General features: G+C 63.7%; 50 protein-coding genes (1 of these 50 running past the window's edge). 36 read left to right on the forward strand and 14 right to left on the reverse strand.

The window, feature by feature from the left end; translation table 11 throughout:
- The first annotated feature begins 102 nt into the window (after positions 1–102).
- The 3 genes from BPHYT_RS09080 to BPHYT_RS09090 all read left to right on the forward strand — a co-directional run bounded on the left by BPHYT_RS09080 (position 103) and on the right by BPHYT_RS09090 (position 2,977).
- Positions 103–1,140 (forward strand): ABC transporter substrate-binding protein, encoded by a 1,038-nt coding sequence (locus tag BPHYT_RS09080; RefSeq protein WP_012432841.1) that lies wholly within the window; start codon positions 103–105, stop codon positions 1,138–1,140.
- A gap of 124 nt (positions 1,141–1,264) precedes the next feature.
- Complete coding sequence (locus BPHYT_RS09085; protein ID WP_012432842.1) at positions 1,265–2,077, forward strand: ABC transporter ATP-binding protein; 813 nt, start codon at positions 1,265–1,267, stop codon at positions 2,075–2,077.
- 75 nt (positions 2,078–2,152) lie between these two features.
- A complete protein-coding gene (locus BPHYT_RS09090; protein WP_012432843.1) occupies positions 2,153–2,977 on the forward strand; it encodes an ABC transporter permease in 825 nt (274 codons plus the stop codon).
- Positions 2,978–3,125: 148 nt separating this feature from the next.
- Here the strand turns inward: BPHYT_RS09090 and BPHYT_RS09095 are convergent, their stop codons facing one another.
- Entirely contained in the window at positions 3,126–4,100 is a 975-nt protein-coding gene (locus BPHYT_RS09095) for an NADPH:quinone oxidoreductase family protein (protein WP_012432844.1), read from the reverse strand.
- Positions 4,101–4,324: 224 nt separating this feature from the next.
- On the opposite strand from BPHYT_RS09095, the gene surE reads away from it, so the two are divergent.
- The 6 genes from surE (at position 4,325) to rlmD (ending at position 10,601) form a co-directional block, all read left to right on the forward strand.
- Positions 4,325–5,083: a 5'/3'-nucleotidase SurE gene (gene surE, locus BPHYT_RS09100; RefSeq protein WP_012432845.1), complete on the forward strand. Its 759-nt coding sequence runs from the start codon at positions 4,325–4,327 to the stop codon at positions 5,081–5,083.
- Complete coding sequence (locus BPHYT_RS09105; protein ID WP_012432846.1) at positions 5,080–6,132, forward strand: protein-L-isoaspartate(D-aspartate) O-methyltransferase; 1,053 nt, start codon at positions 5,080–5,082, stop codon at positions 6,130–6,132. Before surE ends, BPHYT_RS09105 begins: the two co-directional genes overlap by 4 nt.
- 5 nt (positions 6,133–6,137) lie before the next feature.
- Positions 6,138–7,085 carry a peptidoglycan DD-metalloendopeptidase family protein gene (locus tag BPHYT_RS09110; protein WP_012432847.1) on the forward strand — a complete coding sequence of 316 codons (948 nt, stop codon included), beginning with the start codon at positions 6,138–6,140 and terminating at the stop codon, positions 7,083–7,085.
- 11 nt (positions 7,086–7,096) lie between these two features.
- Positions 7,097–8,179, forward strand: a complete 1,083-nt coding sequence (rpoS, locus tag BPHYT_RS09115) for an RNA polymerase sigma factor RpoS (RefSeq protein ID WP_012432848.1) — start codon at positions 7,097–7,099, stop codon at positions 8,177–8,179.
- A gap of 4 nt (positions 8,180–8,183) precedes the next feature.
- Positions 8,184–8,960, forward strand: a complete 777-nt coding sequence (locus BPHYT_RS09120; protein WP_012432849.1) for a 3'-5' exonuclease — start codon at positions 8,184–8,186, stop codon at positions 8,958–8,960.
- Positions 8,961–9,182: 222 nt separating this feature from the next.
- Positions 9,183–10,601: a 23S rRNA (uracil(1939)-C(5))-methyltransferase RlmD gene (gene rlmD / locus BPHYT_RS09125; RefSeq protein WP_012432850.1), complete on the forward strand. Its 1,419-nt coding sequence runs from the start codon at positions 9,183–9,185 to the stop codon at positions 10,599–10,601.
- Between the two features lie 140 nt (positions 10,602–10,741).
- Here the strand turns inward: rlmD and BPHYT_RS09130 are convergent, their stop codons facing one another.
- Entirely contained in the window at positions 10,742–11,602 is an 861-nt protein-coding gene (locus BPHYT_RS09130) for an outer membrane protein assembly factor BamD (protein ID WP_012432851.1), read from the reverse strand.
- Positions 11,603–11,640: 38 nt separating this feature from the next.
- Here BPHYT_RS09130 and BPHYT_RS09135 point away from each other — a divergent pair, with 38 nt between their 5' ends.
- From BPHYT_RS09135 to BPHYT_RS39440, 14 genes are all read left to right on the forward strand, one after another.
- Positions 11,641–12,936, forward strand: a complete 1,296-nt coding sequence (locus BPHYT_RS09135; RefSeq protein ID WP_012432852.1) for an RluA family pseudouridine synthase — start codon at positions 11,641–11,643, stop codon at positions 12,934–12,936.
- The gene (pgeF, locus tag BPHYT_RS09140; RefSeq protein ID WP_012432853.1) at positions 12,933–13,790 is read left to right on the forward strand and encodes a peptidoglycan editing factor PgeF; all 858 of its coding nucleotides are present in this window, start codon (positions 12,933–12,935) and stop codon (positions 13,788–13,790) included. Before BPHYT_RS09135 ends, pgeF begins: the two co-directional genes overlap by 4 nt.
- Before the next feature lie 638 nt (positions 13,791–14,428).
- Positions 14,429–16,258 carry a class I poly(R)-hydroxyalkanoic acid synthase gene (phaC, locus tag BPHYT_RS09145; RefSeq protein ID WP_012432854.1) on the forward strand — a complete coding sequence of 610 codons (1,830 nt, stop codon included), beginning with the start codon at positions 14,429–14,431 and terminating at the stop codon, positions 16,256–16,258.
- Positions 16,259–16,404: 146 nt separating this feature from the next.
- Positions 16,405–17,586, forward strand: coding sequence for an acetyl-CoA C-acetyltransferase (locus BPHYT_RS09150; RefSeq protein ID WP_012432855.1), 1,182 nt, complete (start codon positions 16,405–16,407; stop codon positions 17,584–17,586).
- 182 nt (positions 17,587–17,768) lie between these two features.
- Entirely contained in the window at positions 17,769–18,509 is a 741-nt protein-coding gene (locus BPHYT_RS09155; RefSeq protein ID WP_012432856.1) for a 3-ketoacyl-ACP reductase, read from the forward strand.
- A gap of 131 nt (positions 18,510–18,640) precedes the next feature.
- Positions 18,641–19,270: a polyhydroxyalkanoate synthesis repressor PhaR gene (phaR, locus tag BPHYT_RS09160; RefSeq protein ID WP_012432857.1), complete on the forward strand. Its 630-nt coding sequence runs from the start codon at positions 18,641–18,643 to the stop codon at positions 19,268–19,270.
- A 278-nt stretch (positions 19,271–19,548) separates the two neighbouring features.
- Positions 19,549–20,571: a tRNA dihydrouridine synthase gene (locus BPHYT_RS09165; RefSeq protein WP_012432858.1), complete on the forward strand. Its 1,023-nt coding sequence runs from the start codon at positions 19,549–19,551 to the stop codon at positions 20,569–20,571.
- 80 nt (positions 20,572–20,651) lie between these two features.
- A complete protein-coding gene (rimO, locus tag BPHYT_RS09170) occupies positions 20,652–22,037 on the forward strand; it encodes a 30S ribosomal protein S12 methylthiotransferase RimO (protein WP_012432859.1) in 1,386 nt (461 codons plus the stop codon).
- 3 nt (positions 22,038–22,040) lie between these two features.
- Positions 22,041–22,991 carry a sugar kinase gene (locus BPHYT_RS09175; protein WP_012432860.1) on the forward strand — a complete coding sequence of 317 codons (951 nt, stop codon included), beginning with the start codon at positions 22,041–22,043 and terminating at the stop codon, positions 22,989–22,991.
- A gap of 68 nt (positions 22,992–23,059) precedes the next feature.
- Positions 23,060–24,244 carry a beta-ketothiolase BktB gene (gene bktB, locus BPHYT_RS09180; RefSeq protein ID WP_012432861.1) on the forward strand — a complete coding sequence of 395 codons (1,185 nt, stop codon included), beginning with the start codon at positions 23,060–23,062 and terminating at the stop codon, positions 24,242–24,244.
- 49 nt (positions 24,245–24,293) lie between these two features.
- The gene (locus BPHYT_RS09185) at positions 24,294–24,950 is read left to right on the forward strand and encodes a hypothetical protein (RefSeq protein WP_012432862.1); all 657 of its coding nucleotides are present in this window, start codon (positions 24,294–24,296) and stop codon (positions 24,948–24,950) included.
- Positions 24,951–25,090: 140 nt separating this feature from the next.
- A complete protein-coding gene (locus tag BPHYT_RS09190; protein ID WP_012432863.1) occupies positions 25,091–26,275 on the forward strand; it encodes a cystathionine beta-lyase in 1,185 nt (394 codons plus the stop codon).
- 178 nt (positions 26,276–26,453) lie between these two features.
- Positions 26,454–26,903 (forward strand): hypothetical protein, encoded by a 450-nt coding sequence (locus BPHYT_RS09195; RefSeq protein WP_012432864.1) that lies wholly within the window; start codon positions 26,454–26,456, stop codon positions 26,901–26,903.
- Positions 26,904–26,954: 51 nt separating this feature from the next.
- Positions 26,955–27,086, forward strand: coding sequence for a hypothetical protein (locus BPHYT_RS39440; protein ID WP_012432865.1), 132 nt, complete (start codon positions 26,955–26,957; stop codon positions 27,084–27,086).
- Between the two features lie 52 nt (positions 27,087–27,138).
- Here BPHYT_RS39440 and serB read toward each other — a convergent pair whose 3' ends face one another.
- Entirely contained in the window at positions 27,139–27,978 is an 840-nt protein-coding gene (gene serB, locus BPHYT_RS09200) for a phosphoserine phosphatase SerB (protein WP_012432866.1), read from the reverse strand.
- 525 nt (positions 27,979–28,503) lie between these two features.
- On the opposite strand from serB, the gene BPHYT_RS09205 reads away from it, so the two are divergent.
- From BPHYT_RS09205 to BPHYT_RS09220, 4 genes are all read left to right on the forward strand, one after another.
- Positions 28,504–29,757, forward strand: coding sequence for a cytochrome P450 (locus BPHYT_RS09205; RefSeq protein WP_012432867.1), 1,254 nt, complete (start codon positions 28,504–28,506; stop codon positions 29,755–29,757).
- A gap of 132 nt (positions 29,758–29,889) precedes the next feature.
- Complete coding sequence (gene ku, locus BPHYT_RS09210; RefSeq protein WP_012432868.1) at positions 29,890–30,891, forward strand: non-homologous end joining protein Ku; 1,002 nt, start codon at positions 29,890–29,892, stop codon at positions 30,889–30,891.
- A gap of 43 nt (positions 30,892–30,934) precedes the next feature.
- On the forward strand, positions 30,935–33,757 hold the full coding sequence (gene ligD / locus BPHYT_RS09215) for a DNA ligase D (RefSeq protein ID WP_012432869.1): 2,823 nt from the start codon (positions 30,935–30,937) through the stop codon (positions 33,755–33,757).
- A gap of 40 nt (positions 33,758–33,797) precedes the next feature.
- On the forward strand, positions 33,798–34,103 hold the full coding sequence (locus BPHYT_RS09220; RefSeq protein ID WP_012432870.1) for a hypothetical protein: 306 nt from the start codon (positions 33,798–33,800) through the stop codon (positions 34,101–34,103).
- A gap of 39 nt (positions 34,104–34,142) precedes the next feature.
- On the opposite strand, the gene BPHYT_RS09225 is transcribed toward BPHYT_RS09220, so the two are convergent.
- Entirely contained in the window at positions 34,143–35,099 is a 957-nt protein-coding gene (locus BPHYT_RS09225; RefSeq protein WP_012432871.1) for a LysR family transcriptional regulator, read from the reverse strand.
- A gap of 162 nt (positions 35,100–35,261) precedes the next feature.
- Between BPHYT_RS09225 and BPHYT_RS09230 the strand changes: the two genes are divergently transcribed.
- Together BPHYT_RS09230 and BPHYT_RS09235 are read left to right on the forward strand one after the other, a co-directional pair.
- A complete protein-coding gene (locus BPHYT_RS09230) occupies positions 35,262–36,284 on the forward strand; it encodes a zinc-binding alcohol dehydrogenase family protein (protein WP_012432872.1) in 1,023 nt (340 codons plus the stop codon).
- A gap of 353 nt (positions 36,285–36,637) precedes the next feature.
- Positions 36,638–37,195: a DUF6013 family protein gene (locus tag BPHYT_RS09235; protein WP_012432873.1), complete on the forward strand. Its 558-nt coding sequence runs from the start codon at positions 36,638–36,640 to the stop codon at positions 37,193–37,195.
- 38 nt (positions 37,196–37,233) lie between these two features.
- Here the strand turns inward: BPHYT_RS09235 and BPHYT_RS09240 are convergent, their stop codons facing one another.
- A complete protein-coding gene (locus tag BPHYT_RS09240; protein WP_012432874.1) occupies positions 37,234–38,040 on the reverse strand; it encodes an ABC transporter permease in 807 nt (268 codons plus the stop codon).
- Complete coding sequence (locus BPHYT_RS09245) at positions 38,037–38,765, reverse strand: ABC transporter ATP-binding protein (RefSeq protein WP_012432875.1); 729 nt, start codon at positions 38,763–38,765, stop codon at positions 38,037–38,039. The genes BPHYT_RS09240 and BPHYT_RS09245 overlap by 4 nt, the downstream gene beginning before the upstream one ends.
- A gap of 168 nt (positions 38,766–38,933) precedes the next feature.
- Here BPHYT_RS09245 and BPHYT_RS09250 point away from each other — a divergent pair, with 168 nt between their 5' ends.
- The gene (locus BPHYT_RS09250) at positions 38,934–41,432 is read left to right on the forward strand and encodes an AsmA family protein (RefSeq protein ID WP_012432876.1); all 2,499 of its coding nucleotides are present in this window, start codon (positions 38,934–38,936) and stop codon (positions 41,430–41,432) included.
- Positions 41,432–41,599 carry a hypothetical protein gene (locus tag BPHYT_RS38615; protein WP_012432877.1) on the forward strand — a complete coding sequence of 56 codons (168 nt, stop codon included), beginning with the start codon at positions 41,432–41,434 and terminating at the stop codon, positions 41,597–41,599. Before BPHYT_RS09250 ends, BPHYT_RS38615 begins: the two co-directional genes overlap by 1 nt.
- A 113-nt stretch (positions 41,600–41,712) precedes the next feature.
- Here the strand turns inward: BPHYT_RS38615 and BPHYT_RS09255 are convergent, their stop codons facing one another.
- Positions 41,713–42,207 (reverse strand): hypothetical protein, encoded by a 495-nt coding sequence (locus tag BPHYT_RS09255; RefSeq protein WP_012432878.1) that lies wholly within the window; start codon positions 42,205–42,207, stop codon positions 41,713–41,715.
- A 399-nt stretch (positions 42,208–42,606) separates the two neighbouring features.
- Between BPHYT_RS09255 and BPHYT_RS09260 the strand changes: the two genes are divergently transcribed.
- From BPHYT_RS09260 to BPHYT_RS09270, 3 genes are all read left to right on the forward strand, one after another.
- Positions 42,607–44,226, forward strand: coding sequence for a sensor histidine kinase (locus tag BPHYT_RS09260; RefSeq protein ID WP_012432879.1), 1,620 nt, complete (start codon positions 42,607–42,609; stop codon positions 44,224–44,226).
- 79 nt (positions 44,227–44,305) lie between these two features.
- Entirely contained in the window at positions 44,306–44,815 is a 510-nt protein-coding gene (locus tag BPHYT_RS09265) for a response regulator (RefSeq protein ID WP_012432880.1), read from the forward strand.
- 81 nt (positions 44,816–44,896) lie between these two features.
- Positions 44,897–46,870: a hybrid sensor histidine kinase/response regulator gene (locus BPHYT_RS09270; RefSeq protein ID WP_012432881.1), complete on the forward strand. Its 1,974-nt coding sequence runs from the start codon at positions 44,897–44,899 to the stop codon at positions 46,868–46,870.
- A 111-nt stretch (positions 46,871–46,981) separates the two neighbouring features.
- Here the strand turns inward: BPHYT_RS09270 and mscL are convergent, their stop codons facing one another.
- The 4 genes from mscL to mfd all read right to left on the reverse strand — a co-directional run bounded on the left by mscL (position 46,982) and on the right by mfd (position 53,458).
- On the reverse strand, positions 46,982–47,428 hold the full coding sequence (mscL, locus tag BPHYT_RS09275; protein WP_012432882.1) for a large conductance mechanosensitive channel protein MscL: 447 nt from the start codon (positions 47,426–47,428) through the stop codon (positions 46,982–46,984).
- Positions 47,429–47,517: 89 nt separating this feature from the next.
- On the reverse strand, positions 47,518–48,552 hold the full coding sequence (locus BPHYT_RS09280; protein ID WP_012432883.1) for a threonine/serine dehydratase: 1,035 nt from the start codon (positions 48,550–48,552) through the stop codon (positions 47,518–47,520).
- A 54-nt stretch (positions 48,553–48,606) separates the two neighbouring features.
- Positions 48,607–49,821, reverse strand: a complete 1,215-nt coding sequence (gene argE / locus BPHYT_RS09285) for an acetylornithine deacetylase (RefSeq protein WP_012432884.1) — start codon at positions 49,819–49,821, stop codon at positions 48,607–48,609.
- A gap of 154 nt (positions 49,822–49,975) precedes the next feature.
- On the reverse strand, positions 49,976–53,458 hold the full coding sequence (gene mfd, locus BPHYT_RS09290; RefSeq protein WP_012432885.1) for a transcription-repair coupling factor: 3,483 nt from the start codon (positions 53,456–53,458) through the stop codon (positions 49,976–49,978).
- Between the two features lie 121 nt (positions 53,459–53,579).
- Here mfd and ispD point away from each other — a divergent pair, with 121 nt between their 5' ends.
- Entirely contained in the window at positions 53,580–54,296 is a 717-nt protein-coding gene (gene ispD, locus BPHYT_RS09295) for a 2-C-methyl-D-erythritol 4-phosphate cytidylyltransferase (protein WP_012432886.1), read from the forward strand.
- 46 nt (positions 54,297–54,342) lie between these two features.
- Entirely contained in the window at positions 54,343–54,822 is a 480-nt protein-coding gene (gene ispF / locus BPHYT_RS09300; RefSeq protein WP_012432887.1) for a 2-C-methyl-D-erythritol 2,4-cyclodiphosphate synthase, read from the forward strand.
- Between the two features lie 87 nt (positions 54,823–54,909).
- Here ispF and BPHYT_RS09305 read toward each other — a convergent pair whose 3' ends face one another.
- The 3 genes from BPHYT_RS09305 to ompR form a co-directional block, all read right to left on the reverse strand.
- On the reverse strand, positions 54,910–55,458 hold the full coding sequence (locus BPHYT_RS09305; protein ID WP_012432888.1) for a peroxiredoxin: 549 nt from the start codon (positions 55,456–55,458) through the stop codon (positions 54,910–54,912).
- 159 nt (positions 55,459–55,617) lie between these two features.
- On the reverse strand, positions 55,618–56,967 hold the full coding sequence (locus BPHYT_RS09310; protein WP_012432889.1) for an ATP-binding protein: 1,350 nt from the start codon (positions 56,965–56,967) through the stop codon (positions 55,618–55,620).
- A 44-nt stretch (positions 56,968–57,011) separates the two neighbouring features.
- Positions 57,012–57,671, reverse strand: the 3' portion of a protein-coding gene (gene ompR, locus BPHYT_RS09315; protein ID WP_006048917.1) for an osmolarity response regulator transcription factor OmpR. Its footprint extends 75 nt past the window's final position; 660 of the gene's 735 nt are visible here — the last part of the coding sequence; the start codon falls outside the window, past its right edge; it ends in the stop codon at positions 57,012–57,014.

The following is a 57,671-nucleotide window of genomic DNA, read 5'->3' on the forward strand; positions in this document are numbered from 1 at the left end:
AGCGGATGCAAACGCGGCGCTCACGCGTGCAGCGGCAGCAAAAAAAGCCGGCAAAAAAACCGGACAGAAAATCGGACCATAAAAGTTTGGAGACTCGAGACCATGCAACGGAGAAGTTTTCTCGCCGGCACTGCCGCACTCGCGGGCGCCACGCTCGCCGCCACGCCGCTTGCCTTCGCGCAGGGCAAACCTGAAACCAGCAAGGTGGCGATCGCCGTCGGCGGCAAGAACCTGTTCTACTACTTGCCGCTCACCATCGCCGAGCGCCGCAATTACTTCAAAGACGAAGGGCTCGACGTCGAAATCTCCGACTTCGCCGGCGGCTCGCAGGCGTTGAAGGCCGCAGTCGGCGGCAGCGCGGACGTGGTGTCCGGTGCGTTCGAGCATACGCTCTTGCTGCAGGCGCAAAAGCAGATGTTCCGCGAGTTCGTCCTGCAAGGGCGCGCGCCGCAGATCGTGCTCGCAGTCTCGAAGAAGACCATGCCGAACTACAAGTCGATCGCCGATCTGAAGGGCAAGAAAATCGGCGTGACCGCACCGGGTTCGTCGACCTCGATCATGGCGAGCTTCGTGCTGGCGAAAGAGGGGCTGAGCGCGAAAGACGTCGCGTTTATCGGCGTCGGCGCGGGCGCTGGCGCGATCGCCGCGTTGCAGTCGGGGCAGATCGACGCCATCGCCAATCTCGATCCGGTCATGACCAAGCTCGAACGCACCGGCGAGATTCGCGTGGTGTCCGACACGCGTACGCTTGCCGACACGCGCAGCGTCTTCGGTGGCGATATGCCAGCGGGGTGTCTGTACGCATCGCAAAGCTTCATCACGAAGAATCCCAACACCACGCAGGCGCTGACCAACGCGATGGTGCGCGCGCTCAAGTGGCTGCAAACGGCGACTGGCAGCGAACTGATCAACACGGTGCCGGAAGGCTATCTGCTGGGCGACCGCGCGGTGTATCTGGACGCGTGGCAGCACGTGAAGGAAGCGATGTCGCCCGATGGCCTGATGCCGGCGGACGGTCCCGCGACGTCGCTGAAGACCTTGCAGGCGTTCGATCCGAACGTGCAGGGCAAACCGATCGATCTGTCGAAGACGTGGACCAACGACTTCGTCAAGAAAGCGCTGACTACCGTCAAGGCTTGAGTCGAGCGCAGGCGTTCGGGCCGCGAGGCGACGCAACGCGCGTCGCAATCGCTCGGTCCCGGCGCCGCGCGCCAAGACGCGACTTGATCACACACCAATCCGATCTTTCGAAGCGAGCTGAACGATGACCGTTGCCGCACTGGCGCTCGACAACATCACCTGCACGTTCGCCGCGCGCGACAACCGCGCGCAGCGCTACACCGCGGTGAAGGAAACCACGCTGCGCATCGCGCCGGGCGAGTTCGTCTCGGTGGTCGGCCCGACCGGCTGCGGTAAGTCCACGCTGTTGAATGTCGGCGCGGGTTTGCTGGGGCCGTCGTCGGGCACGGTCAGCGTATTCGGTGAGCCGCTCAAGGGCATCAACCGGCGCGCCGGCTATATGTTTCAGGCCGACGCGCTGATGCCGTGGCGCTCGGCCATCGACAACGTCATGGCCGGCCTTGCGTTCCACGGTGTGCCGCCGGCCGAAGCCCGCAGCAAAGCCGACGAGTGGTTGAAGCGCGTCGGTCTCGGCGGCTTCGGCGATCGCTATCCGCATCAGTTGTCGGGCGGCATGCGCAAGCGCGTCGCGATGGCGCAGACGCTGATTCTCGATCCGGACATCATTCTGATGGACGAGCCGTTTTCCGCGCTCGATATCCAGACGCGTCAGTTGATGGAAAACGAGTTGCTCGACCTGTGGGCCGCCAAACGCAAAGCGGTGCTGTTCATCACGCACGACCTCGACGAAGCGATCGCGATGTCCGACCGCGTGGTGGTGCTCTCGGCCGGGCCGGGCACGCATCCGATCGGCGAATTCACGATCGACCTGCCGCGTCCGCGCGACGTTGCCGAAATCCGTTCGCATCCGCGTTTCGTCGAGTTGCATGCGCAGATCTGGAGCGTGCTGCGCGACGAAGTGCTCAAGGGCTATCAGCAGCAACTCACCGCCGTATAAACGTAAGCGCCGTAAACGCGTGACGTATTCGCGTCACGTATTTGCGTTAAACAATCGTCCAAGGCAAACCGAGTCATGTGGAAGACGTTGCGCCCGAACCGGGCGAATCTGGTGATCTGGCAATGGCTGCTGCTGGTGCTGTGCTTCGTGCTCTGGTACGTGCTCACCAGCCCGACGCTGCTGCCTCCTTTCTATTTCGACGACCCCAACAAAGCCGCGTTCTTCTTCGGCGAGCCGCAGAAAGTGCTGCAGCGGATCTGGGAGTGGTTCGTGGGCGGCGAAATCTACCTGCACCTGTGGATCACGCTGGTCGAAACCGTGCTCGCATTCGCGCTCGGCACGGCGCTTGGGCTCGGCGTCGGCTTGTGGCTCGCGCTCTCGCCGCTGGCGAGCGCGCTGTTCGATCCGTACATCAAAGCGGCCAACTCGATGCCGCGCGTGATTCTCGCGCCGATCTTCGGCGTGTGGTTCGGGCTGGGCATCTGGTCGAAGGTGGCGCTCGGCGTCACGCTGGTGTTCTTTATCGTGTTCTTCAACGTCTATCAGGGCGTGAAGGAAGTCAGCCCGGTCGTGCTCGCCAACGCGCGCATGCTCGGCGCGAACGGCAAGCATTTGCTGCGCTTCGTCTACTTGCCTAGCGCGATGAGCTGGGTGTTTTCGAGCCTGCATACGTCGGTGGGACTGGCGTTCGTCGGCTCGGTGGTGGGGGAATATCTCGGCTCGGCGCGCGGCGTCGGCTATCTGATTCTGCAGGCCGAAGGCACCTTCGATATCAATACTGTGTTTGCCGGGATTCTGGTGTTGACCGCGTTCGCGCTGATTCTGGATGCGATCGTCGGCATCGGCGAGCGGCGCTTGATGAAGTGGCAGCCCAAGACGGGCGACACGGAAAAGCTGTAGCGCGGAGCGGCGCGCGTTCGATACGCGCGAAGCTCGATCTTCAACACGCGACGCACAACGCTTAGTGAAAAATAAACGACGCGCCGGTTGGAAAACCGAGCGTCGTTTCTTTTGGTTGCTACCGGAGCGAATCGGTTACGCGAAAAAACTAAGGCGTCACCACCACCTTCCCGATCACGCGACGCTCCGCCATATCCCGCAACGCGCGCCCGGTGTCCTCGAGCGAATAGCGCGCCGACACATACGGCTTGAGCTTGCCTTCGCCGATCCACCGCGTCATCTGCTCGAACGCCGCATGATTGCGCTGCGGTTCGCGCTTCGCAAAGTCACCCCAGAACACGCCGACCAGACTCGCGCCTTTGAGCAGCGTCAGGTTGAGCGGCAGCTTCGGAATTTCGCCGTTGGCGAAGCCCACCACCAGATAACGCCCGCGCCAGCCGATGCTGCGAAACGCCGGCTCCGCATACACGCCGCCAATCGGATCGTAGATCACGTCCGGGCCTTTACCGTCGGTGAGCGCCTTGATGCGCTCGCGCAGATCTTCGGTGCTGTAGTTGATGGTGGCGTCCGCACCGTGCTTGACGCAGGTCGCGAGTTTCTCGTCGCTCGACGCGGCCGCGATCACGCGCGCGCCGAGCGCTTTGCCGATTTCGACCGCAGCCAGCCCGACGCCGCCGGCCGCGCCGAGCACCAGCATCGTTTCGCCCGCTTGCAGCGCGCCGCGATCGACCACGGCGTGATGCGACGTGCCGTACGCCAGCGTGAACGCCGCGGCCAGTTCGAAGTCGATATCTTCCGCCAACGGCACGCACGCCGTGGCCGGCGCGAGCGCCTGCTCCGCGAAGCCGCCCTGACCCGTGAAGGCGACCACGCGCGAGCCGGGCTTGAACTGCGTGACGTCCGCGCCGACCGCGCGCACCACGCCCGCGACTTCCGAGCCGGGCGTGAAGGGCAGGGGCGGTTTGAACTGGTATTTGTTCTCGATGATCAGCACGTCGGGAAAGTTGACGGCTGCGGCTTTGACGTCGATCACGACATGACCCGGCGGCGCTTCGAGGTCCGGCAGGTTTTCGACGACCAGGCTCTCCGGCGGCCCATATTGTTTGCAGCGAATCGCGCGCATCGTGTCTCCATTTCGATCAGGGGTTCGCAAGTATTCTGAGTGTAAAACAATCAGCACGACCGTGCGTTTTTATTGCCTCACATGTGATCGGCAAGTGTGCGATGCATGTCCGGCCGTCGACTCGCGCCAGCCTTTCACCATCCCAACACGTGCGCATTGCATACGTCGTGCGCATGGCCCGCCGTGTCGTTCGCGCGTCTTCTTTCCTCGGTTACAATCGCCGCATGCGAATCCTACTCAGCAACGACGACGGTTATCTGGCGCCCGGCCTTGCTGCGCTTTACGAAGCGCTCAAGCCGATCGCAGACGTCACCGTGATGGCACCCGAACAGAATTGCAGTGGCGCGTCGAATTCCCTGACGCTGTCGCGGCCGCTCTCGGTCCTGCGCTCGGCCAATGGTTTCTACTACGTGAACGGCACGCCCACCGACTCGGTGCACATCGCGTTGACAGGCATGCTCGACCATACGCCGGACCTCGTGGTCTCGGGCATCAACAACGGTCAGAACATGGGCGAAGACACGCTCTATTCGGGCACCGTCGCGGCCGCCACCGAAGGCATCATGTTCGGCGTGCCGGCCATCGCGTTCTCGCTGGTCGACAAGGACTGGGTGCATCTCGACGACGCGGTGCGCGTCGCCGCTGAAATCGTCGCGCACTATCTCGAGCAGCCGTTGCCCGGGCATCCGCTTCTGAACGTCAACATTCCGAATCTGCCGTATGAGCAACTCGGCGACTGGCAGATCACGCGTCTCGGCAAACGGCATCCGTCGCAGCCGGTGATCCGCCAGACCAACCCGCGTGGCGAGCCGATCTACTGGATCGGTCCGGCGGGCAGCGCGCGCGACGCGAGCGAAGGCACCGACTTTCACGCCGTCGCCAACGGCCACGTGTCGATCACGCCGCTGCAACTCGACCTGACCCACACGCAAATGCTGCCCGCAGCGCGCGACTGGGCGCGCGCCGGCGGCGGCGCTTCATGACCAGCGAGCGCGCCAAGCGCTTTCCGCTCGGCCTCGAGGACCTGGTGCGCGAACCGCGCCGGCCCGAAGGACGTCCAGGCGAAATCCGCGCGGCGGCGCTCGCCGCGAGTGCGGCACTGAACGCGCGTCAGCAACCCGCGAAGAATGCGCCACCCGGTTCCGCGGGTAAATCCCAATCGAGGCCAGCAAGGGCGCAGACCGCGGCGCAGATTAAACCGCAAGCCAAGCCCTCGGCGGCGACGCCACCAAAGCCGGTGGCCGCGCCTTCCATTAAAACGCCGGCCAAGCCAGTCGTTCAAAGTTCGACGACACGCTCCGCCGCGCAGCCGTCGGCGTCGGCCAAACCTGTTGCCCGATCCAGCGAGCGCGGCGCCGCGCCTAACGTCGCTTTGAACGGCGCAATGGCACTGACGTCGGAACGGGTTCGCGAACGCATGGTCGAACGCCTGCGTGCGAACGGCGTGACTGATCAGCGCGTGTTGAACGCGATGTCGGTGGTGCCGCGCCACATGTTCGTCGACCCGGGTCTCGCGGTTCAGGCCTACGAAGATGCGGCGTTGCCGATCGGTCATCACCAGACCATTTCCAAGCCGTCGGTGGTGGCACGAATGATCGAGCTGGCCGCTGCCGGCCGCGCGCTCACCAACGTGCTGGAAATCGGCACCGGCTGCGGTTACCAGGCGGCCGTGCTGAGCCAGGTGGCGCGCGAGGTTTACTCGATCGAGCGCATTAAGCCGTTGTCTGAACGCGCGAAGACGAACTTGCGTCCGCTGCGCATTCCGAACATTCGCCTGCATTACGGCGATGGCCGCTTGGGACTGCCGGCGGCGGCACCGTTCGACGCGATCGTTATCGCGGCGGCGGGGCTCGACGTACCGCAGGCATTACTTGAACAACTCGCGATCGGCGGCCGTCTGGTCGCGCCGGTCGGCTCGCAGGACGGCCAGAATCAGGTGCTGACGCTAGTCGAGCGCCTCGGACCCGCGCAGTGGCGCGAGTCGCGGCTTGATCGCGTTTTCTTTGTACCCTTAAAATCCGGAGTGATTTGACACCGATGAGTATGTTGCGCGCGATGCGAAGAACCAGCCTGAATGTCCCCATGACCGTAACCCAGCGTAGCGTGTGCGTGCTCGCCTTGTCCCTGTTGATGACGGCCTGCGCATCCCGGCTCGATCAGGCGCCGGTCGTCGACCGCTCCGGCGGCACCGTGCTCAGTACGCAAGGCACGCCGCAGCCGGCCGTGCCGCTCGGACCGCCGCCGCCGGGCTACTATCGCGTGAAGCCGGGCGACACGCTGTATCGGATCGCGTTGGAGAACGGTCAGAACTACCGCGACATTTCGGCGTGGAACAATCTCACCAACCCGAATCAGATTGAAGTCGATCAGTTGCTGCGCGTCGTGCCGCCGGGTGCGAACACCGCGGCGCTGACGCCGGGCGTGTCGACCGCACCGATCGGCAGCGGTGGTGCGGTACAAAGCGCACCGCTCGGCAGCACGCCGCTGGCGGCGGGCGGGACTAGCGGCGCAGCCGGTGTGGCAGCGCCGCCCATCTACGGTTCTACGACGAACAACGCGTCGCTGACGCCGCCCGCCACTCCTGGCGCGGCCAGCGATTCGAACGCCGGCGCGTCCGGCAACGTGGCCTTCGCGTGGCCGGTGCGCGGACCGCTGCTCGGCACCTTCAACGACTCGACCAACAAGGGCGTCAATATCGGCGGCGCTGCGGGCGATCCGGTGAAGGCGTCAGCGGACGGCCGCGTGGTTTATGCCGGAAATGGGCTGCGTGGTTACGGCAATCTCATTATCATCAAGCATGATGCAACTTATCTCACGGCGTATGCACATAACCGCTCTTTGATGGTAAAAGAGGGGGACGCGGTGACGAAGGGGCAGAAGATCGCCGAGATGGGCAATAGCGATTCCGACCGTGTGATGTTGCATTTCGAAGTTCGCCGGCAGGGTAAACCTGTCGACCCACTGAAGTATTTGCCGCCGCAATAAGCGATACGACCATGCCGAAATCGAAGCGCCGCCCGCCGCAAGCCGAGTCTGAGAAGACCAGCAACGCTATGTCCGCTTCGGTCGACGAAAGCGGCGCTTCGGAAGTGGAAGAGGAGATCGCCGAGGAACGCGATCTCGACGAACGCCAGGGCGGCGCTGACGAAGCCGGCGAAACCCGTGAAAGCGCGAGCGAAGCCGCGCCGGACGCGGACGATTTCCGCGCGCTGCTGCAAGCCGAGCTGACGGCCGACACGATTCAGCACTACCTGAACCGTATCAGCGTCAAGCCGCTTCTGACTGTTGAGGAAGAGCAGAAATATTCGCGTCTTGCCAAGGCGGGCGAGTTCGAAGCGCGCCAGGTCATGATCGAACGCAATCTACGGCTCGTCGTCAGTATCGCAAAGGGCTATCTGAATCGCGGCGTGCCACTGCTCGATCTGATCGAAGAGGGCAATCTCGGCTTGATGCACGCCATCGAGAAATTCGATCCGACGCGCGGCTTCCGGTTTTCTACTTACGCCACGTGGTGGATTCGCCAGAGTATCGAGCGCGCCATCATGAATCAGGCACGCACTGTCCGTTTGCCGGTGCACGTGATTCGCGAGCTCAATCAGGTGCTGCGCGCCAAGCGCCATCTGGAAAAAAATTCGATGAATTCGGGCGAGGCCGCCGAGCGCCGCGACGCCAGCATCGACGACATCGCCTATCTGACTGGCAAGACCACCGACGAAGTCACCGACATCCTCGCGCTGAACGAACATACCGCGTCGCTCGACGCGCCGCTCGATCTCGATCCGGCGAGCAGCCTGCTCGATCTGCTGTCCGACGACCAGAGCCAGTCGCCGGACGCCGAAGTGCAGCATCGCGAACTGGAAACGCTTACACGCGCGTGGCTGGCGCGTCTGTCGGACAAGCATCGTCATGTGATCGAGCGCCGCTTCGGCCTGAATCACATCGAACCCGCCACGCTCGAAGAACTCGCCGACGAAATGGGCCTCACGCGCGAGCGTGTGCGCCAGATCCAACAGGAAGCGCTCGTGCGGTTGAAGCGCTTCTTCGCCTCCAACGGTGTTCGGAAAGACGCCGTTCTATAACCTGATGACACCGATTCTTGTTTTCGACATCGAGACGATTCCCGATGTCGCCGGCATTCGCCGCCTCGAAGATTTGCCCGCCGACCTGAGCGACGCCGAAGTCGCCGAGCATGCGTTCGCCGCGCGCCGCGAAAAAACCGGCAGCGATTTCCTGCCGCATCATCTGCAACGGATCGCGGCGATTTCCTGCGTGTTCCGTGACAACAACGGCTTCCGGGTGCGCTCGCTCGGCACGCTGGCAGACGGCGAGGCGGCGCTGGTGCAGTCGTTCTATCGCGTGATCGAGAAGTACACGCCGCAGCTCGTGTCGTGGAACGGCGGCGGCTTCGACCTGCCGGTGCTGAACTATCGCGCGCTCGTCAACGGCATTCCCGCCTATAAGTTTTGGGATCTCGGCGAGGACGACCGCGAGTTCAAGTGGAACAACTACATCAGCCGCTATCACGCGCGTCACACGGATCTGATGGACGTGCTCGCCATGTACCAGGCGCGCGCCAACGCGCCACTCGACGCGCTCGCCAAGATGTGCGGCTTCCCCGGCAAGATGGGCATGGACGGCAGCCAGGTGTGGCATGCGTATCAGGAAGGGCGCATCGAGGAAATTCGCAACTACTGCGAGACCGACGTCGTCAATACATACTTGCTCTATTGCCGCTTCCAACTGATTCGCGGCGCGTTTTCGCCTGCGGAGTATGCTGACGAGATCAACCTGGTCAAGAACGCGCTGGCGCTGGAAACGGCGCCGCAATGGGCCGAGTATCTGGCGGCGTTCGACCAGTAAGCTGCTTGCGCTCGGGGCGTGACGCGTTTGCCTTGCGGCGGATTGCGACGGATTGCGGCGCCACGGCGGTCCTTTCGTTCATGATGCGAGGCGCTCGTCCGCAGACTCACGCCACGCTCGGCCTGGACCTGCTTGGGGCCGTTGCCGCCGCTCCGAATGATGGCCAGGCGCGGCGCTTCGTCTACAATCTCGCCTTTCCCCAAGTTTGTCAGGAAGTCGCAGGTGTCCCGAACTGCTCCCCATCGCCGCGCGCCGAAGCGCTCCAAGACGCCTCCGCCCGCGCCGGCACACGTCGTCACCGGCAACGAGCCGGTCATCGAAATCGTTTCGCTCGATATGGAAGCGCGCGGCGTCGGCCGCACGGAAACCGAAGACGGCACGTCCGGCAAGGTTATCTTTGTCGAAGGCGCGTTGCCCGGCGAGCGCGTCAGTTATTCGACGCATCGTAGCAAGCCCAAATTCGAGCAGGCCGAAGTGGTCCAGGTGTTCCGCGAAAGCGTGATGCGCACCAAGCCGAAATGCACTTACTTCGATATCTGCGGCGGCTGTTCGATGCAGCATCTCGACATTCGCGCGCAGGTGGCCGTCAAGCAGCGTGTGCTCGAAGACAACCTGCAGCATCTGGCGAAGCTGCGCCCGGAAACGGTGTTCCGGCCGATTCATGGGCCGTCCTGGGGTTATCGCTACCGCGCGCGTCTGGCTGTGCGTTTCCTGCCGGAAAAAGGCGGCATGCGCATCGGCTTCCATGAGAAGAAGAGCAGCTACATCGCCGACATGAAGACGTGCGAAGTGCTGCCGCCGCACGTGTCGGCCATGCTCATGCCGTTGCGTTTCATGGTGCGTAAGCTGTCGATTTACGACCGCATGCCGCAGCTTGAACTGGCGGTGGGCTCGTCGGTTACGGCGCTGGTGGTGCGCAATCTCGAGCCCATCACGGCTGCGGACGAGCAGGTGCTGCGTGATTTCGCCGATCAGCACAAGGTGCAGTTCTGGTTGCAGCCGGGCGGCCCGGATACGGTCGCGCCGTTCTATCCGCTCGACGCGCAGCTCGACTACACGCTGCCGGAATACGGCATCCGCATGCCGTTCAAGCCGACCGATTTCACCCAGGTGAATCACGCCATCAACCGCGTGCTGGTGAGCCGTGCGTTGCGCTTGCTGGCGCCGGCGCGCACGGATCGCGTGCTCGATCTGTTCTGCGGGATCGGTAACTTTACGCTGCCGCTCGCGCGGATTTCGAAGGAAGTCGTGGGCATCGAAGGCAGCGAGGTGTTGACCGCGCGCGCGCTGGCCAATGCCGAGTTGAACGGCGTGGCGGGGCATACGTCGTTCGCGTGCCGCAACCTGTTTGAAATCACCGCCGACGACATGCGCGCGCTCGGCCACTTCGACAAGTTCCTGATCGATCCGCCGCGCGAAGGTGCGCTGGCTGTCGCCAAGGCGCTGGTGGAGATCGCGCAGAGCGGCGATGGTCCGCTGCCTAAGCGCATCGTGTATGTCTCGTGCGCGCCGGCGACCCTCGCGCGCGATGCCGGTCTGCTCGTGCATGAGGCGGGCTATCGGCTGGTGGGGGCGGGCGTGGTCAATATGTTCCCGCATACGTCGCATGTGGAGTCGATTGCGTTGTTCGAGCGGGATTGAGTCGCGCTGCCGGCGTGCCGGCGGCGCTGGCGCGCGCGGCGCCTTGACGAAGTAAGGCAAGGTAACGCAACGCTCAAACGAAAACGCCACGACCGAAGTCGTGGCGTTTTTTTCTGCCGATTCTCAGTACGCGGAGAAACTTAGAACTGCCACCACGACTTTTCCGTTCCCGGCCGTGCATGACCCGTGATGTACGGGCTGTCGGGGAAGGTGCCGGCCAGCACGCGCTTCGTGTCGTCGGCCAGTTGCGGCTGGTTCAGCTTCTCATACGACAGCATCATGATGTGCAGTGCGTCTTCGATAGCCGGTGCGTTCTTGTATTGCGTAAGCGCCAGTTGCGCGCGATTGATTGCGGCGACATAGGCGCCACGGCGGTAGTAGTAATCCGCCGCATGGACTTCGTGTGACGCCAGCGCGTTCACGATATAGCGCATGCGCTGCGCGGCGTCCGGCGCATACTTGCTGTTCGGATATTTGTCCACCACGACCTTGAACGCGTCGTACGACTCGCGCAGCGACTTCGGATCGCGTTCGCTCATGTCCTGGCCGGAAAAGCGGCCGAACAGACCGAGGTCGTCGTTGAAGTGAATCATGCCCTTCAGGTAGTACGCGTAAGCGATGTCCGGATGATCCGGATGCAGCTGGATGAAGCGGTCGATAGCCTGGTCGGCGGCGGCGTTTTCGTTGTCTTTCCAGTTGCAGTACGCGACGTTGATCTGCGCCTGCTGGGCGAAGTGGCCGAACGGATCGCGACCCTCGAGCATTTCGAAGTACTTGGCGCACTTGCCGAAGTCACCACCGCTCAGGGCGTCGTTCGCCTCCGTATATAATTTGTTGTTGTTCCACGTTGCCGTCTCGTCGGTCTTTTCCGGCAGGCCGTGGCAAGCCGCGACAACGGCGACGGCTGCGGCGCACGCAATGTATCCGGCCACTTTCCGGGCCGCCTTCTTGATGGCCGCCAAATTGATCGCCGCTTTAGTGATGGTGTTCAAGGCTCGCATTTTCCAGTCTAGCTTTACGTCCAGGTGACCCAGACTCAATGACCCGCTCAAATACTCCAGGTACCGCAACCGGTGCCGGGAATAGCAACAAAGATTATAGCGTAAGCGCTGACCCCTCCGACGCGTTGGGCGTCGATTCCCTCGACGACGATCTCGGCAGCGACGCGCTCGCCGCCGCCGCTCTGCCCAGCCATGTGCCGACCGTGGCGAGCCGCGTGGCGGACGAAACGCCGCGCAGCGTCGTCGTGCCCGACGAGTTGGCCGGCGAGCGCCTCGACAAGGTGCTCGCGCGGGTTTTTCCCGAGTTCTCGCGCAATCGCCTGCAAAGCTGGATCGAGGCCGAGCGCGTGCGGATCGACGGCAAGCCCGCGAAAATCCGCCAGCCGGTGCCGCTCGGCGCGACCATCGAGCTCGTGCCGGATCTGCTGCCCGAACAGCTCGCGTTCACGCCGGAGCCGGTGCCGCTCGAAATCGTCTATGAAGACGACACGCTGGTGGTCATCAACAAACCGGCCGGCATGGTCGTGCATCCGGCGGCCGGCAACTGGAGCGGCACGGTGCTCAACGGCCTGCTGTACCGCTACGGCGACGCCGCCGCGGGCCTGCCGCGCGCGGGCATCGTGCATCGGCTCGACAAGGAAACCTCCGGTCTGATGGTGGTGGCGCGCACGCTCGAGGCGCAGACCGACCTTGTGCGCCAGTTGCAGGCGCGCACGGTGAAGCGCCGTTATCTCGCGCTGGTGTGGGGCAACATGCCCGAAGAAGGCACGATCGACGCGCCGATCGGCCGCGATCCGCGCGAACGCACGCGCATGGCCGTGGTCACGAGCGCGTCGGGCAAGCCCGCGCGCACGCATTTCCGGCGCGTGGATTCGGCGATCTGGCAGCGTCAGCCGGTGACCGCGATTCATTGCGATCTGGAAACCGGGCGCACTCATCAGATTCGCGTGCATTGCGCGCACATTGGTCATCCGCTGCTCGGCGATCCGGTGTATGGGCGCGCGCGCGGCAAACGCTCGGTCACGCCGCTGCCCGACGGTTTCGCGCGCCAGGCGCTGCATGCATGGCGCCTCGGCCTGATCCATCCGCAGACCGGCCGCACGATGCAATGGCGTGCCGATGCGCCGGCCGATATGGAGGCGCTGTCGGCGGCGCTCGGCCTCGGCCGCGACGACGCGGGCGAGTTCGACGAGACGTACTACGAGGAAGACGACTACGACGCGTCGCTCGACGAGGACGCCGATGAAGACGGCGCCTTCGATCACGACGACGCCGACGATGAAGCCGACGACCACGGCGACCACGACGATCACAACGAGGACGACCACGCATGACCGTACCCGAACTAAGCTTTGCCGATGTCGTGCAACCCGCATGGAATGTCTCGCCGCGCGTGCGCGCGCTCGTCACCACGCGTGACGGCGGCGTGAGCGAAGCGCCGTTCGGCCGCTGGCAAAACGGCGCGGACTTGCCCGGCGGCCTGAATCTGGGCATGAAATCCGGCGACGATCCGGCAGCGGTCGCGGCCAACCGTGAGCGTCTATTGAAGCTGGCCGGCGTGAGCGAGGCCGCCTGGCTCGAACAGATTCACGGCGCCGGCATCGTGCGAGCGGAAGACGTGCTCGCGCAAGCGCATGCGAACGGCGCACCGACGCGCGCCGATGCCAGCGTCACCGATCGTCCCGGCATCGTGTGCGTCGTGATGGTGGCCGATTGCATGCCGGTGCTGTTGTGCGACGAAGCGGGCCGCGCGGTCGGCGCGGCGCACGCCGGGTGGCGCGGACTGGCAGCGGGCATCGTCGAACAGACGGCGCAGCGCGTCGCCGAACTCGCCGGCGTGGAGGCGGGCGCATTGCACGCTTATCTCGGTCCGTCGATTGGTCCCACCGCCTTCGAAGTCGGCGCAGACGTGCGTGACGCCTTCATGAACGGCGTGGGTGCCGCACAACGCGATGCAACGGCCAACGCCTTTGTCGAGCACCCGCACAATCCCGGCAAATATCTCGCCGATCTCCCTGCGCTGGCGCGCTTGCGTCTGCAGCGGCTAGGCGTGACGCGCATTGTCGGCGGCGATCTCTGCACGGTCACGCAACGTGAGCGTTTCTATTCCTATCGCCGCGATCGCGAGACCGGCCGCATGGCCGCGATGATCTGGCTTGACGATCAGGCGCAGTCGATCGCGGACTAACTCGCGACGCGCCTCATGCGCGTCCATTTTCTCGCGATATTCAACACACCCATGCCCGCACGGATGACGTCGACACGGCGCGACGACATGCATGCGGCATGCTTGTCTGAGCATTGTCACACCTCGCTGGACCCTTGCCCGCGAGCACCCGTATGAGGGTTTATTCGGAGAGGCGCGGGCGTTTTTGCTGCGCTGCCGGAATTCGCACGCTGGCGTAAATCTGCCGCCAAAACTGTCCGCGCGCGAACGGATAAATGCACATAAGCCTATGCAATTTGGGAGCTTTTTGCGTTCTCGTGGGCCTTGACCTATGCATGTTCCAAAAGCGCGATCTTCTACACAGGGAAAACGATAATTAAAAAATTATCGCACTGCGGCAAAATCGGGAACAAGCATTGACATGCCTTGCGATGGGGAGCAAGAATGTTCCTCACGGCTCCTCGTACAAGGGACAGGGCGTGACGAGGTCGCGAGCATTTGCTCACGTGCGCACGAACCTGCCTCTCAACCCGTCCGCAAGGACTTACCGGTCAAAAGCAGGTATGGCAGCTTCACATCCCTCAGCTTCCCCCAGCACGGACTCCTCGACGGAGCACACGCAGCAGGCCGGTACGAGCGGTGCAACTCCGGCCGCAGGCATGCAGCAGTTTGTCGACGCATGGATGAACGCATGGCGTTCGCTCGGCACATCGCCCGGCGGCAGCGGCATGCCTTTCGCCATGCCGCAGATGCCGATGCAAATGCCGCAAATGGGCTTGCCGCAGGGTTTCCCTCAAATACCGTCGTTTCCCGGCATGCCGGACTTCAGCAAGCTGGCGGCGGGATCGATGCCTGGCATGCCGTCCTTCGCTGGCCTGAATATTCCGACTGCGGCCATTCCCTCCGAGCGTCTGCAGAAGTTGCAGGCCGATTATTCGCGCGAGGCAATGGAGCTGATCCAGCAAGCCACCACGTCAGCCACTCAGGCGCCGCAACTCAAGGACCGCCGCTTCAGTTCCGACGCATGGAGTTCGGCGCCGGCCTATGCCTTCACCGCGGCATGGTATCTGTTGAACGCGCGCTATCTGCAGGAAATGGTCGACGCGCTCGACACCGAACCCAAGGTGCGCGAACGCATCCGTTTCGCTGTTCAGCAATGGACCGCGGCGGCTTCGCCGAGCAACTTCTTCGCCTTGAATCCCGAAGCGCAAAAGACTTTGCTGGACAGCAAGGGCGAGAGCCTGCGCCAGGGCGTGATGAACCTGCTCGGCGACTTGCAGCGCGGCAAGATCTCGCAGACCGACGAATCGGGTTTCGTGGTCGGTGAAAATCTCGCGAACACCGAAGGCTCGGTCGTGTTCGAAAACGACCTGATGCAGTTGATCCAGTACAAGCCGCGCACGGCGACCGTGCGCGAGCGGCCGCTTCTGATCGTGCCGCCTTGCATCAACAAGTTCTACATTCTCGATCTGCAGCCCGAGAATTCGCTGGTCGCTCACGGGCTCGATTCGGGACACCAGGTGTTCCTGATTTCGTGGCGCAATGCCGATCAATCGATCGCGCATAAAACGTGGGACGACTACATCGGCGAGGGCGTGCTGACCGCTATCGATACGGTCAGCAAGATCAGCGGCCGCGAGCAGATCAATACGCTCGGTTTCTGCGTCGGCGGCACGATGCTCGCCGCGGCGCTGGCGGTGGCCGCCGCGCGCGGCGAACATCCGGCCGCGTCCATGACGCTGCTCACCGCCATGCTCGATTTCTCGGACACGGGCGTGCTCGACGTGTTCGTCGACGAACAGCATGTGCAGATGCGCGAGCAGACCATCGGCGGCAAGAACGGTACGCCGCCGGGGCTGATGCGCGGCATCGAGTTCGCCAACACGTTCTCGTTCCTGCGCCCGAACGATCTGGTGTGGAACTACGTCGTCGACAATTACCTTAAAGGCCGCACGCCGGTGCCGTTCGACCTGCTGTACTGGAACAGCGATTCGACCAGCCTGCCGGGCCCCATGTATGTCTGGTATCTGCGCAATACGTATCTCGAGAATCGTCTGCGCGAGCCGGGCGCGTTGACCACTTGCGGCCAGCCGATCGATCTGTCGAAGATCGACGTGCCCACCTTCATCTACGGCTCACGCGAAGACCATATCGTGCCGTGGCAAACGGCGTACGCGTCGGTGCCGCTCCTCAGCGGGCCGTTGAAGTTCGTGCTCGGCGCGTCGGGTCACATCGCGGGTGTGATCAATCCGCCTGCGAAGAAAAAACGCAACTTCTGGATGCTGGAAGGCGACGTCAAGACGTTGCCGGAGAACCCGGAAGAATGGCTCGATCAGGCAACCGAAGTCCCCGGCAGCTGGTGGCCCGAATGGACCACATGGCTCGACCAGTACGGTGGCAAGAAGGTGAAGCCGCGTGCCACGGCAGGCTCGGCTGACTATCCTGTGATCGAGCCGGCGCCGGGACGTTACGTGCGGCAACGGGAGTAGGTTTGGAAGCGCTTCATGGCGCGGTTGTTCGCGGTGTGAATGAGCGTCTGATTGAGTTGGCGCGTGACTAAGAGCAACTAAGAGCAACGAGATTTTTAACTTGACGGGCAGCGGCGCATCCGGCCGACCGCCCGGAGGATATGGAAATGACTGATGTTGTGATCGTATCGGCCGCCCGTACGGCAGTGGGCAAATTCGGTGGGTCGCTGGCGAAGATCGCCGCACCCGAACTCGGCGCCACCGTGATTCGCGCCGTCCTCGAGCGGGCCGGTCTGAAACCGGAGCAGGTAAGCGAAGTGATCCTGGGTCAGGTGCTTACCGCTGGCTCGGGCCAGAATCCGGCGCGTCAGGCTGTGATCAAGGCCGGCTTGCCTACGGCTGTGCCCGGCATGACGATCAACGTGGTGTGCGGCTCGGGCCTGAAGGCCGTGATGCTCGCAGCCAACGCCATCATCGCGGGTGACGCGGATATCGTGGTGGCTGGTGGTCAGGAAAACATGAGCGCGGCGCCGCATGTGCTGCCGGGTTCGCGCGACGGTTTCCGCATGGGCGACGCGAAGCTGATCGACTCGATGATCGTCGACGGCTTGTGGGACGTCTACAACCAGTACCACATGGGCGTGACGGCTGAGAACGTCGCCAAGGAATACGGCATCACGCGCGAGCAGCAGGACGCGTTCGCGGCGCTGTCGCAGAACAAGGCGGAAGCCGCGCAGAAAGCAGGCCGTTTCGATGACGAAATCGTGCCGGTCGAGATTCCGCAGCGCAAGGGCGAGCCGCTGCGTTTCGCCACGGACGAATTCGTGCGCCATGGCGTGACGGCTGAATCGCTGGCCGGCCTGAAGCCGGCGTTCTCGAAGGAAGGCTCGGTGACGGCGGCTAACGCGTCGGGCCTGAACGACGGCGCGGCGGCGGTGCTGGTGATGTCGGCGAAGAAGGCCGAAGCGCTCGGCCTCAAGCCGCTCGCGCGCATCAAGGCATACGCCACCTCGGGTCTGGATCCGAAGGTGATGGGCATGGGCCCGGTACCGGCCTCGCGCCGCTGTCTGGAACGCGCGGGCTGGACGCCGGCCGATCTGGACCTGATGGAAATCAACGAGGCGTTTGCCGCGCAGGCGTGCGCCGTGAATCAGCAAATGGGCTGGGACACGTCGAAGATCAACGTGAACGGCGGCGCGATTGCGATCGGCCATCCGATTGGCGCGTCCGGTTGCCGGATTCTCGTCACGCTGCTGCACGAAATGCAGAAGCGCGATGCGAAGAAAGGGCTGGCGTCGCTGTGTATCGGCGGCGGCATGGGTGTCGCGCTGGCGCTGGAGCGCGCCTGAGCAAGGGCGCGTGGCGGGCGCCGCGGGCGTCGGCCATGCGTCGAACGGAACGTTGGCGCGCGCTGTGGCGCGCGGACAGCGGAGGCCTCGTCAGCCGGTCGCCCGGCGGCAGCGGAGATGAAGCACAGGCGAGGAAAGAGGCAGCCACTCGGCGCCTCGAAAACGATAACGGAGTGTAGGTTATGACACAGCGAATTGCGTACGTAACGGGCGGGATGGGTGGCATCGGCACGAGCATTTGCCAGCGGCTGCACAAAGAGGGCTACAAGGTCGTCGCGGGCTGCGGCCCGAACTCGCCGCGCCGCGTGAAGTGGCTCGAAGAGCAGAAAGCGCTGGGCTTCGATTTTGTCGCGTCCGAAGGCAACGTCGGCGACTGGGAATCGACCAAGAGCGCGTTCGACAAGGTCAAGGCCGAAGTCGGCGAGATCGACATTCTGGTGAACAACGCCGGCATTACGCGCGACGTCGTGTTTCGCAAGATGACGCATGAAGATTGGACGGCGGTGATCGACACCAACCTGACCAGCCTCTTCAACGTCACCAAGCAGGTGATCGACGGCATGGTCGAGCGTGGCTTTGGCCGCATCATCAACATTTCGTCGGTGAACGGCCAGAAGGGCCAGTTCGGCCAGACCAACTATTCGACCGCGAAGGCCGGCATTCACGGCTTCACGATGTCGCTGGCGCAGGAAGTGGCCACCAAGGGCGTGACGGTCAACACCGTGTCGCCGGGCTACATCGGCACGGATATGGTCAAGTCGATCCGCCCCGACGTGCTGGAAAAAATCGTCGCGACGATTCCGGTGCGCCGTCTCGGCCAGCCGGACGAAATCGGCTCGATCGTGGCATGGCTGGCATCGGATGAATCGGGTTTCTCCACGGGCGCTGATTTTTCGCTGAACGGCGGTTTGCATATGGGCTGAGTCACCGGCGCGTCGCTCACAAGGCAGCGCGCTTCGGCTCAGATGGTTCGGCGGCGTCTCGACTGCGCAAAGGCCCGATTGCGCAGCCGCTGACGCCGTTTCCGCGCTTAACTTGCGCTCAAAGGCGTTACATGACCACTACTACAAAGAAAACAGCCGAACGACTGATCAAGAAATATCCGAATCGTCGGCTCTACGATACCGAGACAAGCACGTACATCACGCTGACGGACGTCAAACAGCTCGTGTTGGATCAGGAGGATTTCAAGGTCATCGATGCGAAGAGCAACGAGGATCTGACGCGCGCCATCCTGTTGCAGATCATTCTCGAAGAGGAGAGCGGCGGCTTGCCGATGTTCTCGTCGTCGATGTTGTCGCAGATCATCCGCTTCTACGGTCATGCGATGCAGGGCATGATGGGCACGTATCTGGAAAAGAACATCCAGGCCTTCATCGACATTCAGGCAAAGCTCGCCGACCAGTCGAAGAACCTGTATGAAGGCAAGGCCATGAACCCCGAGGTCTGGTCGCAGTTCATGAACATGCAGGCGCCGATGATGCAGGGCATGATGACCAGCTACATCGAGCAGTCGAAGAACATGTTCGTGCAGATGCAGGAGCAGATGCAGAACCAGGCGAAATCGATGTTCGCCACGTTCCCGTTTACGCCGGGCGGCGCGGTCAATGCCGGCAATCCTGGGAATGCGCCGGCCAATCCGCACGGCAACCCGGAGGTTGATCCGGAAGCGGAGAAGAAGTAGGGCGATCCTGCGAGCGGGGTGCTCCGGCGTTGGGGCATCGTCGGGAAGCGCCCCGGAGGTTTGACGCGTCGCGAGCGCGGCCTTCGCCAGGAGTGGGCGGCTGGCCGCGGGCGATCCGTTGGCCGCGCGGTACAATCGCGGGCTGCGTGTGTGGGGCATTTCCTCGGAGAGGGCGCTCTGGCCGCCAATTTCATCCCCATTCCGAGCGTCGAACTCATGTTTTACGGATGCCCCACCTGTCCTCAGGAAACGCGCCACTTCCCGGCGCTCATTTCCGCATGAGCCGCCTCTATCTCGCCCCCATGGAAGGTCTCGCGGACTACGTCTTGCGCGACGTGCTGACCGGCATCGGCGGATTCGACGGATGCGTGTCCGAGTTCATCCGCGTGACGGGTTCGGTGCTTCCTACCCGCGTCTACGAGCGTGAAGCTCCCGAGGTGCTCGACGCAGGCCACACGCCGAACGGCACGCCGATGGTGGTCCAACTGCTCGGCAGCGACCCCGAATGGATGGCGCTGAACGCAGCCCACGCGGCTACCTTGTCGCCGCATGGAGTCGATCTGAACTTCGGATGTCCCGCCAAGGTCGTGAATCAGCACGGCGGCGGAGCCATGCTGCTGGCCGATCCTGAACAACTGAACCGGATCGTGTCGGCGGTACGCGCCGCGGTGCCGGCCGACATCCTCGTGACGGCAAAAATGCGGCTCGGCGTGTCCGATACATCGCTTGCAATCGACTGCGCCACGGCGCTCGCGGAAGGCGGCGCGGCCTCGCTCGTCGTGCACGCCAGAACGCGCGATCACGGCTACCGGCCGCCCGCCCACTGGGAGTGGATCGCGCGTATCGACGCCGCCGTGGACGTACCGGTCATCGCGAACGGAGAAGTCTGGACGGTGACCGACTGGGAGCGCTGCCGCGCGGTCAGCGGTTGTGACGACGTGATGATTGGACGCGGCGCCGTTTCGGACCCTTTCCTGGCGCTGAGGATCCGCGGACTGATGGACCGCTCCCCGTCCAACGAGGACTGGCGCGACGTGCTAGGCCACATGGCCGGTTATCTGCGGAAATTGCAGGCTCGTGTTGCCTCCCGGCACGAGCATGGGCGCGTCAAAAAATGGCTCAGCTATCTGCAGCGGACCTGGCCGCAGGCAGCCGAGTTGCATGCGGCGATCCGCCGGGTGCAGGATTCGCAGGAAATTCAGGACGTGATCGAGCGTGCTTTGGGCGTTGGTCAATCAATGGCGACACATCGATCCGGGCGGCTTTCGCAGCGCGATCCAGCGGACCTCGCGGTCGTTTGAGGGCGAAAATTCAAAGACTTACGAGCGGCAGCCTTGGCGAACCGCTACAATTCAGGGTTTAACGTCTTCAAGCGGTCCCCATGTCTGCCACACCCCCGATTGTCCCGACTGCCACGCCGAAGGTCGGATTCGTTAGCCTCGGCTGCCCGAAAGCCCTGGTCGATTCCGAGCAGATCATCACTCAACTGCGCGCCGAAGGTTACGAGATTTCCGGCACGTACGACGGCGCGGACCTCGTGGTCGTCAACACCTGCGGCTTCATCGACGAAGCAGTGCAGGAAAGTCTCGACGCGATCGGCGAAGCGCTCAACGAAAATGGCAAGGTGATCGTGACCGGCTGTCTCGGCGCTAAGAAAAGCGCGAGCGGCTCGGGGCTGATCGAAGAAGTGCATCCGAAGGTGCTGGCCGTGACCGGCCCGCACGCGCTCGGCGAAGTGATGCAACACGTGCACACTCATCTGCCGAAGCCGCACGATCCGTTCGTCGACCTGGTGCCGGCCGCCGGCGTGAAGCTCACGCCGCGCCATTACGCGTACCTGAAAATTTCCGAAGGCTGTAACCACCGCTGCACGTTCTGCATCATCCCGTCCATGCGCGGCGACCTCGTGTCGCGCCCCGTTGCCGACGTGATGCTCGAAGCGGAAAACCTCTTCAAGTCGGGCGTAAAAGAACTGCTGGTGATTTCGCAGGACACGAGCGCCTATGGCGTCGACGTCAAATACCGCACGGGTTTCTGGAACGGCAAGCCGATCAAGACGCGCATGACCGATCTGGTCGGCGCGCTCGGCGAACTCGCCGCGCAATACGGCGCGTGGGTGCGTCTGCATTACGTGTATCCGTATCCGAGCGTCGACGAAGTGATTCCCATGATGGCCGAAGGCCCGTACAAGGGCCACGTGCTGCCGTACCTCGACGTGCCGTTCCAGCACGCGCATCCGGAAGTGTTGAAGCGCATGAAGCGCCCGGCCAACGCCGAGAAGGTGATGGAGCGCGTGAAGAAATGGCGCGAGATGTGCCCGGATCTGACCATTCGCAGCACGTTCATCGCGGGCTTCCCGGGTGAGACTGAAGAGCAATTCCAGACGCTGCTCGATTTCATCCGCGAGGCGGAACTGGATCGCGTGGGCTGCTTCGCCTATTCGCCGGTCGAAGGCGCGACGGCTAACGAACTCGACGGCGCCTTGCCCGACGAAGTGCGCGAAGAACGCCGCGCGCGTTTCATGGAAGTCGCCGAAGAAGTGTCGGCCAAGCGTATCGCGAAGAAGGTCGGCAAGACGCTCAAGGTGCTGGTCGACGAGATCAACGCGGACGGCGGCATCGGCCGCACCGCGGCTGACGCGCCGGAGATCGACGGCGTCGTGTATATCGCGCCGGCTGCGAAGGCGTCGAAGCGCTACAAGGTCGGCGATTTCGTGTCGGTGAAGATCACCGGCGCCGACGGTCACGACCTGTGGGGCGAGGTGTAATCGATGACGGTCAGCATGACTGCAGCGCCGCAAACGGGGCGTCCCGAGATCCTCGCGCTCGGCGAGGCGATGATCGAGTTCAATCAGTCGGCGAAAGACCAGCCGAACTATCTGCAGGGCTTCGGCGGCGATACGTCGAACTTCTGTATCGCGGCCGCGCGGCAAGGCGCGCAGACCGGTTTCGTGTCGGCGGTCGGCGCGGATCATTTTGGGCGTTTGCTGGTCGATCTGTGGGAACGTGAGCAGGTGGACACGTCGCTGGTGCGCGTCGATCCGCAGGCGTCCACGGGGGTGTATTTCGTGTCGCACGGCCCAAATGGCCACGCGTTCGACTATCTGCGCGCCGGCTCGGCCGCGAGCCGCTACGCGCCGCACGATTTGCCGCTCGACGCGATCGCCGCGGCCAAGGTGATCCATCTGTCCGGCATCAGCCTCGCGATCAGCCTGAGCGCCTGCGACGCGGCGCTCGAAGCGATCGCGCATGCGCGCGCCAACGGCGTGCGCGTGAGCTTCGACACTAATCTGCGTCTGAAGCTGTGGCCGCTCGCGCGGGCGCGCGCGGTGATGCTCGAAGCCATCCGCCAGACCGATATCTGCCTGCCGAGCTGGGACGACGTCACCGACCTCACGGGCCTGACCGGCCGCGACGAGATCGTCGATTTCCTGCTGTCGCACGGGCCGAGCGTGGTTGCGCTAAAGCTCGGCAAAGAGGGCTCGTATATCGCGACGCCAAACGAGCGGCGCGTCGTGCCGGGCCACGTCGTCAATGCCGTCGATGCAACCGGTGCGGGCGACTGCTTCGGCGGCGCGTTCATCGCGCGCATCGTCGCCGGTGACGATCCATTCACCGCGGCGCGTTATGCGAACGTCGCCGCGGCGCTGTCCACGCAAGGTTACGGCGCGGTGGCGCCGATTCCTTCGCGCGCGACCGTCGAACAACTTCTGGCGGGCTGAACACACGCGCTACAGAGCGCGGCCCGCCGAGGCAAGATCATCTTGAGAGACTAAAAGAGGAGCGAGCGATGCAACGGGACGTAGTGGTGGTGAGCGGTGTGCGTACGGCAATCGGCGGGTTCGGCGGCAGTCTGAAAGACTTTTCGCCGACCGATCTCGGTGCGCGCGTGGTGCGCGAAGTGCTGGCGCGCGCCAACGTGTCGGGCGACGAAGTCGGCCACGTGGTGTTCGGCAACGTCGTGCATACCGAACCTAAAGACATGTACCTGGCGCGCGTGGCCGCGATCAACGGCGGCGTCGCGCAACATGCGCCGGCGTTGACCGTGAACCGGCTGTGCGGCTCCGGGTTGCAAGCCATCGTTTCAGCCGCGCAAAGCGTGCTGCTCGGCGACGCTGACATCGCGATCGGCGGCGGCGCGGAAAACATGAGCCGCGCGCCTTACTCCATGCCGGCCGCGCGCTTCGGTCAGCGCATGGGCGACGCGCGCCTCGTCGACATGATGGTCGGCGCGCTGAACGACCCGTTCCAGTCGATCCATATGGGCGTGACCGCCGAGAACGTCGCGCGCAAATACGACATTTCGCGCGAAGCACAAGACGCGCTCGCCCTCGAATCGCATCGCCGCGCGGCCAACGCGATCACGAGCGGCTACTTCAAGGAACAGATCCTGCCGATCACGATCCCGTCGAAGAAAGGCGACGTCGTGTTCGACACGGACGAACACACGCGCATGAGCGCATCGCCGGAAGATTTCTCCAAGCTGAAGCCGGTGTTCGCGAAAGAAAACGGCACGGTGACGGCGGGCAATGCGTCGGGCATCAACGACGCCGCCGCGGCTGTCGTGCTGATGGAGCGCAGCCTTGCCGAACAGCGCGGCATCAAGCCGCTGGCGCGGCTGGTGTCGTACGCGCATGCCGGCGTCGATCCGGCGTACATGGGCATCGGCCCGGTGCCGGCCACCCGCCGCGCGCTCGAACGCGCCGGGCTGACGGTCGCCGACCTCGACGTGATCGAGGCCAATGAAGCGTTCGCCGCGCAAGCCTGCGCGGTCAGCAAGGAACTGGGCTTCGATCCGGCCAAGGTCAATCCGAACGGCTCGGGCATTTCGCTCGGCCACCCGATCGGTGCGACCGGTGCGCTTATCACCGTCAAGGCGCTGTACGAGTTGCAGCGGATCGGCGGGCGTTATGCGCTGGTCACGATGTGTATCGGCGGCGGGCAAGGCATCGCGGCGATCTTCGAACGGATCTGAAGCGTGGCATGTCGTCAGTAAGCGGTATTGAGTAATGAGGAAAGGAAGGATGCGGGAACTGAAAGCGATCAAGGGTGCGGTGCGCCGGCGCGGTCGGATAGTGACGAGCGCTGCTGTCTTGCTGTGCGCCGGTGCGGCGGCGATGCTGCCCACCCAGGCATGGGCGGAAAGCGATGCGGTAAAGGAGTTGGCGGCGCCCCCGCCGATCCAGTTGCCACTCAGGCCGAGCCCCGAATTCGCGAAGTTCCCGCGTTACGCCGGCATGCTCGGCTCGCGCCAGATCGTGCTGAAGCTCGGCCCGAAAAGCGACGACCCATCCGGCGTGCACGGCGAGTATCAGTTCACGGACACCGGCGCGGTGATCCTGATCGCGGGCGACCGCGACGGCGATACGCTCGAAGTCGAGGAATCGAACGACGGCACGCATATCACCGGCAACTGGGTCGGCAAGTTCGCGGCGGACGGCTCGGTGGCGGGCGACCGCATGAACGTCGACGATTCCGATCCGCAGCCCTTCGACCTGAAGCCGCTGGCGGCAGGGCAGGCGGTTCCGCCGCCCGGCGCACCGGCGAGCGCGAGTGCGGCCGTGACGAACAAGGCTGCGGTGCAGCCTTCGGCGGGCGCTGCCGCTGCGCCCGCTTCGAGTGCCGCTGCCACGGGCGGCCACGCTGTGGGCGGCGTCAGCAATCTGCAAACCGGCGAGTGAAGCCGCAGCCGCGCGGTGCCCAAGCGTTCGCGGGCTTGCTCGCGAGCGAAATCCCGCCGGCTCGTCTACGCTTGCGTGTGCGGCGCGCGCCCTGACACGACGTGCGCTCCGTTTCCGTCTGCTTCTCACCAGAACCCACCATGACTCAATCCAAACTCCAACGCGATCTGCAAACCCGCATCGTGCGTGCCGAGGACCAGCTCACGCCGGGCTTCGAGTCGTTCTCGATGCCGGTCACGCGGGCGTCGACGGTCGTGTTCCCCGATCTCGCCACCATGCGCGCGCTCGACTGGAAAAACGACGCGCAATGGCGCTACGGCCTGCATGCCACGCCGACTTCGCTCGCGCTGGCGCAGCGCCTTGCCACCATCGAGGGCGGCAATCACGCGTTGCTGCAGCCGTCCGGGCTGTCGTCGATTTCGAATGTGTATTTCGGCCTCGTCAAAGCTGGCGACGACGTGCTGATTCCCGATAACGTCTATTCGCCGAACCGCGATCACGGCGACTGGCTGGCGCGCGATTTCGGTATCACCGTGCGCTACTACGATCCGATGATCGGCGCGGGCATGGCCGATCTGATCCAGCCGAATACGCGCCTGATCTGGCTCGAGGCGCCCGGCTCGGTGACGATGGAAGTGGCCGACGTGCCTGCCATCACCGCGGCGGCGCGCGCGCGCAACGTCGTCACGGCGATCGACAACACGTGGTCGGCGGGGCTCGGTTTCCGGCCGTTCGATCACGGCGTCGACATCTCGGTGCAGGCGCTCACCAAGTATCAATCGGGCGGCGGCGACGTGCTGATGGGCGCGACGATCACCGTCGATCGCGAACTGCATCTGAAGCTGAAGGCGGCGCGCATGCGCATGGGCATCGGCGTCTCGTCGGACGACTGCTCGCTGATTCTGCGCAGCTTGCCGACCATGCAACTGCGCTTCGAGCAGCATGACCGCTCGGCGCTCGGCCTGGCGAAATGGCTGAAGACGCGGCCGGAAATTGCCGCGGTGTTGCACCCGGCGCTCTCCGACTGTCCGGGGCATGAGTTTTACAAGCGCGACTTCACGGGCGCGGGCGGGCTTTTCTCCGTCGTGTTCGACGGCCGCTACAGCCCGGCGCAAATCGATACGTTCTGCGAGTCGCTCGAACTGTTCTCGCTCGGCTGGAGCTGGGGTGGTGCACACAGTCTCGCGATGCCGTACGACGTCGCGTCGATGCGGACGGCAGGGCAGTGGCCGCACAGCGGGACCTTGGTGCGCTTCTATATCGGCCTCGAAGCCGAGGCGGATTTGCGTGCCGATATGGAGCAGTCTCTGGCCAGGCTGAGTTAAACGCCCAACGACGTTTTTCGGCAGGAAGAGCGAGCCCATCGGGACATGTTCCCGGTGGGCTTTTTTCTTGTCAAGATATCCAGTAAGCCTAACCATTCGGCCGAATGTTCGGCGTGCGGTCTCGACGCTACGATGGTGCGTATCTCAACTGACGGTTGCCGCACTATGGTGAGCTTCGATGAATTTTTTCTTCTGGGTGTTGCTGAATCTCGGCGTGCCGATCATCGGCCCGATCTTCACGCTGGTGCTCGTCGCGCCCGCGCACGGCTGGCGCGTCGCAAAGGCGTTGATCGCCGGCTCGGTCAAAGACGGCCAACTGTTCTGGTGTGCGATCGGGATGTTTGCGTCAGCGGTTTATGAGGCGGTGACGGCGCTCGCGCATGGAAGCAACGAGGCGCCGGTTCTGGCGTACTACGTAGCCGGACTGTGCGTGGCGGCATTCACCTGTTCCAGCCTCGTGATGTCGGGTCTGGTCAACACGCACTACGAACGGACAAGAGCGAAGGCGTCGCCGCGAAAAAAACCGTTTGCCGATGGGGCTTTCTCGCGTGTAGAGATAGGTATGTCGATTTTTTTCACATGCGCCGCCGCGATTATCCTGGCATTCCTACATTTGCATCTGAATTAGTTTTTTTCAGATAGTGCAGCATTTATACTTGTCTTCTTAAAGGAGGCACCCATGAAGAAAATGACAATGTGGCTGACCGTAGAGGAAAACCACACGCGCTTTGTAAAGTGGTGTGGGATCATCGGTGTCGTCGATTTCGCTTACATGCTGGCGTTAATCGCAGTAGACGTTCTGAAAAAATAACGTCGCTGTCGGCGCTGGCCGTCATTGCATCGGCCAGCGCATCCAACCGCCATCAGAGCAGCCGCAACAACCCGTCCAGTCCGACATAGTTGAACGCCACGCTAGCCGCTTCACGCACCACCGGCTTCGCACGGAACGCAACGGAGAGTCCGGCTTCGGCCATCATCTTCAGATCGTTCGAGCCGTCGCCCATGGCAATGGCGCGGCTTGGTTCAATGCCCAATTGCGCGCACGCTTCGCGCAGCGTGCGTGCTTTGACATCGGCATTGACGATCTCGCCGATGACCTTGCCGGTCAGTTTGCCGTCCACGATTTCAAGCGTGTTGGCGCGAGTGAAATCAAGGCCGAGACGCGCCTTCAGTTTTTCGGTGAAGAAGTTGAATCCGCCCGACACGAGCAGCGTTTTCAGCCCGGCCGCCTTCGCGCCAGCCAGCATCCGCTCGGCGCCCGGCGAGAGTTGCAGCCGCTCTTCGTACACGCGTTGCAGCGCGCTTGCATCGAGGCCTTCGAGCAGCGCCACGCGGCGCGTCAGGCTTTCGTTGAAGTCCTTGATCTCGCCGCGCATCGAGGCCTCGGTGATCGCGGCCACTTCCGCCTTCAGGCCGCAGAAGTCGGCGATTTCGTCGATACACTCGATCGTGATCAGCGTCGAATCCATGTCCATCGCGACCAGTCCGAAGTCGCGCAACTGGCGGCCGGCTTCGACAAACGCGTAGTCCAGTTGGTGGGTGCCGCAATAGACTTCGAGGTCGGCGCGCTGCGCGACGTTCGCGTCGGCAATGCGAATCGCGTTCGCGTCGACGACGCTGGCGTGCGAACCGCGCGCCAGCGCGACGAGCGTTTTGTGATGGTCGGCGGAGAGGGGCGCGGGGCTTTGAATGACGAGGTTCATGGACGACGACGCAATAACGCGGAAAAGGACGGCGCGCGGCGCGCGCGGAAAATCCCGCTATTGTAGCGGTTCGCCGGTGGGTCTTGCCGCTTGCGATCTGCCTGGAGAGGCGCACAGCATCGCGCCTTTGGCAACCGGTAGCGAATGCCACGCCGCGTTTCATGGTGCGCCTCGCATTTGGCAACCGGCAGGGAGCGCTGCGCCGCGCACTCGCAGTGCATCGCGCTTTTGGCAACCGGTAGAGAACGCTACGCCGCACCTCGCACTGCACCGCAATTGTGGCAGCCGACAGGAAGCCCGCCCCTCGCAGTGCAGCGCGCCTTTGGCAACCAGCAACGAACACCGCCCACACCTCGCATCGCACCGTGCAATCCCGCGGCGCTCAGTTCATACTGGCGCATCGAACGACGCCCCGCAGCCGCTGCGCGCGCCGACCGTCGCATCCGCCTCTTCGCGGCGCGCCACGTCCGGCACCTGAACGCACACCGGCATCCATGACGACGCGCACCACTACGGAGACAACGCATGCCCCCGGCGACCGCCAGCGACGCATCCACTCTTGCGCGCGACTTCGATCTGCGCCACCTCGATCCCGCTTTCCATGCCGATCCCTATCCGGTCTATCACGCATTGCGCGCTTACGAGCCGGTCAAGCGCATGCCGGACGGCTCACTTTTTCTGACACGGTTTCGCGACGTGCAGGCGGTGTATCGCGACGCGAAAACCTTCAGTTCCGACAAGACCGTCGAATTCAAGCCGAAATACGGCGACTCGCCGCTCTACGCCCATCACACCACGAGCCTGGTGTTCAACGACCCGCCGCGCCACACGCGCGTGCGCAAACTGATCGCCGGGGCGCTGACGGCGCGCGCCATCGCGGCGATGGAGCCGGGCCTGGTGCGCCTCGTCGACGGCTTGCTCGATGCTGCCGCCGAGCGTGGCCGAATCGATCTGATCGGCGAGTTCGCGTCGGCGATTCCGGTTGAGATTATCGGCAATCTGCTGGATGTGCCGCACGCGGAGCGCGAGCCGTTGCGCGACTGGTCGCTCGCGATTCTCGGCGCGCTCGAACCGTCGCTGACCGAGGCGCAGTTCGAACGCGGCAATCGCGCGGTGGACGAATTCGTCGGCTATCTGCGCGATCTGGTCGCACGGCGCCGGCGCGCACCGGGCGACCCGCAGCATGACGTGCTGACGCGTCTGATTCAGGGCGAGGAGGGCGGCGAGCAATTGTCGGAAGCGGAGTTGCTGCAGAACTGCATTTTCATTCTGAACGCGGGCCACGAGACGACCACGAATCTGATCGGCAACGGCCTCGTCACGTTGACGCAATGGCCGGAGCAGCGCGCGGCGTTGCTGCACGAGCCGTCGCTGATCGAATCGGCGGTGGAGGAATGTCTGCGCTTCGAGAGTTCGAACCAGCTCGGCAACCGCATGGCGACCGTCGGCACGGAAATCGGCGGCGTCGCGGTCGCGCGCGGCACGCCGGTCACGCTATGCATCGGCGCGGCGAATCGCGACCCGGAACAGTTCGCGGAGCCGGACCGCTTCGACATTCGCCGCGATCCGAACCGGCATCTTGCGTTCGGCTTCGGCATTCACCAGTGCGCCGGCTTGTCGCTCGCCCGGCTCGAGGCGCGTATCGCGATCGGCCGCTTCGTGCAGCGCTTTCCCCGTTATCGCCTCGACGGCGAGCCGACGCGCGGCGGACGCGTCCGCTTTCGCGGCTTTGCCGAGGTGCCGCTGGAACTCGAACCGGTCGCGAGCCGTACGGCGTAGCTTTTGCCGTGCTGACGCAAGACTTACAGCCTGTGTCGGCGCCCGTCGCACCGCGACGCGCGCCGACACTGCCCGCAAGGCCGTGGCACGCTTGCTGCTTCGTGTCAGGTCTTAGGCCCAGGGGAGCGCACGATGCCACACATGATCTGGAAAGGCGCAATCAGCTTCGGCCTCGTCCACGTGCCGGTGCAGTTATATCCGGCGACGCAGTCCGAAAAAGTCGGCTTCAATCTGCTGGATAAGCGCTCGATCGATCCGATCGGCTACAAGCAGATCAACAAGCGCACCGGCAAGGATGTGACGCGCGATAACATCGTGCGCGGCTTCGAGTACGAGAAGGACAAGTACGTCGTGCTCTCCGACGACGAGATTCGCTCGGCGAACCCCGAGTCGACGCAAACGGTCGATATTCTGGCGTTCGTCGACGCCCCGGATATCTCGTTTCTCTACCTCGACACACCGTATTTCCTCACGCCCGACCGCAAAGGCGAAAAGGTCTACGCGCTGCTGCGCGAAGCCATGAAGGCGTCCGGCAAGATTGGCGTGGCGAGCGTGGTGCTGCACAACAAGCAGCATCTGGCGGCGCTGATTCCGGTGGGTCCGGTGTTGGCCTTGAATACGCTGCGCTGGGCCGCGGAGGTGCGCGATTTCGACGAATTCAAGCTGCCGGCCGACGGTGTGAAGGCCGCGGGCGTGTCCGCACGCGAACTCGACATGGCGAAGAAGCTGATCGACGACATGAGCGACAAGTGGGATCCGTCGCAGTATCACGACACCTTCCGCGACGACATCATGGCGCTGGTGGATCGCAAGATTCGCGCGGGCAAGACCGAGGAAATCACCGAAGTCGAAGCGCCGCACGAGTCGCGTCAATCCGCCGATATTCTCGATCTATCCGATCTGCTCAAACGCAGCTTGGGACGCGGCAAGGGGAAACCGGCGGCGGGCGGCCGCAAGCGCACCGCGGACGACGACAGCGACGAGGCCGACGCGGATGCCGAAACCGAAACGCCGGCGCGCAAGAAACCGCGCACGACTCGCACGGCGAGTAAGACAACAACGCGCGGCGGCGGCCGTGCGACCGCCAAGACCGCGTCCGCGCCGGCGGCCCGCAAACGTCGCGCGGCGGCCTGATCTTCGGCATCGCGCCTGAGCCACTCACGACGACGTCATCGCCATGAACGACCGACTCGATCTCTACAACCGCAAGCGCCGCTTCGACGACACGCCGGAGCCGGCGGGCACGCGCGCCAGGCGCAAACCAGCCGGCCGGAAAACGACCCGCCAGGCAGCCGGCGAGGCGCTCTCATACGTGATCCAGGAACACGACGCCCGGCGCTTGCACTACGACTTCCGGCTGGAACTGAACGGCACACTCCTGTCGTGGGCGGTGCCCAAAGGGCCGAGCCTCGATCCCTCGGTGAAAAGGCTGGCAGTGCATGTCGAGGATCATCCGGTCGAATACGGTTCGTTCGAAGGGGAAATCCCGCCCGGCAACTACGGTGCGGGCAGCGTGATCGTGTGGGATCGCGGCACCTGGGAACCGGTTGGCGGCGCGGCGGAGGCGGCGCGTTCCTACGCGGCCGGCAAACTCAAGTTCCATTTGCACGGCGAAAAGCTGCACGGCGGCTGGACACTGGTGCGCAGCCATATGCGCGGCAGCGGCGACAAGGAGCAGTGGCTGCTGATCAAGGAACGCGACGACGAAGCGCGCGATGAGAGCGACTACGACATTCTGAAGAAGCGCCCGGGCAGCGTGCTCAGCGGCAGCGCCTCGGTGGCTAAAGGCGAAAAAACGACGACAGCGGCATCTAAGACCGCGCGCAAAACCGCGGCCTCTGATGCGAAGTCCACCGCAAAACGAGGCGGCAAAAGCAGCGCGAAAGCCGCTTCATCCACCCGCGCGGATCCCAGACGACCGGATATCGTGGCGACGCGCAACACGCAGTCGCTACGCGAACTCGCCGCCACGCCCTCGATCGAGGGCGCGGTGAAAGCTCGCTTGCCCACGACCTTCAAACCGCAACTGGCGACGCTCGTCGACGCCGCGCCGCCCGGCGACGAATGGTCGTACGAAATCAAGTTCGACGGTTACCGCGTGCTGGCCCGAATCGATCGGGACGCGAAGGGGAGCGCCGTCAAAGTATTCACCCGCGCCGGCAACGACTGGACCGCGAAATTCAGCAAACAGGTCAAGGCGTTCGAACAGCTCGGAATCGAAAGCGCGTGGCTCGACGGCGAAGCCGTGGTGCTGGACCCGAACGGCGTGCCGAATTTTCAGGCGCTGCAGAACGCTTTCGATGCGAACCGGCCGCAAGACATCATCGTCTACCTGTTCGATATACCGTTCCTGAACGGCTACGACCTGCGCGGCGTGCCGCTCGAACAGCGTCGCGCGATTCTGCACGCTCTGATGGAAGACGTCGACGATAGCGTGCTGCGTTTCTCGAACAATTTCGACTTCAGCGCGGAAGACCTGCTCAGAAGCGCGTGCGACATGGCGCTGGAAGGCATCATCGGCAAGCGGCGCGATAGCGGCTATCTGTCGGGCCGTTCGTCGACGTGGATCAAGTTGAAATGCCGCCGGCGTCAGGAGTTCGTGATAGGCGGCTATTCGGAACCGTCCGGAAGTCGTGCGGCATTCGGCGCGCTGCTGCTCGGCGTCTACGACAGCAAAGGCAATTTGAATTACGCGGGGCGCGTCGGCACCGGCTTCGACGCGGCGTTGCTGCGCTCGGTCAAGAAAGAACTCGACGCGCACGCGACCAAGCGCATGCCGTTTGCGGCCGTGCCGCGCGAGCGCAGCCGCACGCCGGTGCATTGGGTCGAACCGGTGCTCGTAGCCGAATGCAATTTCGCGGAATGGACGAGTGACGGCATCGTGCGTCAGGCGTCGTTCGTGAGTTTGCGCAATGACAAGCCGGCGCGCCAGATCGTCAAGGAAACACCTCGCCAGGGAGCCGACGTGCAACAGCAAACCGATTCCATCTCCGACGACGCGCCGAAGAAACGCGCGGCGCGGAAAACTTCTGGTAGTAACGTGGCCGCAGCCGGAAAAACCACAGCCGCCAAACCCAAAACCGCAAAATCACCCACCACCGCACCGCCCGCCGAAGTCGCCGGCGTGCGCATCTCGCATCCCGATCGCGTCATCGACAAAAGCAGCGGTGCGCGCAAGATCGATCTCGTGCAGTACTACGAGTCGGTGGCCGAATGGATGCTGCCACATCTGAAAGACCGTCCGGTGTCGCTGGTGCGTGCGCCCGAGGACATCGGCGGCGAGCTGTTTTTTCAGAAGCACAGCCAGAAGCTGTCGATTCCAAATGTCACGCAGCATCCGGGCCTCGATCCCGGTCATCCGCCACTGATCACCGTCGATACCATCAAGGCGCTGGTCGGCGCGGCGCAAATGGGCACCGTCGAATTTCACACGTGGAATGCGGTCGCATCGAATATCGAAAAACCGGACCGCGCAGTCTTCGACCTAGACCCCGATGCAGCGCTAGGTTGGGAACGCATGATCGAAGCCGCGCAACTGACGCGTTCGCTGCTCGAGGAACTCGGCCTCACATCGTTCTGCAAGACGAGCGGCGGCAAGGGCTTGCATGTGGTCGTGCCGCTCGCGAAACAGGCCGGCTGGGACGAAGTAAAGGACTTTTCGCAAGCCGTCGCGCAGCATATGGCTGCGACGCTGCCCAAGTACTTCAGCGCGAAGATGGGCGCGCAGAACCGCAAGCAGAAAATCTTCGTCGACTATCTGCGCAACAACCGCGGCTCCAGCACAGTCGCCGCATTTTCGGCGCGGGCGCGTCCGGGCCTCGGTGTATCGGTTCCGCTTGCGTGGGACGAAGTCGCCGGCACCACGGGCGGCGATCAATGGACCATCGAGAATCTGCACGAGCGCCTCGCCGAACTCAAAAGCGACCCGTGGGCGGACTATGCAAAGACGCGTCAGCGCATCACCGCGGCCATGAAAAAACGTCTGAATGACGCGCAATAAGCGTGGACGGACCCGATTCAGAACCACAAGGAGCTACACCATGAAGACCTCACCGCAATCCTCCGACGGCGACAAGCAGGCGGACCCGCATGCCAGGAAGCAGCCCAAATCGATGCAGGAAGCAGCCTCGCCTTTGCCGCACGAAGCCGACCAGAATCCGGAATCGCAACACGAGGATGGCCCGCGCCATGTCGGCAAGCAGGCGCATCGCGACCTCGAACGCGGGTTAAAGGACACCGACCGCCGCGGCGGCGACGAGTATCAGCAGAACACGCAGAACGATGCACACACCGACGTCAACTCCGATGACAAGGGAGCCGGCGGCGCACGCGGCAACAAGCACTGACGATGCCTCGATCCGGGCGCCGCAACCGGCGCATCGGTCTCAAACCGGCTCTCTGTCCCAGTAAGGCGGATCGCCGAAATGCGTCGCCAGGAATTCGATGAAGGCGAGCGTCTTCGGCGGCACGAACGAACGGCTTGGATACACGGCCCAGATCGCCACGCTTTCGGCGAGCGGATAGCTGTCCAGCACGCCGACCAGTTCGCCGCTGCGCAAATAAGGCGCGACGTCCCACGTCGATTTGAGCGCGATGCCGAACCCGGCCAGCAGGGCGTCGCGGATCACTTCGCCGTTGTCCGTGACGAGGCGCCCGCTCACGCGCACCGCGAGTGGTCCGGCAGGCGTCACGAAGGCCCAGTCGCGCTGGTCCGACAGAATCATGCATTCGTGTTGCGCGAGGTCCGAAGGATGATGCGGCGTACCGCGCGCGGCGAGGTAAGCGGGCGCCGCGCACAGCACTCGCCGATTCACCGCGAGGCGCCGCGCCACCAGTGACGAATCCTTCAGCACACCGACGCGGATCGCGACATCGATACCCGCGTCGACGAGATCGACCACCTGATCGGTGAGGCGTAAATCGACGCTCACGCCGGGATAGCGGCGCAGAAATTCGCTGATCACCGGCGACACGTGCTGCCGTCCGAACGAAGACGGCATCGAGACTCGTAAGCGGCCCTGCGGCTCGGCCTGCGCCCGGCCCACCGACGCGCGCGCGGCGGCGGCCGCATCGAGCAGGGCTTCGGCGCGCGTCATGAAGACTTCACCGTCCTGCGTGAGGCTGATGCGGCGGGTGGTCCGGTGCAGCAGGCGCGCGCCGAGCAGCTTTTCTAGTTGGGCGATGCGGGAACTGGCCACCGCCGCGGACAAACCGAATTCGCGGCCGGCCGCCGATACGTTGGCGAGCAGCGCGGCGCGCACGAACAGGGCGACGTCGAGCAGATCGAGCCGCTCCCGTTCACCGGGCGGCACGCGTTCGGGCGAGATAACAGGCAGGTTCATTCTTCTGAAATTCAAAAAGATGTTTCAGCCATTATGACGGTTTTAAAAGAATAAGAACCGCCCTAGGATGACACTCATGGAATCGCCGATACGCAGCCGGCACCACAGCCCGGCCGCAAAATCGCGATCTTTTCAAACTGATTTGAACCAACAGGAGCCTGTATGAAAGCCGTCGGCCTCTATCGCTATTTGCCGATCGATCAAGCGGAAGCTCTGGTCGATGTCGAGATCCCGAAACCGGAAGCCACCGGTCGCGATCTGCTGGTTAAAGTCGAGGCGATCTCCGTCAATCCGGTCGACACCAAAGTGCGCGCACCGAAAGACAAGCTCGAAGAGACGCCGCGCATCCTCGGCTGGGATGCGGCGGGTACCGTGGCCGCGGTCGGCCCGGACGTCACGCTGTTCAAGGTCGGCGATCCGGTGTTCTATGCGGGCAGCATCACACGGCCGGGCGCCAACAGCGAGTTCCATCTGGTCGATGAGCGGATTGTCGGGCACAAGCCGGCGTCGCTCGATTTCACCCACGCGGCCGCGCTGCCGCTAACCGCGATCACCGCTTGGGAAGCGTTGTTTGACCGCTTGGGCGTGTCGCCGCAAGGCGCCGACGAAGGCCGCAGCGTGCTGATTTTCGGCGGCGCGGGCGGCGTCGGCTCGATCGGCATCCAACTGGCGAAGCAGCTCGCCAGGCTGAAGGTGATCGCAACCGCGTCGCGGCCCGAATCGGCGAAATGGGCCACGGAACTGGGCGCGGATCACATCGTCGATCACTTCGGCGACGTGCCCGCGCAATTGAAGCAACTCGGCATCGACCAGGTCGATTACGTGCTGATGTTCAACGACACCGACAAGAACTTCTCGGCCGCCGCCGAGGTCGTCAAGCCGCAGGGCGGCATCTGCACGATCGTGGAAAACAGCGCGCCGGTGCCGGTTGAACTGCTCAAGGCAAAAAGCGCCGCGTTTCACTGGGAGTTCATGTTCACGCGTTCGATGTTCGGCACGCCGGACATGATCGAGCAGCACAAGCTGTTGACGGAAGTCGCGCGTCTCGTCGATGCGGGCACGCTGTGCACGACCGTCGGCCAGAACCTCGGCGCGATCAACGCCGCTAATCTGCGCCGCGCACATCAGCTTCTCGAAGAAGGGCGCGCGATCGGCAAACTGGTGCTGACAGGTTTCAAGGCGTAAATAGCGTTTCACCTGAAACGGGTTGCAACGGAACACGGCCGGCGTCGCAGCAATGCGCGCCGGCCGTGTTCATTTGATGCACATCAAACTGTGCTATCCGATGCGTCGATATGCAGCAGGGCGGTGCGGCGCGCGCTTTCAACCGCCAGTCGCGACACGCGCAGAAAACGCATCGCCGCAAGCGGGTTAACACCCGATTCGCAGGCAGCGCGCGCAGCGTCGCTTGGCGTTAGACTGGCAGGGCATCATGCTAAAACAGTTGCGTGTCTCGCGGGCCGGCATCATTGAGCCAGTCAGTGCGCGGGCAGTAGCGCTGAAGCGGGCGCGCAGCGGCACAACAACGAGGTGACAGTATGAGCTTCAGACTCTCCGCCGTTTCAGTTGTCGCTTCTCTCGCATGCGCGCTTGCGCCCGGCATGCTCGTGCCGTTGGCTCACGCGGCTACGCCGATCACGGTCACGTCCCAATCCGCCCTCGACGGCCCGATCCGCTATACGGTGCGCGTCACGTCGAAACAGTTCGGCAACTCGCAGGAAACCCGCACGATCCGCTCCGGCGAATCGGACGACTTCACGTGGAAGACGGTGCCGCCTGGCGGCCCGGTTCCCGCGACGGATGCGTGCCCGAACTATGCGTCGCTGCCGACCGACACTAACGGCGCGATGATCCGGCAAACGCAGATCCGTTTCGCGCCGGTGGTCGCCGGCGACGGCACGGCGACCGTGCAGTTGAGCTTCCAGGCGCAGACGCCGAAGGGCGTGAAGACCGTCACGACCGGCGGCAAAACGCTCAAGTGTCCGAACGACGTGAGCGTCAGTCAGATCGTGCGCTTCACGATGCCGGTCAACGGCAGCACGAAAACGCTCACGCTCAGCGACGGCACGGAAGTCGCGATCAGCGCGAAGCGTTGAGTCCGGCGACTGATGGGAGCACGGCGGCGCAGCGCGGCTCAACGCCGCGCCGCGGTCCGCTCCACGAGCCGCGCCGACAGAAACCGGTGCTCGGCGGAAAAGAGCCGCCGGTAGGTGAGCAGCACCGCGCCCACGGTCCCCAGCGCCGACGACGCGGCTATCAGGAACATGATCACGATCTGGTAGCGCACGGCCTGCAACGGCGATTGCCCGGCCAGCACCTGGCCGGTCATCATGCCGGGCAGGCTCACCACGCCGACCACCGCCATCTGATTGAGCGTCGGCATCATGCCCGCCCGCACCGCCTGGCGCGCGGGCGCCTGGGCCGCCTCCCAGCGCGTCGCGCCGAGCGCGAGCGCCATGTCGACGCGGTCGCGCCGCGCGGTCAATTCCTCGGTCATCCGTTCGATGCCGAGCGACACGCCGGTCAGCGTATTGCCGAGGATCATGCCGAGAATCGGAATCGCATATTGCGGCTCGTACCACGGGTGAATGCGGATCACGACGAACAGCCCGACTGCGGCCACCAGCCACGAACTGACCCAGATCGACAGCACACTGTCCGCGCGTTGTCCGCGGTAGGTGCGGTTGCCGCGTTGCGCGCCCGCGAAACCGGCGATCAGCGTCATCACGATCATCAACGGCAACACCACGTACCAGCGGTCGTAACGGAACACCCAGCCGAGCACGTAACCGATCGCCAGCAACTGTACGATGGTGCGCACGGCGGCCCACGCCAGCTTGCGCTCGAGATCGAGCTTGAGCGCCACCGACACGACACCGTTCACGACGATCAGCAACGCGGCAATCGCAACATCCCATAGACTCAGGTTTTGCAGTGTCATTGGCCGAACTCCTGGTGATCCTGATGCGCGGACGGGATCTCGGACCGTGCGGTTTCGTCGAGCACGCCGGCGCGCATGGTCAGATGCCGCGCGCTCATGCGCGTGGCTTGCGCCGGATCGTGGGACACCCAGATCGACGCATGACGTCCAGGGGCGGCGTCGAACCAGGCGTGCACCAGACCTTCAATTGCATGCGACGACTCCGGGTCGAGCGAGGCAGTCGGTTCGTCGAGCAACAGCACTTCGGGCGCGAGTTGCAGCACGCGAATCAGCGCCGCGATCTGCGCCTCGCCGCCGGACAGTTCGCTTGCACGCTTGTCGAGAAAGTCGTCGCCGCGGCCGGCCTGAGCGGCGAGGCTCGCCGCACGCGCGCGATCGAAATGCACGTCGCGATAGGTGCGCAACTCGAACGGGTAGCGCAGATTGTCTTCGACGCTGCCGTCGAGCAGCGCGGGCCGCTGCCGGATATACGCGACGTTGCGCCGGTAGCGCGGAATCGCGGCGCGTTCCACCGGCGCGCCATGCCACATGATGCGTCCCGCATCAAGTTGATCGAGCAGCGCGAGGGCGCGCAGGAATACGCTCTTGCCCGAGCCGGACGGCCCGGTGATCGCGACGCGGTCGCCCGCCTGTAAGGCGAAGGTGGTCGGCTGCAGCAGCGTCTGCCCGCGCACGGCATCGCGCCGCACGATGCCGTCGGCGAGGACTAATGGAACATCGGTCATGGGTGAATTTGTAATGGGGGATGCGTAAGGTCGAAGCGCGTCGCGACGTGTGCATGCAACATGCGTGCAACATGATAAAGCGGCAACGGCCCGGCGCAGGCCGTGCAAGGTTCGGGCATGCAACGTGCTGCACGGTGCTCAATGTAGAAGAATTAGCGGAGCCTCTCAATGGCAGTGTCGAGCACGACTGGACGGCGGATCGGAAAAATCATTGCGTGGCTGCTGGCGATTATCGTCATTCTGATTGTCGCGCTGACTATTTTCATTCTGACCTTCGACTGGAACCGGGCAAGGCCCTATATCAACGACAAGGTCACGCAAGCTATCGGCAGGCCGTTCGCCATCAACGGCGATCTGAAGGTCGGCTGGCGGCATCCAGTCGGCGAAACCGGCTGGCGCGGCTGGGTGCCGTGGCCGCGATTCTCGGCGGCCAATATCACTGTGGGCAATCCGGACTGGACGAAGCAGCCGCACTTCGCCACGCTCGACGAGATCGACTTTCAGGTCAAGGTGCTGCCGCTGCTCGCGCACGATATCGTGATTCCCACGATCAACCTCGTGAATCCTTCGGTCGATCTCGAACGCGTGCTCGACGGGCGCAACAACTGGACGTTCAAACTGGCGTCGTCGAGCGGGCCTTCGGAATGGAAGCTCGATCTGCACGATATCGCCTTTGCCAAGGGCAACATTGCGTTGTCCGATCAGCAGAAGAAGGTCGATCTGCAAATGGCCGTCGACACGCTCGGTCAGCCGATTCCGATCGGCGAGGCGATGAAACAGCAGGAAGCGGCGTCGCGCAGTTCGTCGGCGCAAACCATCGGCAAGTCGGGCGCGAACAAGCTGACGCAACAGGCGAATGCGCAGGCGGCATCGGAGGCTGCGGCGGCGTCCGCGGCGGCGGCTTCGGGCGCGTCGTCGACGGAGATCAGCGCGTCGGGGACGACGGCGGCGACGGGCGCCTCGGGTGGCTTGGTCGCGGGCGGTTCCAGGGGGGCGAGCGAAGCCGTCGCGGCAGGCGCGAGCGGCGCAGTCGTGGCGTCGGCGCCGGCTTCGAGTGCTTCGGGCGCGAGCGATGCGCAAGCCGGCGCGAAGCAGGAGATTCCTCCATATGCCATCGGCTGGACCGTCAAAGGGACTTACAACAAGACGCCGGTCTCCGGCAGCGGCAAGGTAGGCGGCGTGCTCGCATTGCAGGATGCGAACCGGCCGTTCCCGGTCCAGGCCGACGTCAAGGCCGGCGATCTGCATGTCGGCCTGGTGGGCACGATCACCGATCCGGCGCATCTTGCCGCGGTCGATCTGCGCCTCTGGCTGCAAGGCAACAGCATGGCGCGCCTGTATTCGCTGACCGGTGTGACCTTGCCCGACACGCCGCCGTATGCGACCGAAGGGCGGCTCGTCGGCCAGTTCAAGTCCAGCGGCAACGTCTTCAAGTATGAAAATTTTACAGGCCGGGTCGGCGGCAGCGATATCAACGGCTCGCTAACCTATACGGCACGTGAACCGCGTCCGCTGCTGCAGGGCGAACTCGTCTCGCATCTGCTGCAGTTCTCCGATCTGGCGCCCGTGATCGGCGCGGATTCGAACGCCAGCAAGGCCAAGCGCGGCGACGCGACGGCGCAGCCGTCCAACAAGGTGCTGCCCGTCGAGGAATTCCGCACCGACCGCTGGAAGGCGATCGACGCCGACGTGAAGTTCACCGGCCGGCGCATCGTCAAGGACGTGAATCTGCCGATCACGGATCTGTACACGCACGTCGTGATGACCGATGGCGTGCTCTCCCTGGAACCGTTGAAGTTCGGCGTGGCCGGCGGCTCGCTCGCCTCGGACATTCATCTCGATGGCAGCGCGACGCCGCTCAAGGGCCGCTTCGCGACATCGGCGCGGCATCTGAAGCTCAAACAGCTGTTCCCGAACTTCAAGACCATGCAGAACGCGCTCGGTGAAATCAACGGCGACGCCGCGCTGACCGCGACGGGCAATTCGCCGGCGGCGCTTGCGGCATCGTCGAACGGCGAGGTGAAGGCATTGGTGACGGACGGCACGGTGAGCCGTCTGCTGATGGAAGCGGCGGGGCTGAACGTGGCGAATGTCGTCTACGAAAAGCTGTTCGGCAATCGCGACGTGAAGATCAACTGCGCGGCCGCCGATTTTGTCGCAACCAACGGCGTGCTCGAATCGCGCGTCTTCGCGCTCGATACGGACGACGCCGTGATCAATATCGACGGCAACGTGAATCTGCGCGACGAGTCGATGGACCTCGGCGTGCATCCGCATACCAAGGGCTTCCGTGTTTTCTCGCTGCGTTCGCCGCTATACGTGAAAGGCACCTTCAAGGATCCGCACGTGGGCGTGAATGCGGCCGCGCTGGCGCTGCGCGGTGGCGCGGCGGTCGGCCTCGGCTTGATCAATCCGTTCGCGGCGCTGATTCCGTTGCTCGCGCCGAGCAACAACAAGCCGTTGCCCTGCACGCAGATGCTGGAACAGATCCGTCAGGCGCCGACGGCGCCGCCGCCGGGCGTGAAGCAGCAGCCCAAGGCGGCGATCTCTCTGGATGGCGCGCCGGTCAATAAGTCTTCGGGCGGTGCTTCGTCGCCGGCCGCGACGGATAAGAAGAAGCCGGCGGTGATGTCGCCCGCCAGCGCGGCTACTTACAAGGGAAGCTGATGGCTTTCATCCTGCCTTCGGATTGGCTGAGCTGGAGCTTTGGCGGCGGCCTGTCCTTGATCCTTTTGTGGCTGATCAGTGTGCCGCCAGGGCGCGGCCATTTCGATGACCTCATGATGAAAAAAGATAACGCGACTGCTGCACGCGCGCGCAGACACATCACCTGAGATGACAGGTCGAATCGAGCAAAGCAAGGAAAGGTGATGACGCAACGCCGCCCGACGAACTGTGCGAACAGACGGTGTTGCGAATTTGAAGGTCTACTGTAAAGCTAAAAGGTTTACCTGAGTGAGCGCGGCGCGGCGTCTCCGGCAGCATCTTGCCGACGCACCCCGCGACGTGTGGCGCCGACGCGAGTCGCGCCGAATTCCGTCAGGATCTTGCCGCGAGCGCGGCTGGCAAACACGAGAAAGCCGAAGCCGTCCGCCTCATACCAGTAGCCGCCGTTCTCGAGACCGTCGAGCGGCTGCTCCAGCGCATTCGTAATGGATTCGATACAGCGACGCCGCAATTCGGCGGGTGCAGGATAGGGCGGCTGCGCGCCACGCACACTGCACAGGAGAACATCGAGCCCCGGCAGCACGTGGGCATAAAGGACCGGCTCGTCTTGCGCGCGAGCACGCGCAATCTTGGTGTCGAGCTGACCGAACGGCTTGAAATGCCGTAGTACCGCGAGGAACGACTCATCGCCGTCCACCTTCGCGCGTCTACGCTTTTTCGGGAAGGACATAAAAATTCGCCTGAAAAAGAATTGCAAGAAACGCAGCGTCCTCATGCGACCACTCCCGGCTTCGCGCGCCGCACGTCGATCTTTTATAGCATACGACAAGGTCGGATTCACGGTGATTCGACAACAACGCCGCCCCACCGCCTCCCGCACGAATCATGCCGAACCGCCTCGCCGCGCGCTTTCGCTTCCCATCCCACCTGTTTCCATCATAGACGCACGAGGCGCCGAAAAATCATCTCATACCAATAAAAATGTCGTTTTTGTGTGGGCCGGCGCATCTTGCCGATACGTTGAAATATCTCGAATTCACGTCGATAATGGCCCGTCCGGCTGCACTGCGCCGAGCTCGCCGATGCCCCACCGCAAAGTCCACCGGCGCGGCGTTGCGTCGCTGGTCACGAGCCGCCGCGGCTTGAGCGACCCTTTGCGACCCTTCGGGCGAACATGAAACTATTCACCAAGGGTCTGCTGCTGATTGCAGTGCCGAGCGCGGTCGAGCTGGCGCTTCTTGGCGTCGTCTTCGATACCCAGGAGCAGACAGCGCAGGCCGCCCAGCAGGTCACCAACAGCAAGCAGATTCTCTATCAGTCGTCGGCCATCATCGATCCGCTGCTGCGTCAGGCGGCGCGGGTTCGCACGGGCATGGTGATCGGCGATGCGTCGCTGATCGACCGCCATACCGTGTGGGTCGATCTGGGCGACCGGCTGTCGAATCTCGAGGTGCTGGTTGCCGGCACGCCGCATCAGGTCGAGCGCGTGCACAAGATGCAGCGTGCGATCGACGCGTATCGCATGCAGACGGTCGCGATCTCGCAGGCGCTGCACGAAGGGCGTCGTCTGACTTCGTTTACTGTGCTGGAGACCGGCGCGTTGCCGCAGCAGATCGCCGTGTTTCGCGATGAGCTCGCGGCGTTCGGCGACGAGGCGTCGCGGCTCGATGCCGAGCGCTCGGCCGCGCTCGCGCGGCGCCGTGACCGCCAGCAGTACGCGCTGATCGGTGCCGTGCTGGGCTCGATGCTGATCTGGGCCGTCACCGCGGTGGTCTTTGCGCGCAGCATCGGCCGGCGGCTGGAAGTGTTGACCGAGAATGCCGAGCGTTTAGGCAGCGGGCGCACGTTGGCGCCGGCGCTGTCGGGTAAGGACGAAATTGCCGCGCTCGACGCCGTGCTGCATCAGACGGGCGCGCGCCTGCGTGACGCGGAAGCCGAGCAGGCCATGCTGAAAACGCGGCTCGAAGCACGCGCGCGGGAACTGGCGGGCGTCAACGAGGAACTGCGTCAGGAGACGCAAGACAATGAAATGTTCATCTACAGCGTGTCGCACGATCTGCGCTCGCCGTTGGTGAATCTGCAAGGTTTCTCGAAGGAATTGCAGGTCTCATGCGACGAACTGGACAGCGTCGTCGAGGCGGCAAAATTGCCGGAGGCCGAGCATCGGCGCATGGCGCATATTCTTAACGGCGAGGTGCGCGAGTCGTTGCAATATCTGCGCACCGCAGTGACGCGAGCCGCGGCGATCATCGACGCGCTGCTGCGCATTTCACGCGCCGGCCGGCTCGAGTATCAGTGGCAGCGCGTGAGCGTCGGGCGCGTAGTGGGCCGGGTGGTCGACGCGCTGCAAGGCGCGATCGGCCAGCATGCCGCCGTGGTGACCGTGCGCGACTTGCCGCCCGCATGGGGCGACCCCGGCGCGATCGAGCAGATTTTCAGCAATCTGATCGGCAACGCGCTGAATTATCTCGACCCGGCGCGCAACGGGCGTATCGAAATCGGCGCACTGGAACCCGAACCGGTCGAGCCGGCCGAGGCAGGTGAGCCGCGCGCGGTCCGCATGCGCACGTATTATGTGCGCGACAACGGCCTCGGCATTCCGGCCGCGTATATGTCGAAAGTGTTCCGGGCGTTTCAGCGCCTGCACGGCGACGTCGCGAACGGCGATGGCATCGGTCTCGCGGTGGTGCGTCGTACGGTGGAGCGGCATGGGGGACGCGTGTGGGTCGAGTCGGCGGAGGGCGCGGGGTCGACGTTTTTCGTGGTGTTGCCGGAACAGCCCGCGCGTCTGTGAACTTCGGCAGGCAAAAAGAGCGTTGGCGCGGATAATTACAAGCGGCAGGCATCAACCAATCGTTGAGCACGGAGAGCATATGAATCACGGGGAAACGGTCAGCATCGTACTGATCGAAGATGACGACGGGCACGCCACGCTTGTCGAGCGCAATCTGCGCCGTGCCGGCATTTCGAACGGTTTCGTGCGCTTTCGCGACGGCCAGCAGGCACTCGATTATTTCTTCGGCCCGGCGCCGTCGCCAGCGGACGCCGCCGCGGGTTGCGCGGCCGAGCCCGCTCAGAGCGCCGTACCCGCGCGTGAAGATTTGTTGAATTTCGTCGTGCTGCTCGATCTGAAAATGCCGCGAGTGGACGGCTTCGAAGTCTTGCGGCGCCTGAAAGAATCACCGCAGACGGCGGCCGTGCCGGTGATCGTCCTGACCACGACCGACGACCCGCGCGAAATCGCGCGTTGCTACGAACTCGGCTGCAACGTCTACATCACCAAGCCGGTCGAGTACGATGCGTTTATCGAAGCCGTGCGCCGCCTCGGTTTTTTCCTCCAGGTGGTCAAGCTGCCTTCCGGGCATCGTCTCGCGGCGCCGTGATGGAAGGTTCGCATGAAGCGGGCCGAAAGCCGCTCGTGACAAGATAGACCGCTTGTTGACCCTAGCCAGAGAAAACTCCGCATGACCGACGAAGTGTCCACGCAGCCCGCCGCCTACGTGCTGGTCGTCGATGACGACGAAGGCATCCTGCGGCTCGCGCGCAAGTCGCTCGAGCGCGCCGGCTGCCGGGTCGCGATCTGCGCCGGCGTCGAAGCGGCTCGTGAACGGCTCGCGGGCGGCGGTCCCGACCTGCTGGTGCTCGACTATCAGTTGAACGGGCCCGAGACCGGCCTGGACTTCTTTCGCCGTCTGCGCGCGGAAGGCGTGCGGATTCCCGCCATCCTCGTGACCGGTTTTACCGACGAATCGCGTGTCATCGAAGCGTTGCGCGCGGGCGTGTCCGATGTCGTGCCGAAATCCGGCGATTACCTCGATTACCTGCCCGAAGCCGTCGAACGGGTGCTCTCGCAAGTGCGCCTGCAGCGCGCGTCGGACGAAGCCTTGCTGCTGCGCGATCGCGAGCAGCATTACCGCACCTTGTCGGAGGCGCTGCCGCACCTCGTGATGACCTGCAACGCCACGGGCGACTGCGATTTTCTGTCGAAGCAGTGGTACGACTACACGGGCCTCGCTGAAAGCTGTTCGTACGGTCTCGCCTGGCTCGACGCCGTGCATCCGGACGACCGCGAAAAGATTCGCCGCAGCTGGCTCAAAACGGTGTCGGGCGACGCCGGCGACTACCGGCAGGAGTTGCGGATTCGCCGTCACGACGGCGAATACCGCTGGTTCGACTTGCGCGTGGTAGCGATGCGCGACGCCGAAGGCAACGTCAGCAAATGGTTCGGCAGTTGCACGGACATTCATTCGCAGCGCGAGGCGATCGAGGAGCGCGAACGGCTGCTGGCGTCGGAGCAGGCCGCCCGCCAGACCGCCGAAGAAGCCAATCGCGCCAAAGACCGCTTTCTGGCCATGCTGTCGCACGAATTGCGCACGCCGCTCACGCCGGTGCTGGCCGGCGCCAGCGTGCTGGAAATGATTCCGGGTCTGCCCGATCAGGCGCGGGCGAGCGTGCGCATGATCCGCCGCAACGTCGAACTCGAAGCACGGCTGATCGACGACCTGCTCGATCTCACGCGCGTGGCGAACGGCAAGCTGCGGCTTTCGCTGGAAACCGTCGACGTGCACGACGTGATCGACAGCGTGCTCGAACTGTTTCGCAGCGAGATTCAGGTCAAGCAGCAGGACGTGCACGTCCATAAGGACGCGCAGCATCATTACGTGCTGGCCGATCGCGCACGGCTGCAGCAAATGCTGTGGAACCTGATTCGCAACGCCGCCAAGTTCACGCCGGATGGCGGCCATATCTATGTGCGCACGCGCGACGAACGCATGCACGTGCAGATATCGGTTGAAGACACGGGGATCGGCATCGAGCCGGATCAGATCGGCAAACTCTTCAACGCGTTCGAGCAGGGCAACCAGAACATGACGCGGCAGTTCGGCGGACTCGGCCTCGGACTCGCGATCACGAAGGCGTTGACCGACGTGCATGGCGGCACCGTGACCGCGCAGAGTCCGGGCGCGCACTGCGGCGCGACCTTCGCAATCACCTTGCCGACGGCCGCGGCGCCGGAGGTGACTTCACCAGTCGTGGTGCCCGACGAAGTGCATTCGGGCGGCCTGCTGAACATCCTGCTGATCGAAGATCATGTGGACACGGCCGAGGTCATGGAGCAACTGATTCGCAGCCTCGGCCATGAAGTCACGACGGTGGGCCGCGTCGACGATGCGTTGGCCGCGACGCAATCGCAGACCTTCGATCTGATCGTCAGCGACGTCGGATTGCCCGACGGCACCGGTCTCGACTTCATCCAGGCGTTCCGCGAACACTCGGACGCGCCCGCGGTCGCGCTGACCGGCTTCGGCACCGACGAAGACGTGCGCCGTTGCCTGAGCGCCGGCTTCACCTCGCATCTGACCAAGCCGGTCAACTTCAGCCAGCTCGAGGCGATGATCGAAGGCGCGGTGACTCTGAAGGAGCAGCGCGACGCGTGAGTGTTTAGGCCGCTCACAGCGGGGCCATGAAGTAAGCAAAAGGCCTGTTGCGACTTTAATCGCAACAGGCCTTTTCATTGACGACTGTCTCCGGCCGATATGCCGGAATAATTAACGCGGTGAGTTCTTCAACGAATCGCGGATTTCACGCAGCAGCAGCACGTCTTCCGGGGGCGGCGGCGGTGCTGCCGGCGCGGCTTCAGCCGGTTTGCGCAGATTGTTGATGAACTTGACCATCAGGAAAATGATGAACGCGAGAATCAGGAAGTTGATCAGCACGGTAATGAACGAGCCGTAACCGAATACGGCAACGCCCGCCGTTTGCAAGTCTTTATACGACTCGGGGCTGCCCTTGAAAGTGGGCGGAATGGGGCCGAGGCGAACGAACTTGTTGGAGAAATCGAGGCCGCCGGTGGCAAGCCCGACAACCGGCATGATCAGGTCTTTAACAATTGAATTGACGATGGTGGAGAACGCGCCGCCGATAATCACACCGACTGCAAGATCCATCACGTTGCCCTTGAGGGCAAATTCCTTGAATTCCTTGACCATGCTCATAGAGGTTCCTCCCAGAAGTCGATGTTCGAATGATACCAACCTGAGAAGGATAGGCTAGTCTTTTGGCCAGGAACCCGAGGTTCGTTTCTTTATTGAGGAAACTGTGACTCGCTATGCCGAGCGCGTTCGATATGCGCGGCAAATGTGACCGGATCGGTATTGGTGCCGCACAGCAGAACGCCGACGCGCTTGCCTTGCAACTGTTCGCGCAGCGGGCCGAGCAAGCCTGCGGTAGCCGCGGCGCAGGCGGGCTCGACAGCGAGCTTCAGTTGTCCGAACAAAGTCAGCATGGCCGCACGCAACTGGTCGTCGGACACGGTGACGAGCTGATCGATATGACGGCGGCACAATTCGTAGCTGTATTGCTCGGTATGCGGCGACATGAGCGAGTCGGCAATGCCGCGCATCTGGCGCATCTTGACCGTGTGATTGGCGGCGAAACTCTTGCCCATCACGTCCGCGCCTTCAGGTTCCACGCCATACACGTGCACGTTCGGATTCGCGAGCCGCATGGCGGTCGCGACGCCGGCCGCGAGGCCGCCGCCGCCGATCGGCAAGATCACCGCTTCGAGATCCGGCGTTTGCGTGGCCCACTCGTAGCCGAGCGTGGCCGAACCCAGCACCGTGCGATAGCCGTTGAACGGATGCACGAAATAGCGGCCTTCTTCGGCCTCGATCCGGCGCACCAGTTCGAATGCTTCGGCAATGTCTTCGGCGAACACGATCTCGGCGCGATATTGCCGGCACAGTGCTACCCGTGCCGGATTGGCCGCGCGAAACAGCACGACCTTGGCGCTGACGCCAAGGCGCATGGCCGCATACGCGACCGCCACCGCATGATTGCCGCCCGACACGCACGTGACGCCCGCGCTGCGCTGCGCTTCGTCCAGTGCGAGCAGGTTGGTGAACGCGCCGCGCGCCTTGAAGCTGCCACCCGCTTGCAACAGTTCGAACTTGAAGTTCACCACCGTGCCTTCCAGCGAAGGAAAGTCCACCCGGTCGAACACCGGCGTTCGCGCCACCCACGGCGTCAACGCAAAGTGCTGTGCGGCGATGTCGTCGAGCGTTGGGATCGGCTCGCCGTCGATCGTATGGTCGGTGTGTTGCGGCGTGGCGGTGGACATGGCGTCGGCGTGCCTGGGTCGGTGTGGGTAAGATTCTTTCTACGTCTGTCAGTTTCAGTGCGCGTGCGCGTCGACCGACATGCTGTGAATGAATTTTTGCAGGAAGCGCTCGCACGCCACCAGTTGATCCAGCGCGACGAACTCATTGGGCTTGTGCGCCTGCTGAATGTCGCCGGGGCCGCAGACGATGCTCGGAATGCCCGCCAGCGAAAACAGACCGGCTTCCGTGCCATAGGCAACCTTGCGCTTGTCCTGATCGGCGGTCAACGCCCGCACCAGTTGCGTGATGGCGGCTTGTTCAGACGAATCGAGTCCGGGCGCGGCGGCGATCTTCGTGATCTCGATTGCCGCCGATGGATGCTCGCGCAACATTTTCGGCAGCAGCGTTTCGCGAGCGTATTGATCGATGCGCGCGAAAATCGGCTCGGGATCGAGCGTGGGCAGATTGCGGAATTCGAACTGGAACTTGCATTCGGCCGGCACGGTATTGATCGCATTGCCGCCGACGATCGTGCTGGTTTGCGCGGTGGTGAAGGGCACGTCGTACAGTTCGTCGAACGGGCCTTGCTCGCGGAACTGGTCGGCCATGTCGCGGATGTAGCAGATCAGACGCGCGGCGTATTCGATCGCGTTCAAACCCTTCGGCGTCAGCGACGAATGCGCCGCCTGACCGCGCACGCAGCACTGGTAGGCGTTGATGCCTTTGTGCGCCACGATAGGCCGCATGCTGGTCGGTTCGCCGACGATGCAGCCATCCGGCTTCACGCCGCGCTTCATCAGGTCGGCGATCAGGAGCGGCGCGCCGGCGCAGCCCACTTCCTCGTCGAACGACAGCGCGAAGTGGATCGGTTTGGCGAGTTTGGTGCGTTGCATCTCCGGCACAAGCGTCAGCGCCGCGCCGATGAAGCCTTTCATATCGCAGGTGCCGCGGCCGTATAGCTTGTCGCCGCGAATCTCCGGCTTGAACGGATCGCTGTCCCATTGCTGGCCGTCTACGGGCACCACGTCGGTGTGGCCCGACAGCACCACGCCGCCGTTCGTTTCACCGTTGTGCGCGGGAATTGTCGCGAACAGGTTGGCCCATTTGCCGCTTTCGTCGTGCGTGAGCGTGGCCTCGACGCCGACCGCGCGCAGTTCGTCGCGCACGGTTTCGATCAGGCCGAGATTCGGGTTGCGGCTGACCGTGTCCATCGACACGAGACGGGTGACCCACGGGAGCGAAACGGGAGATGACGAGGTGGACTGCGCTGTTTCAGCGACATGGGACATGAGAAGACTCCGGCATTTGAGTCTTTCGATCATACCCAAAAAAAAGACGCCCGTATGCTGCGGTGCGCGTTTGCGCACCGCAGCATGAATGGGAAAACGCTACACGTACCCCGGTTTTCGACGCTGCGCATGCGCGGCGGCGTGACGTATAAACTCAGCGCGCGGCTGCGCTCGTCGCCGTGCCGCGACTCGGCGTGCCGAGCGCGCGCAAGGTTTCCTTGACCGTCGCGACACGCACCGCGAGATCGGGGCTGCGCGTTTCGATACGCAGCTTGTCCTGGCCCGCGAGTTTGATGTGCTTGTGTTTCTGCACCATCTCGATGATCCGCATCGCGTCGATCGGCGGGTTGGGGATGAACTGCAAGCCGATCACCGCTTCGCCGGCATCGATCTTCGAAATGCCCAGCGGCTTCGCCGCCAGCCGCAGACGATGCGTCTCCACCAGCGCATGCGCTTGCGGCGGCAACTTGCCGAAGCGGTCGATCAATTCTTCCTGAATGCCGTCGATCGAATCGTTGTGCTCGCAATTAGCCAGCCGCTTGTAGAGCGACAGACGCTCCTGCACATCGCCGCAGTAGTCGGCGGGGAGAATCGCCGACGCGTGCAGATTGATCTCGGTGGTCGCGGCGAGCGGCGCGGTGAGGTCCGGCTCCTTGCCTTCCTTGAGCGCCTTCACCGCGTCGTTCAGCATGTCGGTGTAGAGCTGGAAGCCGATCTCGTGAATCTCGCCGGATTGTTTATCGCCGAGCACTTCGCCTGTGCCGCGAATCTCGAGGTCGTGCATGGCCAGATAGAAGCCCGAACCGAGTTCTTCCATTTGCTGGATCGCTTCGAGCCGGCGTTGCGCCTGTTTGGTCAGTCCTTGCGGATCGTGCACCAGCAGATATGAATACGCCTGGTGATGCGAGCGGCCCACACGGCCACGCAATTGATGCAATTGCGCGAGACCGAACTTGTCGGCGCGGTGAATCAGGATCGTGTTGGCGCTCGGCACGTCGATGCCGGTTTCAATAATCGTCGTGCACAACAATACGTTGGCGCGTTGTGCAACGAAGTCGCGCATCACGCGTTCGAGTTCGCGTTCGTGCATCTGTCCATGCGCGACCGCTATACGCGCTTCGGGCACCAACGCTTCGAGCATCTGCCGGCGATTCTCGATCGTCTCGACTTCGTTGTGCAGGAAGTAGACCTGGCCGCCACGCTTCAACTCGCGCAGCATGGCTTCGCGAATCACGCTGTCTTCCTCGCGTCGCACGAAGGTTTTGATCGCGAGGCGCTTTTGCGGCGCGGTAGCGATCACGGAGAAATCGCGCAGCCCTTCGAGCGCCATGCCGAGCGTACGCGGGATCGGCGTGGCGGTCAGCGTGAGCACGTCCACTTCGGCGCGCAAGGCCTTCAGCGCCTCTTTCTGACGCACGCCGAACCGATGCTCCTCGTCGATGATCACGAGTCCCAGCCGCTTGAACTGCACATCGGACGAGAGCAGCTTGTGCGTGCCGATCACGATATCGACCGTGCCTTCGTTGATCTGCTGGATCGCCGCGCTCACTTCTTTGGTGGATTTGAAGCGCGACAGTTCGGCGATCCGCACCGGCCAGTCGGAGAAGCGGTCGCTGAAGGTTTGCGTGTGCTGTTCGGCGAGCAGCGTGGTGGGCGAGAGCAGGGCGACCTGCTTGCCGCCCATCACCGCGATGAACGCCGCACGCAGCGCGACTTCCGTTTTGCCGAAGCCGACGTCGCCGCACACGAGGCGATCCATCGGCTTGCCGCTCGTCATGTCGCCGATCACGGCGGCGATCGCCGCGGCCTGGTCCGGCGTTTCCTCGAAGCCGAAGCTCTCCGCGAACTTCACGTAATCCTTCGGTTCGAGCGCGAACGCGTGACCCTGGCGCAGTGCGCGGCGAGCATACAGGTTCAGCAACTCGGCGGCGGTATCGCGAATCTGCTGCGCGGCCTTGCGTTTGGCTTTTTCCCACTGGCCGGAGCCGAGCGAGTGCAGCGGCGCGCTTTCCGGATCGGCGCCGCTATAGCGCGAGATTACGTGCAGCTGGGCGACGGGCACGTACAACTTGCTGTCGCCCGCGTATTCGAGGTGCAGGAACTCGGTCTCGCCTTCACCGAGATCCATGGTGACGAGCCCCATATAGCGGCCGATGCCATGCTGCGAATGCACGACCGGATCGCCCACCTTGAGCTCGGACAGATCGCGCACCATCGAATCGACATTGCTCGCCTGTTCCTGACGGCGGCGCCCCGCGCGACGCGCGAGCGGACCATACAGCTCGGTCTCGGTGATGATCGCAATACCGTCCACCGGCACGGCAAAACCGTTGGCGAGCGGCGCGACGCCCAATGAAAAGCGCTCGTCACTCGTGAGCCAGTCCTGGAAGCTGTCGCTCGATACCGGCCGCAGGTGATTGTCGGCGAGCAACTGCAACAGCGTTTCGCGCCGGCCCGCGGATTCGGCGGCGAACAGCACGCGGTTTGGCGTGGTGTCGAGATACGCGCGCAAGCCCGCGACGGGATCTTCCGCATGACGGTCGATCGCGAGATTCGGCAACGGCGTCGACCAGCCGCCGCCGGCGTTCGCAGGCAGCGAGAGCCGCGCGAAGGGCTTGGCGAGCGTGAAGAAATCCTCGTCCGAGAGGAACAGACGCTGCGGCTCCAGAATCGGCCGGTCGCGGTCATGGGAGAGGAAGTTGTAGCGCTGCTTCGTGTCGTTGGTAAAGCGCCGGATCGCCGCGTCAAGATCGCCGACGAACGCCAGTTGCGCGCCTTCGGGCAGGTAGTGGAACAGCGTGGCCGTGTCTTCGAAGAAAAGCGGCAGATAGTATTCGATCCCCGCCGACGGCACGCCGTTGCCGATGTCCTTATAGATCGCCGCGCGGCTCGGGTCGCCCTCGAAGGTCTCGCGCCAGCGGCTGCGAAAAGCGGTGCGGGCGGCTTCGTCGAACGGAAATTCGCGGCCGGGCAGCAGGCGCACGTCTTTCACCGGGTACAGGCTGCGCTGGGTGTCTGGGTCGAACGCGCGGATCGAGTCGACCTGATCGTCGAACAGGTCGATCCGGTAGGGCAAGGGCGAGCCCATCGGATAAAGGTCGAGCAGCGAGCCGCGCACGCAGTATTCGCCCGGACGCACCACCTGGCTCACGTGTTCGTAGCCGGCCAGCGTCAGCTGCGCCTTGATTCTGGCCTCGTCGAGCCGCTCGCCTTGCGCGAAGGAAAACGTGTAGGCCGCGAGGAACGAGGCGGGCGGCATGCGGTACAGCGCCGTGGTGGCGGGCACCAGCAGGATGTCGCAGCGGCCTTCGCCGAGATCGTGCAGCGTGGCGAGACGTTCCGAGACCAGATCCTGATGCGGTGAAAAGGTATCGTAAGGGAGCGTTTCCCAGTCCGGCAGCAAACGCACGCGCGCTTCCGGCGCGAAAAAGCCGATTTCCTGCGCCAGACGCTGCGCATCGACGGCGCTTTCGCACACGACCGCGAGCAGCGGCACCTTCTCGCGATAGGCGAGATGGTAGCGGGCGATCAGCAGCGCGTCGGACGAGCCGTGCGTGCCGTCAAAGGCGAAACGCTGGCCGGCCTTGACGAGCGCGACGGGCGGAGAGTACTGCGATGATGCGGCGATGTCTGGCATAGATGAGAAAAAGCGGCCTCAGGCTCACACGTGAGCGGCAAGTTTACGCGTGTCGGGGCGTGGATGCGAAGGACCTATTATAAAATCCGTCCTTCACTTTGACTTCGCGGCATCCGCACTCGTGACTTCCCGTCTATTTGCCCTGATTCCGTGCGCTGGCACCGGCAGCCGTTCCGGCGCCGCGATGCCCAAACAATATCGCACTGTCGCCGGCCGCGACATGTTGCATTACTCGCTGGCGGCGTTCGACGCCTGCAGCGAGTTTGCGCAAACTCTCGTGGTGATCGCTCCGGACGACGCTCACTTCGACGGCCGCCGCTTCGGCGGCTTGCGTTTTGCCGTGCGCCGCAGCGGCGGAGCCTCGCGTCAGGCGTCGGTGCTCAACGGCTTGCATGCGCTCGCCGAGTTCGGCGCGCGTGACGACGACTGGGTGCTGGTGCACGACGCGGCGCGCCCCGGCATCACGCCCGCGCTGATCCGCACGCTGATCGGCGCGCTGAAGGACGACCCGGTGGGCGGCATCATGGCCTTGCCGGTGGCTGACACGTTGAAGCGGATCGACGCGACGTCATCCGACGGCCGGATCGCCCGCACCGAGGCGCGCGACGGCTTGTGGCAGGCGCAGACGCCGCAGATGTTCCGCATCGGCATGCTGCGCGAGGCGATCCTGCGCGCGCAGGCCGACGGGCACGACCTGACGGACGAAGCGAGCGCGATCGAGTGGCTGGGCCACGCGCCGAAGCTGGTGCAGGGCAGCTTGCGCAACTTCAAGGTGACGTATCCGGAAGACTTCGATCTGGCCGAGGCGATTCTGAGCCGGCCGGCGGCTGCGTCCTGACTGGACGATTTCAATTTCAATTAGCGGGCTTGAGGACTTGACGCATATGGATTTCAGAATTGGGCAAGGGTATGACGTGCATGCGCTGGTGCCGGGGCGTCCGTTGATTATCGGCGGCGTGACGATTCCGTATGAGCGCGGCCTGCTCGGCCATTCGGACGCGGATGTGCTGCTGCACGCCATCACCGACGCCATTTTCGGCGCCGCCGCGATGGGCGATATCGGCCGCCATTTTTCCGACACCGACGCGAAGTTCGCCGGCGCGGACAGCCGCGTGTTGCTGCGTGAATGTTTCGCGCGCGTGAAAGCGGCGGGTTTTTCCATCGCCAATGTGGATAGCAGCGTGGTCGCGCAGGCGCCGAAGCTCGCGCCGCATATCGAGGGCATGCGCGCCAATATCGCCGCCGATCTCGGACTGCCGGTCGAGCGCGTCAACGTCAAAGCCAAGACCAATGAGAAGCTCGGTTATCTCGGCCGAGGCGAGGGTATCGAAGCTCAGGCCGCGGTTCTGCTGATCAAGAACTGAGCCTGGCTTCACAAGACGCGCGCTGCGGCGGGAGTTTCGTCGCGCCGCGCGCATTCAAGCCAGACGGAGCCTTTTGACGGGCACCGCTCAGAGCGTGGCGCCGCCGATCGGGCGGTTGCAGGCACACTGCTCGTCCGTTTGCAGGGCGTCCAGAATCCGCAGCACTTCTTCCGGATTGCGGCCCACGTTCAGGTTGTTCACCGACACATGCTGGATCGTGTTGTCCGGATCGATGATAAAGGTGGCGCGCAACGCGACACCCGCTTCCTGGTCGCGCACACCGAGCTGGTCGATCAGCTCGCCCTTCACGTCGCCGAAGGCATAGTGATTGAGCTTGTTCAGGTCCTTGAGCTCACGGCGCCATGCCAGCTTCACGAATTCATTGTCGACGCTGCCGCCCATCAACACCGCGTCGCGGTCTTCAAAATCCCTCGCCAGCTTGCCGAACTCGACGATCTCCGTCGGACACAGGAACGAGAAATCCTTCGGGTAGAAATAGATGATCTTCCATTTGCCCGGAAACGACTGCTCCGTGATGTCTTCGAATGCCGAAATGCCGTTCTCTTCATGATGGTTGAAGCCCGGCTTCGCGGCCGTGACGGTGAACGCTTCAACTTTATCGCCGACAGTTTTCATGAGAGTGCTCCTTCGTGCGTCGGAAACCAGCATGGTTCAAGCGACCAACTCGTCGCAACGAGCCCGTTATACGTTATCTGCCTCGCCTCTCATGGGTGATTCGATCGATAGCCGTTGACCCGGCACACTCGCGCGAAGGCCGGATGATCGCGGTTGCGTTCAGACGCCTTTGGCAAGCGGAAATTCGATGGTGACCTCGAGACCCGGTCCAGGCGTGCGATTGCGCAGGCGCAGCGCGCCGCGGTAACGGCTCACGAGGCGCTGGACGATGGCCATGCCAAGGCCTGTGCCGTTCGCCTGGGTGCGCGCCGAATTCACACGATAGAACGGCCGTGTGACGAGCGCCAGCTGGTCTTCCGGAATGCCCGGGCCTTCGTCGACCACCGAGAGCTCGACCCGCGAGTGCGACACTCGCGTTTCCAGAATCACGTGCGGAATGCCGTCGCCATCGCTCAGGCCATACTTGCGCGCGTTTTCCAGCAGATTGCCGACTACCCGGCGCATGTCGGTCTCATCCGCTTCGATCACCGCCGACGGCGCGAGCCGCGTGATCAGGCGCATGCTGTCTTCGCTCTGCATGCGCGCGGCCAACTCGCCCGCGATCACGGACAGGTCGACAGGCTCCGGCACGCGCTGTACCGGGCGTGCGTAATCGAGGAACCGGCCGATGATCATGTCCATCTGCTCGATGTCGTCGACCATCGCGTCTTTGGTGGCCTGATCGGACGGGCTCATTTCGGTTTCGAGCCGCAGCCGCGCGAGCGGCGTGCGCAGATCGTGCGAGATGCCCGCGAGCATCAGCGCGCGGTCGGCCTCGAGCTGTTCGAGATCCTGCACCATCTGGTTGAAACTGCGATTGGTTTCCGCGGCCACGCCCATGCCGCGCTCGGGCAGCGGCTCGGGCGACTGGCCTGAGCCCACCTTGCGCGCGGCCATGGCGAGGCGCGCGAACGGACGGTTCACGAGACTCGTGATGAAGGCCGCGCCGAACAACGAGAGCGCCAGCGCGAACACGCCCCAGCCGGCCCATTGCAAACCGGTGGCGTTGTCGAGCTGATCGCGGTCGAGCGCGACCCAGTAGTCGTCGTCGTCGATCTTGAAGCTGATCCACACGCCGGGGATGTCGTTCACGCTTTGCGCGATGACGGTGTCGTCGCCGAGACGGCCGCGAATGTCGTGTTCGATCAGCCGGTTCAGCGACTCGTCGGGCTGGAGCTTGTACTTGTCGGTGGTTTCGCGCGGGTACACGCGCACCCCTTCATTGCTTTCCAGATCCTGCAGCAGGGCGCGCCGCAGGTCGGGATCGGAATAGAGGAGTGCGGTGCGCGTGAGCTTCACGATGGCGACGAGCTGCAACGCCACGCGCTGCGCGCGCGGCTCGCGTTCGATCACCCGGAAGCTCTGGAACCACGCGGCGAGACTGACTGCGATCAACAGCGCGATCAACAGAAAGGTCCGCCAGAAAAGGCCGCCGAACGCGAGCGTCAGGAGGCGCCGGTCGATCCGCATGGGCCCTTCTTATCTGAAATCAAAAACTGGAGGTGAGAACAAACTCAGGCTGCACCGTCGGGGATGAACACGTAGCCCAGACCCCAGACGGTCTGGATGAAACGCGGGCTGCCCGGATCGGGTTCGATCAGCTTGCGCAGACGCGAGATCTGCACGTCCAGACTGCGGTCGAACACTTCGTACTCACGGCCGCGCGCGAGTTCCATCAGCTTTTCACGCGACAGCGGCTGGCGCGGATGACGCGCGAACACCTTGAGCACCGAGAACTCGCCCGTGGTCAGCGGAATTTCCTGGCCGGCCTTGGTGAGCGTGCGGGTGGCGAGATTCAACGCGAACTCGCCGAACTCGAACACCTCGGTCGTTTCGGACGGTGCGCCCGGCAACTCCGACGGCGACTGGCGGCGCAGCACCGCGTGGATGCGCGCGACCAGTTCGCGCGGGTTGAACGGCTTGGGCAGATAGTCGTCGGCGCCCATTTCCAGACCGACGATCCGGTCGACGTCTTCACCCTTGGCCGTCAGCATGATGATCGGCGTACGGTCATTGCTGCCGCGCAGGCGGCGGCAGATCGACAAACCGTCTTCGCCCGGCAGCATCAGATCGAGCACCAACAGATCGAAGCGCTCACGCACCCAGAGCTTGTTCATGGACGGCGCGTTCTCGGCGACATAGACGTTGAAGCCCTGTTCACCGAGGTAGCGGCG

Origin of the sequence: Paraburkholderia phytofirmans PsJN (assembly GCF_000020125.1) — a bacterium.
Lineage (GTDB): Bacteria > Pseudomonadota > Gammaproteobacteria > Burkholderiales > Burkholderiaceae > Paraburkholderia > Paraburkholderia phytofirmans.

Coding starts and splice junctions, on each gene's coding strand:
- BPHYT_RS09195 (WP_012432864.1), top strand. CDS start 26,454: ATGAATTTTTTCTTCTGGGTGTTGCTGAATCTCGGCGTGCCGATCATC.
- phaR (WP_012432857.1), top strand. CDS start 18,641: ATGACCACTACTACAAAGAAAACAGCCGAACGACTGATCAAGAAATAT.
- ku (WP_012432868.1), top strand. CDS start 29,890: ATGCCACACATGATCTGGAAAGGCGCAATCAGCTTCGGCCTCGTCCAC.
- serB (WP_012432866.1), bottom strand. CDS start 27,978: ATGAACCTCGTCATTCAAAGCCCCGCGCCCCTCTCCGCCGACCATCAC.
- BPHYT_RS09165 (WP_012432858.1), top strand. CDS start 19,549: ATGAGCCGCCTCTATCTCGCCCCCATGGAAGGTCTCGCGGACTACGTC.
- BPHYT_RS09155 (WP_012432856.1), top strand. CDS start 17,769: ATGACACAGCGAATTGCGTACGTAACGGGCGGGATGGGTGGCATCGGC.
- BPHYT_RS09305 (WP_012432888.1), bottom strand. CDS start 55,458: ATGAAAACTGTCGGCGATAAAGTTGAAGCGTTCACCGTCACGGCCGCG.
- BPHYT_RS09255 (WP_012432878.1), bottom strand. CDS start 42,207: ATGAGGACGCTGCGTTTCTTGCAATTCTTTTTCAGGCGAATTTTTATG.
- BPHYT_RS09235 (WP_012432873.1), top strand. CDS start 36,638: ATGAGCTTCAGACTCTCCGCCGTTTCAGTTGTCGCTTCTCTCGCATGC.
- BPHYT_RS39440 (WP_012432865.1), top strand. CDS start 26,955: ATGAAGAAAATGACAATGTGGCTGACCGTAGAGGAAAACCACACGCGC.
- bktB (WP_012432861.1), top strand. CDS start 23,060: ATGCAACGGGACGTAGTGGTGGTGAGCGGTGTGCGTACGGCAATCGGC.
- BPHYT_RS09085 (WP_012432842.1), top strand. CDS start 1,265: ATGACCGTTGCCGCACTGGCGCTCGACAACATCACCTGCACGTTCGCC.
- BPHYT_RS09240 (WP_012432874.1), bottom strand. CDS start 38,040: ATGACACTGCAAAACCTGAGTCTATGGGATGTTGCGATTGCCGCGTTG.
- BPHYT_RS09105 (WP_012432846.1), top strand. CDS start 5,080: ATGACCAGCGAGCGCGCCAAGCGCTTTCCGCTCGGCCTCGAGGACCTG.
- ispF (WP_012432887.1), top strand. CDS start 54,343: ATGGATTTCAGAATTGGGCAAGGGTATGACGTGCATGCGCTGGTGCCG.
- BPHYT_RS09250 (WP_012432876.1), top strand. CDS start 38,934: ATGGCAGTGTCGAGCACGACTGGACGGCGGATCGGAAAAATCATTGCG.
- BPHYT_RS09130 (WP_012432851.1), bottom strand. CDS start 11,602: ATGCGAGCCTTGAACACCATCACTAAAGCGGCGATCAATTTGGCGGCC.
- BPHYT_RS09265 (WP_012432880.1), top strand. CDS start 44,306: ATGAATCACGGGGAAACGGTCAGCATCGTACTGATCGAAGATGACGAC.
- BPHYT_RS09120 (WP_012432849.1), top strand. CDS start 8,184: ATGACACCGATTCTTGTTTTCGACATCGAGACGATTCCCGATGTCGCC.
- BPHYT_RS09225 (WP_012432871.1), bottom strand. CDS start 35,099: ATGAACCTGCCTGTTATCTCGCCCGAACGCGTGCCGCCCGGTGAACGG.
- BPHYT_RS09095 (WP_012432844.1), bottom strand. CDS start 4,100: ATGCGCGCGATTCGCTGCAAACAATATGGGCCGCCGGAGAGCCTGGTC.
- ligD (WP_012432869.1), top strand. CDS start 30,935: ATGAACGACCGACTCGATCTCTACAACCGCAAGCGCCGCTTCGACGAC.
- BPHYT_RS09190 (WP_012432863.1), top strand. CDS start 25,091: ATGACTCAATCCAAACTCCAACGCGATCTGCAAACCCGCATCGTGCGT.
- BPHYT_RS09280 (WP_012432883.1), bottom strand. CDS start 48,552: ATGTCCACCGCCACGCCGCAACACACCGACCATACGATCGACGGCGAG.
- pgeF (WP_012432853.1), top strand. CDS start 12,933: ATGACCGTACCCGAACTAAGCTTTGCCGATGTCGTGCAACCCGCATGG.
- mscL (WP_012432882.1), bottom strand. CDS start 47,428: ATGAGCATGGTCAAGGAATTCAAGGAATTTGCCCTCAAGGGCAACGTG.
- BPHYT_RS38615 (WP_012432877.1), top strand. CDS start 41,432: ATGGCTTTCATCCTGCCTTCGGATTGGCTGAGCTGGAGCTTTGGCGGC.
- argE (WP_012432884.1), bottom strand. CDS start 49,821: ATGTCCCATGTCGCTGAAACAGCGCAGTCCACCTCGTCATCTCCCGTT.
- BPHYT_RS09260 (WP_012432879.1), top strand. CDS start 42,607: ATGAAACTATTCACCAAGGGTCTGCTGCTGATTGCAGTGCCGAGCGCG.
- BPHYT_RS09135 (WP_012432852.1), top strand. CDS start 11,641: ATGACCCGCTCAAATACTCCAGGTACCGCAACCGGTGCCGGGAATAGC.
- BPHYT_RS09205 (WP_012432867.1), top strand. CDS start 28,504: ATGCCCCCGGCGACCGCCAGCGACGCATCCACTCTTGCGCGCGACTTC.
- BPHYT_RS09220 (WP_012432870.1), top strand. CDS start 33,798: ATGAAGACCTCACCGCAATCCTCCGACGGCGACAAGCAGGCGGACCCG.
- phaC (WP_012432854.1), top strand. CDS start 14,429: ATGCAGCAGTTTGTCGACGCATGGATGAACGCATGGCGTTCGCTCGGC.
- BPHYT_RS09270 (WP_012432881.1), top strand. CDS start 44,897: ATGACCGACGAAGTGTCCACGCAGCCCGCCGCCTACGTGCTGGTCGTC.
- rpoS (WP_012432848.1), top strand. CDS start 7,097: ATGCCGAAATCGAAGCGCCGCCCGCCGCAAGCCGAGTCTGAGAAGACC.
- mfd (WP_012432885.1), bottom strand. CDS start 53,458: ATGCCAGACATCGCCGCATCATCGCAGTACTCTCCGCCCGTCGCGCTC.
- BPHYT_RS09245 (WP_012432875.1), bottom strand. CDS start 38,765: ATGACCGATGTTCCATTAGTCCTCGCCGACGGCATCGTGCGGCGCGAT.
- BPHYT_RS09310 (WP_012432889.1), bottom strand. CDS start 56,967: ATGCGGATCGACCGGCGCCTCCTGACGCTCGCGTTCGGCGGCCTTTTC.
- BPHYT_RS09175 (WP_012432860.1), top strand. CDS start 22,041: ATGACGGTCAGCATGACTGCAGCGCCGCAAACGGGGCGTCCCGAGATC.
- surE (WP_012432845.1), top strand. CDS start 4,325: ATGCGAATCCTACTCAGCAACGACGACGGTTATCTGGCGCCCGGCCTT.
- BPHYT_RS09080 (WP_012432841.1), top strand. CDS start 103: ATGCAACGGAGAAGTTTTCTCGCCGGCACTGCCGCACTCGCGGGCGCC.
- BPHYT_RS09090 (WP_012432843.1), top strand. CDS start 2,153: ATGTGGAAGACGTTGCGCCCGAACCGGGCGAATCTGGTGATCTGGCAA.
- rimO (WP_012432859.1), top strand. CDS start 20,652: ATGTCTGCCACACCCCCGATTGTCCCGACTGCCACGCCGAAGGTCGGA.
- BPHYT_RS09185 (WP_012432862.1), top strand. CDS start 24,294: ATGCGGGAACTGAAAGCGATCAAGGGTGCGGTGCGCCGGCGCGGTCGG.
- BPHYT_RS09230 (WP_012432872.1), top strand. CDS start 35,262: ATGAAAGCCGTCGGCCTCTATCGCTATTTGCCGATCGATCAAGCGGAA.
- BPHYT_RS09110 (WP_012432847.1), top strand. CDS start 6,138: ATGAGTATGTTGCGCGCGATGCGAAGAACCAGCCTGAATGTCCCCATG.
- BPHYT_RS09150 (WP_012432855.1), top strand. CDS start 16,405: ATGACTGATGTTGTGATCGTATCGGCCGCCCGTACGGCAGTGGGCAAA.